This window comes from Antarcticimicrobium luteum, assembly GCF_004358185.1.
In the GTDB taxonomy this organism is placed as follows: Bacteria; Pseudomonadota; Alphaproteobacteria; order Rhodobacterales; family Rhodobacteraceae; genus Antarcticimicrobium; species Antarcticimicrobium luteum.
Genome location: NZ_SMUV01000072.1, coordinates 56,509 through 112,196, shown reverse-complemented (window position 1 = coordinate 112,196; position 55,688 = coordinate 56,509). Strand labels below are relative to the sequence as shown.

The following is a 55,688-nucleotide window of genomic DNA, read 5'->3' as shown; positions in this document are numbered from 1 at the left end:
GCTGGGGGCGGGGGTTTGGGCCAGCAGCGCGGCGGCCTGCATGATCTGCCCGGACTGGCAATAGCCGCATTGCGCCACCTGATGCGCGGCCCAGGCCTGCTGGATCGCCGAGAGCGCGTCCGGCGTGCCCACCCCCTCGATGGTGGTGACCGCGCCCGCCACATCGCCGAGCGCGATCTGACAGCTCCGTACAGCTTCGCCGTCGATTTGTACGGTGCAGGCGCCGCAGGCGGCGACGCCGCAGCCGTATTTCGTTCCGGTCAGCCCCAGTTCGTCCCGCAGCACCCAGAGCAGGGGAACATCCTCGGGCAAATCCACGCTGTGGCGGGTTCCGTTCACGGTAAGGGATACTGGCATGGGACACTTCCGGTTGTGATGGGTAGGCTATGACAAAAATATCAAGGAATGTCATTCTGTCAATTGACAATTTTGTGCAATAGTGTCAGATCATCAATATGAGCGAAAATCCCCCCGATCCGCGCCGGCAGGCGATCCTCGAGTCCGCTGCTCGCGCCTTTACCACCTACGGGTTCCGCAAGACCTCGATGGACGACATAGCGCGCGGCGCCGGGGTGTCGCGCCCGGCGCTCTACCTGCATTACCGCAACAAGGACGACATCTATCGCGGGCTGGTGGGCCTGCATTACGACCATGCGGCACAGGCGGTCGCGGCGGCGCTGGCGGGCGCGGGGACGCTGACGGAGCGGCTGGGCGCGGCCTTTGTCGCCCAGGGCGGCGAGGTCGCCGAGATGATGCTGAGCTCGCCGCACGGGATGGAGCTTCTGGACATGGGCACCGCCACCGCGGCGGACCTGGTTCAGGCGGGCGAGGCGCGGCTCGCCTCGGTCTACGCCGACTGGCTGGCGCGGATGGCGGCCGAGGGCCGGGTCAGTCTCACCGGCCCGGCGCAGGAGATCGCGGCGACCTTCACCGCCGCGCTAAAGGGCATCAAATGCGCGGTGCCCGATTACCCCACCTACCAGGCGCGGCTGGATCAGCTTGCCGCGCTGATGGGCGCGGCGCTGACCCCGCGCTGAGGGCTAGGCCTGGCCGCCGGCGATCTCGATGCACTGGCCGTTGATGCTTTGCGAACCCGGGCCGACCAGCCACAGGGCGGCGGCGGCGACCTCTTCGGGCTCGATCAGGCGCCGGTGGCGGTTGGCGTCGATCATCACCTTGCGGGCTTCTTCCTCGCTGATGCCGGCGCGTCGGGCAATGCTGTCGGTGTTGCGGGTGACGATCGGGGTGTCGACATAGCCCGGACAGATCGCGTTGAAGGTATAGGGAGTGCCGATGTAATCCTCGCTCAGCGCGCGGGTCAGCCCGATCACCCCGTGTTTCGAGGCGGTATAGCCCGCCGCGCCCTTCAGGCCGCGCAGCCCGGCGATGGACGAGATGGTGATCACCCGCCCCCAGTCGGTGCCCAGCATGGTCTTGAGGCTTTCGCGCATGGTCAGAAATGCGCCGTCCAGATTGGTCGCCATGATGTTGCGCCACATCTCGAGCGAGGTCTTGTGCAGCGCCCGCCCCTCGGCAATGCCGGCGTTTGCGACACAGATCTGCACCGGGCCGCGCGCCGCCACCGCCGCACCGACCTTGGCGACCACATCGGCCTCGTCGCGCACATCCATCGCCAGGCCGGTCATATTGGCGCCCGCGACCTCGTCCAGAACCTCCTGACGGCGGCCGGTGATGGTCACCTGCGCGCCCTGGTCGGCCAGCATTTGCGCGATGGCCAGGCCGATTCCGGTGCCGCCGCCGGTGACCAGCGCGTGTTTCCCGTTCAATGTCATCTTCCCTGTCCTCCTCTGGGTTTGCGCCACCCTAGCGGAGGCCGCAGGCGGGGCAAGGGCGGCCGTTCCGTCACTTTACTTACCCATTCACACATGCGAATATTTCACGGATTTATCGTGAAAGATCGCCTTCGGGAGGAGCCATGAAGACCCATTTTCGCGCTGCGGCCATTGCCGCGGTCACAGCCGCCGCCGCCATCACAGCCACCGCTGGCCGGGCCAGCGAGGACATCGCCGACCAGTACCCGCAGTCGGAACTTTATTCGAAGCCGGTCGAGGTGATCCCGCATGTGTTCTCGGCGATCGGCGCCACCGCGCCGCCGAGCTACGAGAACTCGGGCCACAACAACAACCTGTCCTTCATCGTCACCGACGAGGGGGTGGTTGTGATGAACGCCGGCGCCTCCGCCCGACTGGCCGCCGCGCTGCACGAGGAGATCAGGCGTGTCACCGACCGCCCCGTGGTGCTGGTGATCAACGAGAACGGCCAGGGCCACGCGATGCTGGGCAACAGCTACTGGCGCGATCAGGGGGTCGATATCCTCGCCCATGTGGACGCGGTAGAAGAGACCACCGAGAACGGCGATTTCATCCTGCAGGGGATGGAGCGCTACAACCGGGACAAGGCCGAGGGCACCCGTGTCGAACATGCCAACCTGACCTTCGAGGATGAATATGACATCAGCCTCGGCGGCGTCGAGATCAAGGTGCTGCACCTGGGGCCGGCGCATGATCCGGGCGATCTGCAGGTCTGGATCCCGCAGTGGGACCTGATGATAACCGGCGATATCGCCTTTCACGAGCGTATGCTGCCGATCTTCGAGACCACCTGCACCAGTTGCTGGCTGGAGACATGGGAGGAGAAGCTGGAGCCGATCGCCCCGACCTATGTGATCCCGGGACACGGTCACCCGACCAATTTCGCCCAGGTGCGGCGCTATACCCGCGATTATCTGGTGGACCTGCGTGCTAAGATCCAAGAGCATCTGGATTCGGGCGGCGACCTGGCCGGCGCCTATTACGTTGACCAGTCCCGGTGGGAAAATCTGGACACGTTCGGGGAACTGGCAACCAAGAACGCGGGCCGCGTCTTTGCCGAGATGGAGTGGGAATGAAGCGACTTGCACCACAGCAGAATGCGGCCGGTTCCGGGCCGCGTCCGGGGGCGGGCCGGTGAAGTGGCTCGACATGCCCCCGGTCTGGCTGCTGGGCGCGATCCTGCTGGCCTGGGCGCAGGCGCGGTTCTATCCCGCCGGGCTCGGCTTTGGCGGGGCCTGGGCGGATTTCGCCGGTGGCCTGCTGGTCGGCGGCGGGCTGCTGCTGATGCTGCTGGCGGTGGCCGAACTGCGCCGCCATCGCACCACGATCATACCCCACAACACCCCCAGCGCGCTGGTACAGTCCGGCATCTACAGCCGCAGCCGCAATCCGATCTACCTGGGTGACCTGCTGGTGCTGGCCGGGCTGATCCTGCGGTTCGACGCGGTGCTGGCGCTGCCGCTGCTGCCGATCTTTACCTGGGTGATCGAACGCCGCTTCATCCTGCCGGAAGAGGATCGGATGCGGCGCAGCTATCGCACCGACTTCGCGCGCTATGAAAAAAAGGTGCGCAGATGGGTGTAACGGATATGTATCATTTGATCCGACGCGACCGTTGCCGCGCTTGTGAAACTTTCTTGCGCGCGATAGGTGAAGGATTTGCAAACTGTACCGTATCGCGTCCCGTGACGGGGCGACAAAGGGGGACCGTATAGGTGAAGATAGGGACACCGAAGGAAATCTACGAGGGCGAAGCGCGGGTGGCGATGACGCCCGACTCGGCCAGGCAACTTCAAAAGCTGGGTTATGAGTGCGCCATCGAGTCCGGGGCCGGTGTGGCCGCCGGGTTTTCGGATGCCGCCTATGAGCAGGCCGGGGTCGAGATCGTCAAAACCGCAGCGGCGCTGTGGAAAACGGCCGACATCATTGCCAAGGTGCGCCAGCCGGTCGAGACCGAGCTGAAGCGGCTGACCAAGGACAAGACACTGATTTCCTTTTTCAATCCCGGCGGGAATGAAGAGGGGCTGGAGCTGGCCAAGTCCAAGGGCGCCAACGTGATCGCCATGGAAATGGTGCCGCGGATCTCCCGCGCGCAGAAGATGGACGCGCTGTCGTCGATGGCCAATATCGCCGGCTACCGCGCGGTGATCGAGGCGGGCAACAACTTCGGCCGCTTCTTTACCGGCCAGGTGACCGCCGCGGGCAAGGTGCCCCCGGCCAAGGTGCTGGTGGTCGGCGCCGGCGTCGCGGGTCTGGCCGCGATCGGCACCTCGACCAGCCTCGGCGCGATCACCTATGCCTTCGACGTGCGTCCCGAAGTGGCCGAACAGGTCGAATCGATGGGCGCGCAGTTCGTCTATCTCGATTTCGAGGAGGAGCAGCAGGACGGCTCCGCGACCGGCGGCTATGCTTCGGTCTCTTCGCCCGAATTCCGCGAGGCACAGCTGGCCAAGTTCCGTGAACTGGCGCCCGAGGTGGATATCGTGATCACCACCGCGCTGATCCCGAACCGCGAGGCGCCCGAGCTGTGGACCGAGGACATGGTCGCGGCGATGAAACCGGGGTCGGTCATCGTCGACCTGGCCGCCGAAAAGGGCGGCAACTGCAAGCTGACCGTGCCGGATGAAAAGATCGTCACCGACAACGGCGTGACCATCGTCGGCTATACCGACTTTCCCAGCCGGATGGCGGCGCAGGCCTCGACCCTTTATGCCACCAACATCCGCCACATGATGACCGACCTGACCCCCGAAAAGGACGGTCAGATCAATCACAACATGGACGACGACGTGATCCGTGGCGCGACCGTCGCCTTTGAGGGCGCGATCACCTTCCCGCCGCCGCCGCCGAAAGTGGCGGCGATCGCGGCCAAGCCCAAGAAGGACGCGCCCAAGGAGCTGACACCGGAAGAGAAAAAGGCGAAAGAGGCCGCCGACTTCAAGCAGCAGACCAAGACCCAGGTCACCCTGCTTGTGATCGGCGCGGTGCTGCTTCTGGGCGTGGGCCTGGTGGCGCCGGCCAGCTTCATGCAGCACTTCATCGTCTTCGTGCTGTCGGTCTTCATCGGCTTCCAGGTGATCTGGAACGTCAGCCATTCTCTGCACACCCCGCTGATGGCGGTGACCAACGCCATTTCGTCGATCATCATCCTGGGGGCGCTGCTGCAGATCGGTTCGGGCTCGGCTCTGGTGGTCGTGCTGGCCGCGCTGTCGGTCTTCATGGCCGGGATCAACATCTTCGGCGGCTTCCTCGTGACTCGGCGCATGCTCGCCATGTTCCAGAAATCGTAAGGAGTAGGGGATCATGGAATTCGGATTTACCACAGCGGCCTATGTGGTCGCGGCTGTCCTCTTCATCCTGTCGCTGGGCGGGCTCTCGGGCCAGGAAAGCGCCAAGCGCGCGGTCTGGTACGGCATCGCCGGCATGGCGCTGGCGGCACTGGCGACGCTGATCGGACCGGGGCAGGGGCTTTGGCTTCTGTCGATCGTGCTGATCGCAACCGGCGGGCTGATCGGGGCCTATGTCGCGGGCAAGGTCGAAATGACCGGAATGCCCCAGCTTGTCGCCGCGATGCACTCGCTGGTCGGCCTGGCGGCGGTCTTCGTCGGCTTCAATGCCCATTTCGAGGCGGGCCACGTGGCCACCATCCTGGCGGGCGCCCCGACCTCGCTGAACGCCACCGGGATGGGCGCCTGGATGCATGAGCAGCACCTGGGCACCTTCGCCGCGCTGATCGCGCACAAGACCCCGGTCGAGCTGAACATCCTGAAGGTCGAGCTGTTTCTGGGCATCTTCATCGGGGCGGTGACCTTCACCGGTTCGGTCATCGCCTATGGCAAGCTGGCGGGCAAGGTGACCTCGGTGGCCAAAAAGCTGCCCGGCGGACACGCGCTGAACGCCTCGGCGGCGATCATCTCGGTGCTGTGCCTGATCTGGTACTTCAACACCGGTGGTTTCGTGCCGCTGGCGATCATGACGCTGATGGCGCTGTTTATCGGCTACCACCTGATCATGGGTATCGGCGGTGCCGACATGCCGGTGGTGGTGTCGATGCTGAACAGCTACTCGGGGTGGGCCGCGGCGGCCATCGGCTTCAGCCTCGGCAACGATCTGCTGATCGTGGTCGGCGCGCTGGTCGGCTCCTCGGGTGCGATCCTGTCCTACATCATGTGCAAGGCGATGAACCGTTCGTTCATCTCGGTGATCCTAGGCGGTTTCGGCGGCGCAGCCGGTCCGCAGATGGAGGTCGAGGGCGAGATGATCGCCATCGACGCCGAGGGTGTCGCAAGCGCCCTGAACGAGGCCGACAGCGTCATCATCATCCCGGGTTACGGCATGGCGGTGGCACAGGCGCAGAATGCGGTCAGCGACCTGACCAAAAAGCTGCGCGCCAAGGGCAAGAACGTGCGCTTTGCCATCCACCCGGTGGCGGGGCGTCTGCCCGGTCACATGAACGTGCTGCTGGCCGAGGCGCGGGTGCCCTATGACATCGTGATGGAAATGGACGAGATCAACGACGATTTCCCGGACACCGACGTCGCCATCGTCATCGGCTCGAACGACATCGTGAACCCGGCGGCCCAGGATGATCCAAACAGCCCCATCGCCGGCATGCCGGTGCTGGAATGCTGGAAGGCCAAGCAGGTCTTTGTCTCCAAACGGGGCCAGGGCACCGGCTATTCCGGCATCGAGAACCCGCTGTTCTTCAAGGAGAATACGCGCATGTTCTACGGCGATGCCAAGGACAGCCTGGACAAGCTGCTGCCGCTGATCGACTGATCCGCAGGCATGCAAAGCCACCAGAAAGCCCCGCCCCTTCGGCGGGGCTTTTTGCATTGCGGCCCGCCCGTGGGGGCCGGTTTGCCGCGCCGGCTGCCGCGGTATGCAAATGTATTCAGGTAACACATTGAAATAAAAAAGTTTTTGTGTTTTCGGCGCGGCTGCGTATAGATAATAGAAAAACAAGGATCGCCCGATGTCCCCGATCGAAGATCATCCGCTGCGCTACCGGCTCGCGAACGAGCTGCACGCGCGTCCGTTCCCGGCGATGAAGAACACCTCGACCGTGGTCTATCTGGCCGTCAAGCAGCCGGTCGAGGCGGTCAGCCGCGACCGCGCCGCCGATGTGGCGCATCTGACTGCGCTGCTCGACCGTCACGGCGCGCAGCATCCGCAGCCCGGCGCGACCCACTACAGCGGCCGCATCGGCCGCCACGCGCTGAAATGGGAACAGCATACCGAGTTTGTCACCTATACGGCGATTTCCGACGGGGTCAGCGACCGCCCCTTCGACCCGGCGGATTTCTCGGTGTTTCCCGAGGACTGGCTGGAACAGGCGCCGGGCCAGCGCGTCACCTCGATCCTTCTGCGCGTCTGTCCGCGCCCGGATGACGCCGGGATCAACGCGGCGCTGGCCGAATGGTTCGTGCCCGAAAGCACGGCGGCCTCGCACGTGCTGGACGATGCCGCCGTCGCGGCGGGTGATTTCCGCATCGATCCGGCGGGCCACATGCGTTTCGCCGTCTTTGTGGCACCGGCTGCGGGACAGCGGCGGGTCGGCCGCGTGGTCCAGCGCCTGTGCGAGATCGAGACCTACAAGGCAATGTCGATGCTGGGGTTCTCCCGCGCCCAGCAGCTCTCGGGTGAGATCGGCGCGCTCGACAACCACCTGTCGCAGCTCATGGCCGACATGACCGGCGGCGGCATTCCGGCGGAAAAGACCCTGACCAAACTTCTGTCGATTTCGGCCGAGCTGGAGTCGATGGGCGCGCGCAGCTCGTTCCGGTTCGGTGCAACCGGCGCCTATGAGGCCATCGTCAACCAGCGCATCGCCTCGCTGCGCGAGGGACGGTTCCAGGGGCGCCAGACCTTTGCCGATTTCATGGCGCGCCGCTATGCGCCGGCGATGCGTACGGTGACCTCCACCCAGGGACGGCTGCAGGCCCTGGCCGATCGTGCCATGCGGGCGGGCGAGTTGCTGCGGACCCGCGTGGACGTGGAGCGCAGCGCCCAGAACCAGGCGCTGCTGGAAAGCATGGACCGCCGCGCCGATCTCTCGCTCCGGCTGCAACACACGGTCGAGGGGCTCTCGGTGGTGGCGATCAGTTATTACGCGGTGTCGCTGGCCAGCTACCTGCTCTACCCTCTGGCCGAGGTCAGCGGGCTGAGCAAGGGGATGCTGACCGCGGCGCTTACTCTGCCGGTTGTGCTTGGCGTATGGGGCGCGGTGCGCCGGATCCGGCGAGGGATCGAGCGAGGGCCGCATTCATAGCGATGCCGCCGAGGGCGATCGACGCCAGCGCGAGCAGCGCCGCGACGCTCAGCGTCGGCACGCCCGACAGCCCGGCCCCAAGGGTGCAGCCGCCGGCCAGCACACCGCCGACGCCCATCAGGACGGCGCCGGCCAGATAGCGGCCGGTCTGCGCCGGGGCCTCGAAGCTTTGCCAGGCGAACTGTCCGCGCAGGAGCGCCGCGGCCAGCGCGCCCAGCACCACGCCGCCGACCAGCGCCGGGCCAAAGCCCGCCGGAACGGCGGAGGAGGCGACGGTAAAGAAAAGCGTCTCTGACATCGGCGAGGTGAACGAGAGGCTCTCCGTCGTGATCGGCTCGAACTCGTCGAACAGGATGAACCCGGTCCCGACCCAGCCCAGCGGCACCAGCAGCCCGATCGCGGCGGCCCCGACAAGTGGCAGGCGGGACGCGCCCGAACGCAGGGCATAAAGCAGCGCCGCGCCCGCGATCAGCCCGGCCCAGAGCCCGGCGCCGCCGGGCAAGGCGGCGAGCGAGGTGAACGTGCCCAGCTCAACGGTCAGCCCCCCCAATCCGGTGCGCAGCGGCGCCAGCACGCCCTTGAGCGTGGCATGCGCCGTGACCGCAAAGACCAGCAGCACCAGCACCGCGCGCAGGTTGCCGCCGCCGGCCAGAACCGTCAGCCGCGACACGCATCCGCGGGTCAGGACCATGCCGGCGCCGAACGCCAGCCCGCCCAGCACGATCGCGGCCACCGGCAGTTGCGCGGCTAGAAAGCGGTGATCGCCGAATCCGATCCAGCCCATGGCCACCGCGCCTTGCGTGCCGATCACGGCGACGGCGAGGGCCGTCAGCCAGACACCCATCGCCGCGCGCCGGTCCTCGCCTACCAGCGCCCGGCGCAGGCAGAACCGGGTGACCTGCGCCAGCACGCCAAAGGCCAGGCCCAGGCCAAGGCCGAACAGAACGCTGGCCTCGCGCGCGGTGGTGTCGTCGAATCCAAATGTCTCGAACATGGTTTGCCCCCTGGGGTTCGGAAATATTTCCCACTAATGCCGGACTTTGCGGTCAATCAAGGTGCAAAATTGCTGATGGGGCATCCGATAGCGGAACAATTTACCAATGGGGCGGGCGCTGTGGCCTGACTGTCCCGGCGCCGCTGGGGTGACAGGGCAAAACCGCCGCCCTTGGGGGGCGGCGGCTGGCGTTCCGTTCTTTTTTGCGTTTTCCGGGTCCGGGTCCGGGTCCGGGTCAGCGGCCGCGGATGCGCGGGTCGAGCGCGTCGCGCAGACCGTCGCCCAGGTAGTTGACGCTGAGCACGGTGAGCGAGATGGCCAGACCGGGCCAGAACACCCGCTCGGGGTACTGCTGGAGATAGTCGGTGGCGTCGAACAGCAGCCGCCCCCAGGTCGGGAAATCGGGCGGAAAGCCCAGCCCGAGGAAGCTCAGCGCGCTTTCGGTGATGATTGCGGTGGCGATCCCCAGGGTGGCCGAGACCATGATCGGCGACAGCACGTTGGGCAGGATATGCCGCAGGATCATCTTGGTATTGGTGGTCCCGATCGAGCGGGCGGCAAGGACGAACTCGCGCTCCTTCAGCGCCAGCACGTCGCCGCGCACGATCCGCGCGGTGGGCATCCAGCTGGTGACACCGATGGCCACGACAATCAGGATGAAGATCCCCTGTTCCGGCCCGAAGGCCGAGTTCAGCGGATCGCGGAACAGCAGCATCATCACCAGCAGCAGCGGCAACAGCGGCAGCGCCAGGAACAGGTCGGTGAGCCGCATCAGCGGCCCGTCGAGCCGTTTGAAGAACCCCGCCATCACCCCGACAAAAGAGCCGAGCCCCAGCGCCAGCAGCATCGCGGTGATGCCGACCGAGACCGAGGTCCTGCCGCCCGCCATCATCCGCGCAAAGGTATCGCGCCCCAACTGGTCGGTGCCGAAGGGATGGGAAAAGCCGGGGCCCTGGTTGCGGGCGCGGATGTCGATATGGGTCGCGTCGATGGTCCAGATCACCGGCCCGAGATAGACCCAGAGCACGATCACCAGGAACAGGATGCCGCCATAAAGGGCGCCCTTGTGGTTCTTGAACTGGTCCCAGACCTCGCGCCATTGGTTGCTGGGCGGTTTGGTGAATTCCTCCAGCGGGCCGGCGCCGCCCGGCAGCGCGGTCGAGGCCGGGGCGAGCCCTTCGTCGGGGACGAAACGGTCCTTGTCAGTCATAGCGGATCCTCGGGTCGAGCAGGCCATAGAGCACGTCGGCGATCAGGTTGAACAGCACGATCAGCACCGCGAAGATAAAGGTCAGCGTCTGCACCATCGGCAGGTCGTTGGCCTGGATCGCGCCGATCAGCAACTGGCCGATGCCGTTCACCTTGAACACCTGTTCGGTGATGATGGCGCCGCCAAAGATCGACGGCACCCCCAGCGCGATCACGGTGACCACCGGGATCATCGAGTTGCGCAGCACATGAACCATCACCACGGTGGTTTCGCCCAGCCCCTTGGCACGGGCGGTCCTCACATAGTCCTGGTTGAGATTGTCGAGCATCGAGGCGCGCATGAACCGGCTGATCTGCGCCGTGATCTGCAACGCCAGCACCATCACCGGCATCACCATCTGCTGCAGCTGGGTCACGAAGCTGTCCCAGTCGACCACCTTGTGGGTGGTGTCATAGATCGAGGGGAACCAGCCCAGGTTGACCGAAAAGATCACGATCACCAGCACGCCGGAAAAGAACGGCGGCACCGAGAACCCGATCATCGAGATAAAGGTGCCGGTCTGGTCGAACCAGGAATACTGCTTGTAGGCCGAATAGATACCGATCGGGATCGCGATCAGGATCCCCACCAGATAGGCGGTGCCGACCACCCACAGGGTCTGCGGGATGCGCTGGACAACGATGTCCATCACCGGGCTGCGGGTCTGCCAGGAGATCACGCGCAGGTCGCCGGCCGAGAAGGAGGAGCCGAAGACCGCGTCGATCAGCACCTGCGGTTCGATCCAGAAGAACTGCACGATCCATTTCCAGAACCGGATATGCATCGGCTGCCCGAGGCCCAGCGCCTCGCGCATCTTTTCTTTCACCTCTGGCGGAACTGTCAGCGGCACCTGCGCCATCGGATCGCCGGGCGCCAGTTCCAGCAGCAGAAAAATAACAAGACTGATGAACAAAAGCGTCGGAACCGCCAGAACCAATCGTCGAATTGTAAAGGTCAGCATTCAGGGTGCCTTTGCATCCTAGTCTTTCGGTAATTCAAGTGAGAAAAGCGCCCCGGCGGAGAGCCGGGGCGCGGTCGGGTCTGATCAGGCCCTTACTTGATGCGGTACCAGTCAGCGATGTTCCACAGCTCGCTGTCCCAGGTGTTCAGCGCGACACCGCCCAGGGTGTTGGAATGCGCCGATGTCCGGCCACGGTGCACCAGCGGGATCATCGCCCCGCCCTCGATCACCATGTCGTTCAGCTGCTTGGCGATCGCCGCGCGTTCGTTCAGGCTGGCGGTCTGGCTCAGCTTCTTGTGCAGCGCGTCATATTCCGGACGGCACCAGCGCGAGATGTTCTCGCCCTGCCACTGGGTCTCGGGGCGCGGGGCCTTGTCGCACAGGACGCTGCCCAGATAGGCCTGCGGGTCTGCGCCGTTGAAGTTGTTGGCGTACATTTCGACGTCGGCATAGAACTTCTGGAAGGTGTCGGGCGAGCCCGGATCACCACCGAAGAAGACCGAGGCGTTGACGTTGCGCAGTTCGGACTCGATGCCGATCTCGCTCCACCACTGCTTGATCAGCGCCTGGAAGTCCTGGCGCACCGCGTTGGTCGAGGTCTGGTACAGGATCTTCATCGGCTTGCCGTCCGGGGTTTCCCGCACGCCGTCGCCGTTGCTGTCCTTGTAGCCGGCTGCTTCAAGCATCGCCTTGGCGCCTTCGATGTCCTGCGTCGAGCAGTCGAAGGTGGTCGAGGCATAGGCCTCAGGCGCCGGCACCCAGTTGCAGGTGACCTTGCCGGCCTTGCCATAGCCGATCTCGACCAGCAGCGGCCGGTCGATGGCCATCGACATCGCCTTGTAGACTGCCGGATCGGTCAGGAACGGATGCTCGTGCTTGGCGGTCGCACGTTCGCCGTCGGGCAGATCGGGCGAGGCATCGGTCTGGTTCAGCATGATCCGCTCGACCAGGGTGCCAAAGGCCGAAACCGGAACGCCCTTGCCGCCCTTTTCCATCTGCGCGATGACGTCGGGGGCAAGCTGCAGGTTCCAGGCATAATCGAACTCGCCGGTTTCCATCACAGCGCGGCCGGCTGCGGTGGCATCGCCGCCGCCCTTGAACAGCAGCTTGGAAAAGGCCGGCTTGTTCGGATCGCGATAGTTCGGGTTGGCCGACATGGTGATCACGTCGTTGGGACGGAATTCATCGACCACATAGGCGCCGGTGCCGATCGGGTTGAAGTTGGCCTCGGTGCATTCCGGTGCCCTGGCGCCCAGGCATTCGGCGAATTGCGCGGCCTGGATGATCGGGCTTTCGGCGCCGACAAAGGGACCATAGGGATAGGGCGTCGGTTCAGCAAAGTTGATGACAACGGTCGAATCGTCGGGCGTCTCGACACTGGTGACGCCCTCGAAGTGGCGCAGCTGGGCGCAGCCGCCCTCGGGGTGGGTGCAGTATTCATAGGTGAACTTCACATCGGCCGAGGTAAAGGCCGAGCCGTCCGACCACTTGATACCCGGTGCGATCTTCCAGGTGATCTGGGTCAGGTCCTCGCTGACGCCGCCGTTCTCGACGGTCGGGATCTCGGTGACCAGATAGGGGACCATCGCGCCCTTGGTGTCAAAGCGGGCCAGCGGTTCCAGCACGATCGCCGAGGCTTCCTGTTCTTTGGTGCCGCCGGACAGATAGGGGTTCAGAATGGAGGGCGCCTGCCAATAGATCAGACTGACCTGGCCGTCGGTTCCCCGTTCCGCCATAGCGGCCGGCGCCAGCGCCGCAGATGCGATCGCGCCGAGCAATAGGGCTTTCATCTTCATTTTACACTCCTTGTCGGACACTTTCGTGTCCCTTTTTATTTCCGCTTGTGTCGCGGATGGCGATTTGTCCGCCGCCTGGGCATTTTTTTATGCGTCGAGACATACGATTTTTTTTCGTATGGCTCCAGCGCGGCCCTGCAGCGAATACGCGCCCATCGAAACAGAGTTTTTGAAAAAAGCAAGACTTGCCGTCGGGAAAAGGTTGGAGAGGGTTTGACACCGCCCATAACGCCGCCTTAGCGTTCAGGCCTCAACGGAGGACACACGACGTGCTGGACAATCCAATTGCCCGGATAGAAGGGCTCAGGGTCGAGTTCGAAACAAAAGATGGCCCGGTTGTCGGAGTCGAGGACATTTCGTTCGAGATCGAACCCGGCGAAACGGTCTGTATCGTCGGCGAATCCGGGTCGGGAAAATCGGTTTCCTCCTTGTCGCTGATGCGCCTTGTCGAGTTCGGGGGGGGCGAAATTGCCGCAGGGCGCCTCATTTTTGATCGCAAGGACGGCGGAGAGCTGGATCTGGCCACGGCCGGGCAGGATCTGATGCGCCACATCCGCGGCAATGAGATCGGCATGATCTTTCAGGAGCCGATGACGGCGCTGAACCCGGTCTTTACCGTCGGCCGCCAGCTGACCGAAGGGCTGCGGGTGCATATGGGCATGTCCCGCGCCCAGGCCGAGGCGCGCGCGCTGGAGCTGCTGAAACAGGTCCGCATCCCCGAGCCGGAGCGGCGGCTGAAACAATATCCGCATGAGCTGTCCGGCGGGATGCGCCAGAGGGTGGTGATCGCCATGGCGATGGCCTGCGAGCCGCGCCTGCTGATCGCGGACGAGCCGACGACGGCGCTGGATGTGACCATCCAGGCCGAGATCCTGGCGCTGATGGACCGGCTGAAGCGAGAAACCGGCACCGCTGTGATGTTCATCACCCATGACATGGCTGTGGTGGCCCAGATGGCCGACCGGGTCGTGGTCATGTACCGCGGCAAGAAGGTCGAGGAGGGTCCGGTCGAGCAGATCTTCGAGAACCCGCAGCACGATTATACCAAGGCGCTGCTGGCCGCGGTGCCCAAGCTGGGCGAGATGCGCGGCAAATCGGCGCCGGAACCGATGAAACTGCTGGGTGTCGAGGGACAGACCATCGCGCCGATCCCCGGCACCGACGAGGTGCTGCTGAGGGTCCGGGGGCTGACCACGCGCTTTGCGGTCAAGGGCGGGTTCTTTCGCCGCACGGTGGCCAATGTGCACGCGGTCGAGGATGTCTCTTTCACCCTCAATAGGGGCCAGACGCTCAGCTTGGTGGGCGAGTCCGGCTGCGGCAAATCCACCGCGGGGCGGTCGATCCTGCGGCTGGTGGAGCCCAACGCCGGCGAGATAAACCTCGATGGCGTCGACATCATGAAGCTGGATCAGGCCGGCCTGCGCAGGGCGCGGCTGGACATGCAGATGATTTTTCAGGATCCTTTCGCCTCGCTCAATCCGCAGATGCAACTGCTGGATCAGGTGGCCGAACCGATGCGCAACTACGGCATCGCCTCGGGGTCCGAGATCCAGGACCGGGTGGCCAACCTTTTCGACCGGGTGCATCTGCCGCGCAGCTTCATGCGGCGCTACCCGCATGAGATGTCGGGCGGCCAGCGGCAGCGCATCGCCATCGCCCGCGCGCTGGCCCTGAACCCCAAGCTGATCGTCGCCGACGAGGCGGTCAGCGCGCTGGATGTCTCGGTGCAGGCGCAGGTGCTGAACCTGATGATGGAGCTTCAGGCCGAGCTGGGGCTGTCCTATCTCTTCATTAGTCACGACATGGCGGTGGTCGAACGGATGAGCCATCATGTCGGCGTCATGTATTTGGGCCGCATCGTCGAGATGGGGCCGCGCGCGCGGGTGTTCGAGAACCCGCAGCACCCCTATACCCAGGCGCTGATGAAGGCGGTGCCGATCGCCGATCCGCACCGGCGCAAGGCCGAGAAGGATCTGAACTTCAAACCGATCCCCTCACCGATCCATTCGCTGGACTATGTGGCCGAACCGTCGCGCTATGACGAGGTGGAGCCGGGTCATCTGGTTCTGACCACCGACAGCGGGTATTGAGGGCAAGATGGCCGAGCGATTATCGCCGCGCGAAATTCTGGAAAACCTGGTGGGCTTTCCCACCGTCAGCCGCGACAGCAACCTGCCGCTGGTCGATTGGGTCGATGCCTATCTGGCCGCCCACGGCATCGCCGCGCACCGCTGGTATGATCCCGATCAGCCGCACAAGGCAGCGCTCTTTGCCCATGTGGGCCCCTGGCAGGAGGGGGCCGTGGTACTCTCGGGTCATACCGACGTGGTGCCGGTCGACGGCCAGCCCTGGACCTCGGCCCCCTTCACCGTGACCGAGCGCGACGGCAAGCTTTACGGGCGCGGCACCGCCGATATGAAGGGCTATGACGCCCTGGCGATCTGGGCCTTGGTCGAGGCGCAGGCGCGCGGGGTCAAGCGGCCGCTGCAACTGGCGCTCAGCTTTGACGAAGAGGTCGGCTGCACCGGGGCGCCGCCGATGATACAGGCGATGCAGCCGGTCCTGCCCAAGGGCGCCGCGGTGATCGTGGGCGAGCCGTCGATGATGCGCGCGGTAACCGGCCACAAGGGCGGACAGGGATACTGGATCGACGTCTGGGGGGTCGAGGTGCACAGCTCGATCATGCACACCGGCGTCAACGCGATCATGGAGGCGGCCCGCATTATCGACTGGGCCAATGTGGTGAATGACGAGGAGCGCGCGCGCCCCCCCTCGGAGGTGGCGGCGATGTTCGATCCGCCTTGGACCACGCTGCATTGCGGCCTGATCGAGGGGGGCACCGCCGCGAACATCACCGCCAAGCACTGCCGCTTCGACCTGGGGTTTCGCGCCGTGCCGGATGCCGATCTTGCCGCCTGGCGCGGCCGTATCCGCGACCGGATCGCCGAGGTCGAGGCCGCGATGCAGGCGGTCCGCCCCGAGGCGCGGATCGACGTCGAGGCGCGCTTTGCCGTGCCGGGTCTGAAACCCGAGGAAAACGGCGCGGCCGAGGCGCTGGTGCGCGCGATCACCGGCGACAACGCCCGTCATGTGGTCAGCTACGGCACCGAGGCCGGCCAGTTCCAGGAGGCGGGCTATTCGGCGGTGGTCTGTGGCCCCGGCGACATCGCCCAGGCGCATCAGCCCGACGAATTCATCACCCTGGCCCAGTTCAACGCGGGGCAGGACTTCATGGACCGCCTCGTTACCCGTTTGCAGAAGGACGCATAGATGCCGATCAAGAACCGCCTTGGCGAAATGCATGACGAGATCACCGGATGGCGCCACCACCTGCACGAAAACCCCGAGCTGCTCTACGAGGTGCATGAAACCGCCGCCTTCGTGGTCGAGCGGCTGAAGGGCTTCGGGATCACCGACATCACCCCCGGCATCGGCCGCACCGGCGTGGTCGCGGTGATCGAGGGGCGGACCAATACCTCGGGCCGGGTGGTCGGACTGCGCGCCGACATGGATGCGCTGCCGATCAACGAGGCGACCGGGCTGGAGTTCGCCTCCAAGACGCCGGGCATGATGCATGCTTGCGGTCATGACGGCCATACCTCGATCCTGCTGGGGGCGGCGAAATACCTCGCCGAGACCCGCAATTTCGACGGCAAGGTGGTGCTGATCTTTCAGCCCGCGGAAGAGGGCGGCGCCGGTGGCAAGGCGATGTGCGACGACGGTCTGATGGACCGCTGGGGTATTCAGGAGGTCTACGGGCTGCACAACATGCCGGGTCTGCCGGTGGGCCAGTTCGCCATTCGCCCCGGCCCGCTGCTGGCCTCGGCTGACGAGTTCGAGATCACCGTGACCGGCAAGGGCGGCCATGCCGCCTCCCCGCATAACGCGATCGACACCACGCTGGTGGCGGCGCAGATCGTGGTGTCGCTGCAATCCATCGTCGCGCGCAACGTCAACCCGGTGAAACGGGTGGTGGTGACGGTGGGCACCTTTGTCACCGACAGCAATGCCTCGAACGTCATCGCCCATCAGGTGCACATGAAGGGCACCGTGCGCACGCTGGACCCCGACGAGCGCGCGCTGGCCGAAGAGCGTGTGCGCAGGGTGGCGGAAAACACCGCCGCCGCCTTCGGCGCCGAGGCCGTGGTCACCTGGAAGAATGGCTACCCGGTCACCGTCAACTCCCCGGAAGAGACGCAATATGCCATCGAGGCGGCGCGCGCGGTCTCGGACAACGTCCACGACGACACCGATCCGGTGATGCCGGCCGAGGATTTCTCCTTCATGCTGGAACAGCGGCCAGGCGCCTATATCTTTCTTGGCAACGGCGACACGCCGATGTGCCACCACCCGGCCTATCGCTTCGATGACGCGGCGATCCCACTAGGCTGCAGTTGGTTCGCCGAACTGATCGAACGACGTATGCCCGCGGCCTAGGCACAGCCTGCGCCGCCCCATCCCCCGAGGACGAGCCCCGATGCCGATCAAGAACCGTTTCGCCGAACTGCTGCCCGAAATCGCCGCCTGGCGGCAGGACATCCACGCCCACCCCGAACTGGGCTTCGAAGAGGCGCGCACCGCGGCGCTGGTGGCCGACAGGCTGCGCGCGTTCGGATGCGACGAGGTGGTGACGGGCATCGGCGGCACCGGCGTCGTCGGCGTGATCCGCGGCAGGACCGATGACAGCGGCCATGTGATCGGGCTGCGCGGCGACATGGACGCGCTGCCCATCCTTGAGGCCAGCGGCGCCGCCTATGTCTCGCAAAATCCCGGCGTGATGCATGCCTGCGGCCATGACGGGCACACCGCCATGCTGCTCGGGGCCGCCCGCTACCTGGCCGAGACGCGCAATTTCGACGGCACCGTGGTGCTGCTGTTCCAGCCGGCCGAGGAACTGGGCAGCGGCGCCAAACGGATGATCGACGACGGCGTGATGGACCGTTTCGGCGTGCGCGAGGTCTACGGCATGCACAACATGCCCGGCCTGCCCGTGGGACAGTTCGCCATCCGCCCCGGCGCGCTGCTGGCCGCCACCGACGAGTTCTTTATCGAGGTGACGGGCCGCGGCGGCCACGCGGCCGAACCGCATGAGGCGATCGACCCCACCGTCGCCGCCAGCCAGATCATTCTCGGGCTGCAGACGATTGTCAGCCGCAACGCCGACCCGGTGGCGCAGGGGGTGGTCTCGGTCACTTCGGTGCAGACCTCCTCGACGGCGTTCAACGTGATCCCGCAGTCGGTAAAGATGCGCGGCACCGTGCGCACCCATTCGGCGGCGATGCAGGACATGATCGAGGCGCGCCTGGGCGAGCTGGCGCGCGGCGTCGCCACCGGCTTCGGGACGCAGGCCGAGGTCACCTATCTGCGTCACGTGCCGATCACCATCAACGCCGACGAGCCCACGGCCTTTGCCACCGAAATCGCCGAAGCCGTCTCCGGCGGCTGCGCCGAGGCGCCGCTGATCATGGGCGGCGAGGATTTCGCCTATATGCTCCAGGAGCGTCCCGGCGCCTTCATCTTTGTCGGCAATGGCGACAGCGCGGCGCTGCATCACCCGGAATACAATTTTGACGACGAGGCGATCCCGGCCGGATGCAGCTGGTTCGCCGAACTGGTCGAACGCCGGATGCCCCAGGCGCAGGCCTAGCCTGCGCCGCCAGCGGACAGAGCGTGTTTTCACCAGAAACCATGCCCGGTCCGTCACCCGGTGACGAAAAGGCGCCTCAGGCGCGAGAGATAAAACACCAAGGCGCCCCGGGCGCGAAAATAAAGGAGTGTGACCATGCCGGTCAAAAACCGCTTTGCCGAACTTCAGGACGAGATCACCGCCTGGCGGCGCGATCTGCACGAACACCCCGAGATCCTGTTCGAAACCCACCGCACCAGCGCGGTCGTTGCCGAAAAGCTCAAGGAATTCGGTTGCGACGAGGTTGTGACCGGCATCGGCCGCACCGGCGTCGTCGGCGTGATCAGGGGCAAGGCGGACACATCGGGCAAGGTGATCGGCCTGCGCGCCGACATGGATGCGCTGCCGATCCATGAGGCGACCGGGCTGGGCTATGCCTCCAAGACGCCGGGCGCGATGCACGCCTGCGGCCATGACGGCCATACCGCCATGCTGCTGGGGGCGGCGAAATACCTGTCCGAGACCCGCAACTTCGACGGCACCGTGGTGGTGATCTTCCAGCCTGCCGAAGAGGGCGGCGGCGGCGGCAAGGAGATGTGCGACGACGGCATGATGGACCGCTGGGGCATCCAGGAGGTTTACGGCATGCACAACTGGCCGGGCCGCCCGGTGGGCAGCTTCGCCATCCGCCCCGGCGCCTTTTTCGCCGCCACCGACCAGTTCGACATCGAGTTCGAGGGCAAGGGGGGCCACGCCGCCAAGCCGCAGGAAACCGTCGACACCACGGTGATGGCGGCCCAGGCGGTGACCGCGCTGCAGACCATCGCCAGCCGCAATGCCGACCCGGTCGATCAGGTGGTGGTCTCGGTCACCTCGTTCGAAACCTCGTCGAACGCCTTCAACGTTATCCCGCAGCGGGTGCATCTGAGGGGCACCGTGCGCACCATGAGTCACGCCATGCGCGATCTGGCCGAAACCCGAATCAAGGAAATCTGCACCGGCGTCGCGGCCACCTTCGGCGGCAGCGCCTCGGTCGAGTATCACCGCGGCTACCCGGTGATGGTGAACTCCGAAGAGCAGACCGAGTTTGCCGCCGAGGTGGCGCGCAAGGTCTCGGGCCGCTGCGATGACGCGCCCCTGGTGATGGGCGGCGAGGACTTCGCCTTCATGCTCGAGGAACGCCCCGGCGCCTATATTCTGGTCGGCAACGGCGATACCGCGACGGTGCACCACCCGGAGTACAACTTCAACGACGAGGCGATCCCGGCGGGCTGCTCCTGGTGGGCGGAAATCGTCGAAAGCCGGATGCCGGCGGCCTGACCCTGCGATCGGGGGGGCGTCAGGGGGGCGCTGCCCCCCGCGCGTCGCGCTCCCCCGCCGTATCTTGCAGGAAAAGGCGCTGCGGCGGCTTTGTTCCATCTTCTCTGAGGCGGTGCTCCGGGGTGCCGGGGGCGTCAGCCGCGGCCTTCGGCCCAGAGCGCCTGATAGACTGCCTCGATCCCCTCGGCCTCTGCGCGGGCGCTGAAGCCCGCCGCGGCGATCTCTCGCGCGGCCAGGCTCATTGCCGCGTGGCGATCAGGATCGGTCAGCAGCGCGCGGGCGGCCTGCGCTGCGTCGTCTGCGGCCTCCTGCGCCACGATGACGCCGCTGCGTCCCTGCGCCGAAAACGCCCGGTAATAGCCCGCCTCGCTGGCGACGAAGGGCACGCCGCTCGCCATCCCCTCCAGCGGCACCATCCCGTAGCCCTCATAGCGGGGCAATTGCACAATCAGCGACAGTGCCCGCATCAGCGCCGGCAGATCGGAGGCGGGCACCTCGCCGGGAAACAGGATGCGGTCGGCAAGCCCTGCGGCGGCGATCTCGCGCTGCAACCCGTCCAGAAAACCCTGATGCTCCCGCGCAGCGCGGCCCAGCACCAGCGCCACCGCGCCGGGCAGTTCGGGCAGCAGGCGCAGCATCGCCCGTACGAACAGATCGGTGCCCTTCTCGGGCCGGATGCGGCCGACGGTGGCGATACCCAGGTTGCCGCCATGGCCCAGCGCCGCCCAGGCGGCGGCGCGGTCCCCGGCGGGGGTGAACAGATCGGTGTCCACCCCGTGCGGCACCACCGCGCGCACGTGGGGGACAAAGCCGGCGGCTTCCTCGGTGGTGGCCACCACCGCATCCATGCGGGAGATCAGCCAGCGCGGAAGCGCCGAATGCCGCCGCATCGCGGCAGAGGTAAAGACGATGCGAATCGGCAGCCGCAGCACGTCTCGGGCCCAGATCGCCGCGCGCATTTCCGTGTTGCGCCGTACATGCCAGATCGAAAACGGCCGGCCCGGCGGCGCCCGCCGCGACAGCGCCCGCGCCTGCGCAACGGAGATCGGATCGGGGCAGCCGGGCAGGGGGCGGCCCACCAGCGCCAGGTCGTGGGTGCTGACCTGCTGCCGGATCACATTGGCGGCGGTGGCCGACACCCCTGTGAAATTGCGGTTGAAATTGGTCACGAACAGCTCAGGCATCGTCCCGGTCCCCGTTCGCCCCCAGCGTCAGCGCGTCGCAGAGCCGCTCCACCACCCGCTCCAGCGCCGCGTCCTGGCGCCGCGACAGGCTGCGCGCGCCGCTTTGCGCCGCCGACAGCCGCGCCGGATGATCCAGCCAGTCCGTCACCGCCGCCGCCAGCGTCGCGGCGTCGTGCACCTCGACCAGCCCGCCACTGGCCTGCAACGCGGCATAGGCGGCGCGGGCATTCTGCCGGAAGGGGCCGGTGATCAGCGGCACCCCGAACTGCGCCGGCTCGATCGGGTTGTGCCCCCCCTTGTCCACCAGAGAGGCGCCGAGAAAGGCGAAAGGGGCAAGGCTGTACCAGGTGCCGGTCTCGCCCAGCGTATCGGCCAGATAGACCCGGGTGTCCGGCCCCGGCGTCTCGCCCGCGCTGCGCCGGGCGCAGCTCAGCCGCGCCGCCGCGATCAGGCCGGCCACTTCCGCCCCCCGCTCGGGGTGGCGCGGAGTCAGCAGCAGCAGCAGGTCGGGATAACGGGCCTGTACCCGGCGATAGGCGTCCAGAACGATGACTTCTTCGCCGGCATGGGTGGAACTGGCCAGCCAGAGCGGCCGCGCGCCAACCGTCGCCCGCATCGCCTCCAGCGCCGCGCTGTCCACCGGCGGCGGCGCCGAGGTCGTCTTGAGATTCACGCCCACCTCGATGCGGTCCGCCGGCGCGCCCATGGCGATGAGGTCCTCGGCGGTCTGCCCGGTCTGCGCCATCAGCAGGGTGAACCGGCCAAGGATGAAGCGCGCGGTATCGGGCCATTTCTTCCAGCCGGCGACCGATTTCTCCGACAGCCGCGCGTTAAGCAGCGCCAGCGGCACCCCCCGGTCCGAGGCGGTGACGATCATCAGCGGCCAGATCTCGCTTTCCACGAACAGCGCCGCGTCGGGCCGCCAGTGATCCAGAAACCGCCGCACCGGGCCGGGGGCGTCGAGCGGCGCGAACTGATGCCGGCAGCGTGGCGGCATCCGTTTCTCGATCAGCTCGGCCGAGGTGGCGGTGCCGGAGGTGATCAGGAAATTCGCCGCCGGCAGCCGCGCGCCGAGCCGCGCGATCAGCGTCAGCACCGACAGGCTCTCGCCGACGCTGGCGGCGTGAAACCAGATCAGCGGGCCGTGGGGACGCGGCAGGCTGGCATGACCCAGACGCTCGCGCTGCCGGTGCTTGTCCACCCCATGCGCGCGCAGCTTGCGCGCCACCGCGCGCCAGACCAGCGGCTGGATCAGCGGGGTGATCGCCCGGTACAGCCGAAACAGCGCCGTCGGCGGGGTCATTAGCCGCCCGTATGGCTCATGTGGCGGGACATCTGGCCGTCGGCGCGCTGGCGGGAATAGTCGAAATCATGCCCCTTGGGCTTATGCGAGATCGCGGCGCGGATCGCCTGTTCCAGCGGCGCCTCGCTGTCTGGGTGATCGCGCAGGGGCGCGCGCAGATCGGCCATGTCTTCCTGACCCAGGCACATGTAAAGCTCGCCGGTGCAGGTCAGGCGCACACGGTTGCAGCTTTCGCAGAAATTGTGGCTGAGCGGGGTAATGAATCCGATCTTCTGCCCGGTCTCCTCCAGCCGCACATAGCGCGCGGGTCCGCCGGTGCGTTCGGCCAGGTCGGTGACGGTGTAATGCTCGCCATAGCGCGCGCGCACATTGTCGAGCGACCAGTATTGATCCAGCCGGTCCTCGTTGCCGATATCGCCCATCGGCATGACCTCGATCCAGGTCAGGTCCATGTCCCGCTCGGCGCACCATTCGGTGATGCGGGGCAGTTCCTCCTCGTTGAAGCCCTTGAGCGCGACCGCGTTGATCTTGACCCGCAGCCCCGCCTTTTGCGCCGCGTCGATGCCGCGCAGCACCTGCGGCAGGCGGCCCCAGCGGGTGACGGCGGCGAACTTGTCCTCGTCCAGCGTGTCGAGCGAGATGTTCACGCGGCGCACGCCGGCGTCAAAAAGATCCTGCGCGAACCGCTCCAGCTGCGAGCCGTTGGTAGTCAGCGTCAGCTCTTTCAGTGCGCCGCTGTCCAGATGACGGGTCATCGCGCGAAAGAATGTCATGATGTCGCGCCGCACCAGCGGCTCGCCGCCGGTGATCCGCAGCTTTTCCACCCCCAGCCGGATAAAGGTGGAACACATGCGGTCCAGCTCCTCCAGCGTCAGCAACTCTTTCTTGGGCAGAAAGGTCATGTTTTCCGACATGCAATAGACACAGCGGAAATCGCACCGGTCGGTGACGGAGACGCGCAGATAAGTGATTGCGCGGGCAAAGGGATCGATCAGCGGGGCACTCATGAGACATAGGTAAAGCGGGACCGGCGGCGCGGCAAGGGGGATTGGCTCTGGCAGGCCCGCAAGTGGACCGATATGGTCGCGGCCATGAGACATGCGGTGATCCTTTCCCTCGCCCTGATGACGGGCTGCACCCAGGCGAACAGCATCGCCGAGACCATGAGCGAGACCGTGCGCGGTGGCCTCGACAGCTTCAGCACCGTCGCCACTCTCGGGGTTCTGAACACGGACAGGGCGCGGGGGGCGGCCGCTGCAAAAGCACCGGCGCCGCTGCCCCCGGCGGCCGATGCGCTGCCGGAGGAGCCGCCGGTGCCGGCGGTGAAACCCGCCGCTGACGGCCGGCTGGGCGCCACCGTCGCCGGGCTTGGCGATCCGGCGCGCACCGGGCTCTGGCTGGAAACGCCGCTGGTCACCGCCGCCGGCAAGGGCCGCGTGGTCTGGCCCACCACCGGGCGCTGGGTCGCGGTGGCGCTGCTCCCGGCCGGCGGCGAGGTGACGGCGGGCAGCCGGCTGTCGCTGGAGGCCATGCGCGCACTGGGCGTGCCGCTGACCGATCTGATCGAGGTCGAGGTCTACGCAGGCGGCTGATCGCCGGGCCGGTCCTTGGGCAGGAATTTTCCGGCCTCTTTGCGGGCAAAGGGTTTCATCGCCGCCCCATGTTCGGCCAGAAAGGCGCGCACGCGGTCCGGGTCATGCTTGCTCAGATCGCGCAGCCACCACGCGATGGCCTTCTGGATGAACCAATTCCGGTCGGGCACGTAACTCGCGGCCCAGCCGAGGATGCGGTCGCGCGCCTCCAGTTCGGCGGGCTTGGGGTGGTTCTGCTTGGTCCAGGGCAGGGTGGCCACCAGTGCCGCGCGGCGGGTCCACATGTGATCGGACCGGGTCCAGCCCTCCACCTCGTCCAGACGGCCGGGTTCGGCCACCAGCCGTTTCTGCGCCGCCATGCAGGCGTGATCGGCGATCGCCCAGCTGTCGAAATCCGGCAGCCAGCGTTTGATCAGTGCCCAGACCGCGTCATCGGGCCGGATCCGCGCCTGGGTCAGGAGTTTCGCCGCCGCCAGACGGGCCTCGAAAATATCGCTCTGCCAAAGCGCGTCGGCCAGCGCCACACGCTCCTCGACCGTCAGGCTCTGCCGCCAGGTCCTGGTCAGATCGTTGGTGGCCGGGTTCGGGATGCCCAGAACCTCGCGGTTCTGCTTGTGATAGGCGGCCATCTGCCCGGCGCGGCCCGGCTCGATATGCGCCTTCAACTCGGCCAGGGCCTCGTCCGGCGTCATGTCGGGGATCCTGCGGGCGGACCCGGCTGTACGATCCGGCCCCAAAAGTCCCCGGTTCGCGCCGCCCGCGAGGGGCCATGCAGGCCCGGCTGCCCGGTGCCATATCGCCTGATCATCCCATGCCTCCTATTCGACCGTCACCGATTTGGCGAGGTTGCGGGGCTGGTCCACATCGGTCCCCTTGGCGACGGCGGTGTGATAGGCCAACAGCTGGGCCGGCACCGCATAGAGGATCGGCGCGACCGCGTCCTGCACATCGGGCATCGCGATGGAGAGCCAGACGCCGTCGCCCGCCGCAGCCAGACCGGCGGGGTTGGAGATCAGCATCACCTTGCCTTCGCGCGCCATCACCTCCTGCATGTTCGAAACCGTCTTGTCGAACAGCGCGTCCTTTGGCGCCATCACCACCACCGGCATCATGGAATCGATCAGCGCGATGGGGCCGTGCTTGAGTTCTCCAGATGCATAAGCTTCGGCGTGGATGTAGCTGATTTCCTTGAGTTTAAGCGCGCCCTCAAGGGCGAGGGGGAACATCAGGCCACGGCCCAGGAACAGCACGTCGCGGGCGCTGCTGAGCTGTTGAGCCGCGTCGCGGATCTCGTCATCGGCCTCCAGCGCCGTGTTCATCAGATGCGGCAGACCGCGCAGCGCCGAGATGTGATCGGACAGTGCCTCGGGGGTCATCTCGCCCCGGTCGGCGGCCGCCTTCAGCGCCAGGATCAGCAACACGGCGAGCTGGCAGGTGAACGCCTTGGTCGAGGCGACGCCGATCTCGACGCCGGCATGGATCGGCAACGCCAGATCGCTTTCCCGTGCGATCGAGCTTTCGGGGACATTGACCACCGAGACGATGCGATCGGCCTTGCCCCTGCAATAACGCAGCGCCGCCAGCGTATCGGCGGTTTCCCCCGACTGGCTGACGAACAGCGCCACGGTGCCCGCCGGCAGCGGCGGTTCGCGATAGCGGAACTCGCTGGCGATATCGACCTCGACCGGGATGCGGGCGAGTTTCTCGAACCAGTATTTCGCCGTCAGGCAGGCGTAATAGGCGGTGCCGCAGGCCACCAGTGTCAGCCGCTGGACCCCGGAGAAATCGAGCCCTGCGCCAGGCAGGCGCACGGCGTCCTCGTCGGCGGGCAGGTAGTGGCGGATCGCCTCGGCCAGAACGGCGGGCTGTTCGGCGATCTCCTTGGCCATGAAGTGCCGGTGTCCGGCCTTGTCCACCCGGGCGGTATCGACGCGGACGGTCTTGACTGGGCGGTTGGCCAGCGCGCCGTTGGCATCGCGGATCTCCAGCGAGGTGCGGGTGACGACGGCGCGGTCGCCCTCTTCGAGATAGGTGATGCGGTCGGTCAGCGGCGCCAGTGCGATGGCGTCGGAGCCCACGTACATCTCGCCGTCGCCATGTCCGATCGCCAGCGGAGAGCCCTTGCGCGCGGCGATGATCAGATCGTCCTCGCCATCAAAGAGAAAGGCCAGCGCAAAGGCCCCTTCGAGCCGGTCGATGGTCTTCATCGCCGCGTCGACCGGGGTTTCCCCCAGCTTCAGGAACCGCTCGGCCATCAGCGCCACGGTTTCGGTATCGGTGTCGGTCTGAAAGCCGATGCCATCCTCGGCCAGTTCGGCGCGCAGGTCGCGAAAATTCTCTATGATGCCGTTGTGAACCACCGCCACAGCCCCGGCCCGGTGCGGGTGGGCGTTGTTCACCGTCGGCGCGCCGTGGGTGGCCCAGCGGGTATGGCCGATGCCGGATTTACCCGCCAGCGGCTGATGCACCAGCAGATCGCTCAGATTGACCAGCTTGCCCACAGCCCGGCGGCGATCCAGCACACCGGCATTGACGGTGGCGATCCCGGCACTGTCATAGCCGCGATACTCCAGCCGCTTCAGCGCCTCGACCAGGATCGGCGCGGCCTCGTGCCGGCCCAGTACCCCGACAATTCCGCACATTATTCCGCCTCTCTGGCGCGTCGTTCCTTTCGCGCCCTTAACATTTCGAACAATTTGCGGGCGCGGCCCGGCTTGTTCTCCTGGCTTGCGCGGGCCACGGCGAGCGCGTCGGCCTCGACGTTGCGGGTGATGACCGAACCGCTGGCCGTCATCGCCCCGTCGCCCACCGAAACCGGGGCGACCAGCATGGTGTTCGATCCGATGAAGGCGCGGGCGCCGATCTCGGTGCGGTGCTTCATCACCCCGTCATAGTTGCAGGTGATAGTGCCGGCGCCGATGTTGCTGCCGGCGCCGACCGTGGCATCGCCAATATAGCTCAGGTGATTGATCTTGGCGCCTTCGGCGATCTCGGCATTCTTGATCTCGACGAAATTTCCGACGCGGGCATCTTCGGCCAGTTCCGCGCCGGGGCGCAGCCGGGCATAGGGGCCGACCACCGCGCCGCGGCTGACATGGCAGCCCTCCAGATGCGAAAAGGCGCGGATCGTGGCGCCGGATTCCACCGTTACCCCGGGGCCGAAGACCACGTTCGGCTCGATCAGCGCGTCGCGGCCGATCACGGTGTCCAGGGCCAGATGAACAGTGTCCGGCGCGGTCATGGTGACCCCGATTTCCAGCAGATCGGCGCGGGCGCGGGCCTGGAACACGGCCTCTGCAGCGGCCAGATCGGCCCGGGAGTTGATGCCCAGCGTCTCCTCCTCGCTGCAGGCGATGGCGGTGACCGCAAGGCCGTTGGCGCGGGCCAGTTCGACCACATCGGTGAGATAATATTCCTGCGAGGCGTTGTTGTTTTCGACCTGCGCGATCAGGCCGAACAGAGTGGCGGCATCGCCGGCCAGAATCCCACTGTTGCAAAAGGTTATCGCGCGCTCTTGCTCTGTGGCGTCCTTGAATTCGACGATCCGCTCCAGCCGGTCGCCCGCCATCACCAACCGGCCGTAGCGGGCCGGATCTGCGGCCTCAAAACCAAGGATGACCAGATCGTGGGTCTGACGCGCCGCGACCATCCGCTCCAGCGTTTCGGGCCGGATGAAGGGGGTATCGCCATAGAGCACGACCACATCGCCGTCGAACCCAGCCAGCGCCTCGCGGGCCTGGTCGACCGCATGGGCGGTGCCAAGCTGTTCCTGCTGGATCACCACCTGCGCGGTCTCGTCGATCTCGGCCACGGCGGCGGCGACCTGATCGGCGCCATGTCCGGCCACGATGACCGTGCGCTCCGGGTCGACGGCGGCGCCGCTCTGCATCGCATGGGCCAGCATCGGCGCCTGGCCGATCGGGTGAAGAACCTTGGGCAGGTCGGATTTCATCCTGGTGCCTTTTCCGGCGGCCAGGATGACAAGGGCTGTGCGCATGCGTTTTCTCTTTGTCTTTTGCTCGGCTCCGTTTTATCCGCTGCGGATGCCGGCGCAACCGTTAGCGCGATCAAACTAGGTTGCGGGCTGCAACACGGATGGGCGGATACATGCCGAGAGGGGGCGAGCAATGCGCAGTGTGATTTTCGATCTCGACGGAACGCTGGCCGATACGTCCGGCGATCTGCTCGCGGCAGCGAATACCTGTTTCCGGCAGATGGGGGTGGGCGACGTGCTCGACCCCGGCGTCGATCAGGGCGTTGCGCTGCGCGGCGGCAAGCGGATGCTGCGCGTCGGGCTGGAGCGGCTGGGCCGCTTTGATCCGGAGGTGGTCGAGGCCTATTATCCGGTGCTGCTGGAGGCCTATGCCGAGGATATCGACCGCCGCACGGTGCTCTATCCCGGCGCGATGGAGGCGGTGGCGGCGCTGAGCGCCTCCGGTTACGGCGTCGGTGTCTGCACCAACAAGCCCGAGGGGTTGGCCGATCTGTTGCTCAGCCGCCTCGGGGTGCGCGATGCCTTTGCCTCGCTTGTCGGCGCCGATACGCTGCCGGTACGCAAGCCCGACCCCGAACCCCTGCGCGAGGCCGCGCGGCGGGCGGGCGGCGATCCGGCGAAGACGCTGCTGGTGGGCGATTCCGACACCGACCGCAACACCGCCAAGGCCGCCGGCGTTCCCTCCGTGCTGGTCACCTTCGGCCCCTCCGGTGCGGATATGGCGGCGCTGGCACCCGAGGCGCTGCTGGAACGCTATGAGGATCTGCCGGCGCTGGTGGTTCAGCTGATCGGCGCGAACAGCTGATCGGTCAGCGGGGCGAGGCCGGTTTTCGGCAACGTTGAAAGCGCATCTTCGATCGCATCGGCCCGGGACCTGCCCAGCACCGGGTCGGCCAGGTCGTGATATTTCGCGCGCAGCTCCTCTGAGCTGGGCGGGTCGGTGTGATCCCAGCGCGGGGTGACCCAGCCGCTATGCACGTCGCGCCCGCCGCGCAGCACCAGCGTGACCCGGGCGAAGCGGCGCAGCGGAAATTCCGCATTGGCGAAGTCGGATTCGCGCAGCACCATCGAACGCGAAAGACGCATCACCTCGGGATCGGTCAGGGCATCGTCGGCGAGATGCTCGGCCCGGATCCCGCCATGCACCATCGCCAGCGCTGCGGGATAGGAGGTGGAATATTGCGCCTCGTCGGAGAGCTTCGGCTCTTTCACCGCCAGGCGGACGGCTTCGTGAAAGGTTTCGATCTCGATCCGCTCGACCTGGTCGGGGCCGAGGTCATGGGCGCGGCGCAGGGCGAGCACGGCTTCGACCGGCGCATGGGCCCAGCGGCAGACCGGGTAGGGTTTGAAATACTGCTCCAGGATCGCCCAGCGGTCGCCCAGATCGGCCCAGTGTTCGGGCGCGTCTTCCACCGTCACCGCAGGGGCGCCGGTGAACCCCTTCTGCGACAGCAGCGCGGCGGAAACGCCGGCCATCGACCCCCAGCCAGAGCCGTCCTTGACCATGGTCGGGTGGTCGATGCAGCGCATCATCTGGCTGCGCGGGCCGTGGTATTCGGCGATGCCGAGGGCGTGGCGCGTGGTTTCGCGGTCAAGCTTCAGCAGGCGGGCGGCGGCCGCCGCCGCCGTCACCGCGCCCCAGCTTCCCGAGGTGTGGAAATCCGCGGCCGTGCCGTGCAGCGCCTCGGCGGCGCGGGCGCCGAATTCATAGCCCATGACCAGGGTGGCGAGGAACGCCGCCCCGGGGGCGCCGGTCCGGTGTGCCAGCGTCAGCGCGGCGGGGAACAGCGCGCAGCCGATATGCCCCTTGGAAGGGTTGTAGCCGTCATGGCCGTCAAGCGAGTCGATCATCATGCCGCCTGCCAGCGCAACGCCGGGCGGGCTGGCGCGGCGATGATCGAACAGCATCGGCGCGCTGCCGCCGAACATTTCGGCGGCATGGTCGCGGATGATGTGGCTGAGGCGGGTGCCGTGGCCGCCGGCGGCGATGCCGATCAGGTCGAGCAGGACCAATTCGGCCCGCGCCTGAACGGGTGGCGGCAGATCTGACCAGTGCAGGCCGTGGATAAGCTCGAGCGGTGTCATGCGGCCAGCCTGAGCGCGGGGGCAGGGGGCGGCTGTTCCGTTTGCGACATGAAATTGCATGTTCGGTCCAATGAAAGGCGGACCAGAAGGATCGTGCCCGGCCCGGGGCCGGAGGCCGTCGTGCAAACCTGCCGTGGCCCGTTTGAGGCCGGAGGGGGCGACAGCCCCGCGTCCGGGCGGGATGGAATGAATGGCGTTTCCACGGGCACCGGCGCGGATATGATTTTTGCTCGTCCCTCCCATCGCATTTCACCTTTGTGAATTCTGACCGCCCGCTCTTGACCGTCCCCGATCCGCGCCGCACAAACGCCGCATGACCGAGATCTTCACAGGCAGTTTCACCCAGCAGGAGCCGATCCCCGAGGCCGGGATCGAGGCGGCGCTGGCGGTTCTGCGCCATGGGCGCCTGCACCGCTACAACCTGGCCCCGGGCGAGCTGGGCGAGGCCGCGCTGCTGGAGCAGGAGTTCGCCGCGCAGGTCGGGGCGAAATATTGCCTGGCGGTGACCTCGGGCGGTTATGCGCTGTCCACCGCGCTGCGGGCGGCGGGGGTGAAACCGGGCGATCCGGTGCTGTCGAACGCCTTCACGCTGGCCCCGGTGCCCGGCGCCATCGCCTCGATCGGGGCGCGGCCGGTCTTCGTGGGCGTGACCGAGGCGCTCACCCTCGACCTCGACGATCTGGCGGCCAAAGCAGGGCAGGCCAGGGTGCTGCTGCTCAGCCATATGCGCGGGCATATCTGCGACATGGACCGGCTGATGCAGATCTGCGATGCCGCCGGCATCACAGTGATAGAGGATTGCGCGCATACCATGGGCGCGGCCTGGAACGGGGTGCCGTCCGGGCGGCATGGCGCGGTGGGCTGCTATTCCTGCCAGACTTACAAACATGTGAACTCCGGCGAAGGCGGGCTGCTGGTGACCGACGACGAAGAGATCGCGGCGCGCGCGATTATCCTGTCGGGATCCTACATGCTTTATGAACGCCATCTGGCCGCGCCGGGTCCGGAGGTGTTCGAGCGGGTCAAATATGACACCCCCAACATATCGGGGCGGATGGACAATCTGCGCGCCGCGATCCTGCGCCCACAACTGCGCGACCTCGACGCCCAGGTGCGGCGCTGGAACGACCGCTACAGGGTCCTTGAGGCCGGGCTGCGCGGCACACCCGGTTTGACCGTGATCGAGCGGCCAGAGACGGAAACCTATGTCGGATCGTCATTTCAGGTTCTGCTGCTCGACTGGCCGGAGCAGAAGATCGAAGCGGTTCTGCAACGCTGTGCCGCGCGCGGGGTCGAGCTGAAATGGTTCGGTGCGGCCGAGCCGCAGGGGTTCACCTCGCGCTATGACAGCTGGCGCTATGCCCCCTGCGAGCCGATGCCGCGAACCGATCGCATCCTGGCGGCGATTCTGGACATGCGGGTGCCGCTGACCTTCAGTCCTGCCGATTGCGCCCTGATTGCACGAATCCTGCGCGCCGAGGTTGGCGTGGTGTTTCAAGATGGTATAGCGGCCATCTGAACATATGGGGTTGATTCGGAGCCTGCACGTATGCCAGATTCAGGATGCGTGCTGGTTCGGCGCATGTGATCAGTGGCGATTTTTCCGCAGAAAATTAGGGCTTTTGGGGTTGGCGGGCGTCCTTCGGGCGTTGCCTGTCATGCAGAGAGTCCATGCGGAGACGCGTGTTTTCAAGTTCAATTAAATGTTGACTTATAGTTTCAATAGCAACCTATAGTAGTAGCGGGCAAGAAAAAGAATATCCTCCCTCCAAGATTTGGGGCGGCAGCAAGGAGCACGTTATGACTGGCAGGATGGTCGACCCGGACTTGGCTACTCTCTTCCCGACGATCATTCGGCGGTCGGCGGGCGTCGGGGCCGGGGAAAGCTTTCTTGCCTATGCGCTGGATCAACATGCGCTGGTCAGCGTTGCGGATGCCGATGAGAAAATCATCTATGTAAACGATCTCTTCGCCGAGATCAGCGGCTATGCGAAGGACGAGTTGATCGGCCAGACCCACCGCATCCTGCGGTCGGAAGAGCATCCGCAGGCGTTCTATGACGCGCTTTGGGCGACGATCTCCAGTGGCAAGACCTGGAGCGGAGAGATCAAGCACATCCGCAAGAACGGCGAACCCTATTGGGTCAAGGCGACGGTGGTGCCTTTTTTCTCGCCCAGCGGCCGGCCGGAAAAATTCCTGTCCATCCATACGGATATCACCGACGTCAAGCAGGCCGAGGCGCAGTTGCAGAGGCAGATGTCCTTCGATCTCATCAAGGATGAGATTTACCTGTTCTGGCCCGACACGCTGAAGGTGTTCTACGTGAACCGAAGCGGGCGGATCCGGTTGCGGTCACTGGGCAGCACGATGACCAATCTGACCTCGTTCAAGATGCTCCACGGTGTTTCGGAACAGGCACTTTGCGATCGGCTGGCGCCACTCATCTCGGGGGGGCGCAAATGGACCACCTTCGAGGCCGAGCAAATGCGCCGTGACGGCCGCACCACCCCGGTAGAGGTGACGATACAATTGATCCGCCCGGCCGACGAAAACCCGCGGTTCCTGGCCCATGTGCGCAATATCAGCCAGCGCAAGCAGGCCGAGGTCGCCAAACAGCAGTTTGTCGCCAATGTCAGCCACGAGCTGCGCACGCCGCTGACCGCGATCAAGGGCGCATTTGGCCTGATCAAGACCGGGGTGCAGCGCAAGACACCCGAGCAGGCCGGGCAACTGGCGGAAATGGGACTGAAGAATACCGCGCGCCTTGAGGGATTGATCGAGAACCTGCTGGACATGGAGCGGATCGCCACCGGTCGGATGACATCCAACCTGGCGACGGTCGACCTTTGCCGGGTAATCGAGGCTGCCGTTTCGGATATCGCGTCCTACAAGCCCGCGAAGGGGGTGCAGGTCAGGGTGCAGGTCGCCGACGACCTGCTTCATGTCAAAGCCGATGTCGTGGGCTTGTCCAAGGTGTTCGGCATCCTGCTGTCGAATGCGGTAAAGTTCTCCCACGATGGCGGCGAGGTCACGGTTCATGCCCACCGGGACGGTGCCCGGGTCTCGGTCCGGGTTATCGACACCGGCGTCGGCATCCCGAAACATTTCCTGCCGCAGATGTTCACGCCTTTCACCCAGGCGGATTCGTCCGATACTCGCCGCTCGGATGGCGCGGGCGTCGGTCTGGCCATCGCGCGTTCCATCGTCGAGGAACACGGCGGCTCGATCGAGCTGCGCAGCGTCGAGGGCGAAGGTACCGAGGTGTCGTTTTATCTGATCGCGCATATCGGAACCGTGTCGGAGCATCCTGGCGACAGCTGACGTCGGGCCCGAGTGACAAGCCGCGCTTGACGCGACTCACTTCTTGCACTTATTAAATGAACAAACGTTCATTAAACGCGCCGGAGGGGCCATGTTCAACGCGACAATGCAATTCGATCTGGGCGAGGATGTGAACGCGCTTCGTGATGCGGTGCATCGCTGGGCGCAGGAGCGGGTCAAGCCGATGGCGGCCGAGATCGACCGCAGCAACAACTTTCCGGCCGAGCTTTGGCGGGAAATGGGCGATCTGGGTCTGCTTGGGATCACCGTGTCCGAGGAATACGGCGGTGCCGGCATGTCCTATCTGGCCCATACCATCGCGGTCGAGGAGGTGGCGCGCGCCTCCGCCTCGGTCTCGCTGTCCTATGGGGCGCATTCCAACCTCTGCGTAAATCAGATCAAGCTGAACGGCAGCGAGGAACAGAAGAAGAAATACCTGCCCGGGCTGATCTCGGGCGAGCATGTGGGCGCGCTGGCGATGAGCGAACCTGGCGCCGGCTCCGACGTGGTGTCGATGAAACTGCGCGCGGAAAAGCGCAACGGCTACTATGTGCTGAACGGCAACAAGTACTGGATCACCAACGGGCCGGACGCCGATACGCTGGTGGTCTATGCCAAGACTGACCCGGAGGCCGGCTCGAAAGGCATCACCGCCTTTATCGTCGAAAAGACCATGAAGGGGTTTTCCACCTCGCCGCATTTCGACAAGCTGGGGATGCGCGGCTCCAACACCGCCGAGCTGATCTTTGACGATTGCGAAGTGCCGTTCGAAAACGTGCTGGGCGAAGAGGGCAAGGGCGTGCGCGTTCTGATGTCCGGGCTCGATTATGAGCGCGTGGTTCTGGCCGGTATCGGCACCGGCATCATCGCCGCCTGCCTGGACGAGATCATGCCCTATCTGGCCGAGCGCAAGCAGTTCGGCCAGCCGATCGGGAACTTCCAGCTGATGCAGGGCAAGATCGCCGACATGTATACCGCGATGAACTCGGCCCGCGCCTATGTCTATGAGGTCGCCAAGGCCTGCGACAAGGGCACCGTCACCCGCCAGGATGCCGCCGCCTGCTGTCTTTACGCCTCGGAGGAGGCGATGAAGCAGGCGCATCAGGCGGTGCAGGCGATGGGCGGGGCGGGCTTTTTGTCCGATGCCGCTGTCAGCCGCATCTTCCGCGACGCCAAGCTGATGGAGATCGGTGCCGGCACCAGCGAGATCCGCCGCATGCTGATCGGGCGCGAACTGATGGGCGCTATGGCCTGATCGGCGGCCCTGAAACGCAAACGGTCCGCGCGACCGAGGGAGACGCGCGGACCGATCGACAACGCCGGGCAGGCCGCCCGGCGCCGGTGGGAGGATCAGAAGCGGTGGACGTAGGAAATGCCCCAGACCAGCGGGTCGATCTCGGCCTCGCCGATATAGGCGCCGTTCAATGTCACATCCGAGTTGATGTTGACCCAGCGGACATCCATCCGAAGCGAACCGCGGTCGCTGATCGCATAGTCGAGACCGGCATGCGCCGCCAGCCCAAGGGAATCCTCGACCCGGACAACGCCCAGCGGCGAGGTCTCGTCGAAGAAGGTGGTGTAGTTCAAACCGAGGCCGACAAAGGGGGCAAAGGCCGTCTGCGTGGGGAAGTGATAGTTCACCGACAGCGTCGGCGGCAGTTGCTTGACCGTCGCGGCGTAGGCCCCGCCGATGTTGACGTCATGTTTGAACGGCGCGGCCGCCAGCAGCTCGATCCCCCAATTGTCGCGGAAGAAATATTCACCCGTAAACGTCGGGCGAGCGCTCTCGCCGATGGTCGCAGCCCCGCCGGCCAGTGTGCCGTTGTCGGATTTAGGAACGACATAGCCGAACCCGACACCAACCGTCCAATCCCCCTTGGACTGCGCCGCCAGCGGCCCGGCGAGAGCCGCAGCCAGGGCGGTGGAAAAAAGCAGTACAGCGGTTTGGCGTGTCATCGTTCTGTCCTTTCTTATGTTTGTGGCCGGACCATTGCGCCGGTCGCGGCGGCGAACGCTGATCTGGATCAACTCGGGCGCGGGTCCGGAGCTGGCGAAATCTATTCGGAAGATAGAAAAATGTATAATTTTCAATTGGGTGCACTGTGACTTCCGCCAGGATCATACCCGGATTGACCTCAGCGGGCGGCTGGGACATGCCGCCACGGCTGAACATGGCGGCGCAGGCGCTGGGCGGGTCCGGCGAGGCGCTGGCGGTGATCGATCTGACCGGAGCGGACCGCCGCGACGTGACCCGGGGCGCATTGGCGGACATGGCCGACGGCCTCTCCCGCCGGCTGCTGGCCGAGGGGGTGGCGCGCGGTGACAGGGTGGGCGTGCTGCTCAGCCAATCGCCCTGGTGCGCCGCGGCGCATCTGGCGATCTGGAAAATCGGCGCGATTTCCGTGCCCTTGTTCAAACTCTTCAAGCAGGACGCGCTGCGCAGCCGGGTCGGGGATGCCGGCGCGCGCCTGGTGCTGACCGACCCGGAGGGGGCCGCATTGCTCGGCGATCTGGCCCGGCCGCTGATGGCCGACGAAGCGGGCCTCGAAGGCGATCCGGTCGCTTTCGCCGACACCGGGCCGGAGGATCCCGCCGTCCTGATCTATACCTCGGGCACCACCGGCAGCCCCAAGGGTGCGCTGCAAGGGCACCGGGTGCTCACCGGCCATCTGCCGGGCGTCGCGCTCAGCCACGATCATCTGGGCCAGCCCGGCGATTGCCTCTGGACGCCCGCCGACTGGGCGTGGATCGGTGGTCTCTTTGATGTTCTGATGCCGGGGCTGGTGCTGGGCGTGCCGGTGGTGGCCGCGCGGATGGAGAAATTCAGCCCGGAAGGCGCCGCAAAGATCATCGCGCAGGCTGCTGTCAGGAATGTGTTTTTCCCGCCAACCGCACTGCGCATGCTGAAGGCGGCGGATCACTGTATCCCCGGCCTGCGCTCGATCGCCTCGGGGGGCGAGCCTCTGGGCGCCGAGATGCTGGCCTGGGGCCGTCACGCCTTTGGCCTCGAGATCAACGAATTCTACGGCCAGACCGAATGCAACATGATCGTCTCCAGTTGCGGTGCCGATTTCCCCGCGCGCCCCGGCTGCATCGGCAAGCCGGTGCCGGGGCACGAGATCGCCGTGCTGGACGCAGACGCCCACGAGACGATGGAGGAGGGCGACGTCGCCGTGCGCCGCGGTTCCGCCTCCATGCTGCTGGAATACTGGAACAACCCGCAGGCCACGGCCGAAAAGTTTCGCGGCAACTGGCTGATCACCGGTGATCGCGGCATCTGGGAAGGGGGCTATCTGCGGTTTGTCGGGCGCGAGGACGATGTGATCACCTCTGCCGGCTACCGCATCGGCCCGGCCGAGATCGAGGATTGCCTGATGACCCATCCGGCGGTTGCGACCGTCGGCGTGGTCGGCAAGCCCGATCCGCTGCGCACCGAGATCGTCAAGGCCTATGTGGTGCTGAAACCCGGTGTCGAGGCGACCGAGCAGGAGCTGCAGTCCTACGTCAAGGATCGTCTGGCAAGCTATTCGTACCCAAGGGAAATCACCTTTCTCGATGCCCTGCCGATGACGGTCACCGGCAAGGTGATCCGCAAGGAATTGAAACGCCGCGCTACGGCGGAACAGGAGGCCGAACAATGAAACTGACGTCCAAGATCATTCCCTCGTCCGAGGAGTTTCAGGCCAACCGCGCCGCCCATCTGGAGGCGCTGGAAACCATCCGCGCCGCCGCCGATCTGGCCGCCGAGGGCGGCGGCGAAAAATCCCGCGCGCGCCATGTCTCGCGCGGCAAGATGCTGCCGCGCGAGCGGGTGGCCAACCTGCTTGATCCCGGCTCGCCCTTTCTCGAAATCGGTGCCACCGCCGCCCATGACATGTATGACAACGCTGCCCCCTGCGCCGGCGTGATCGCCGGCATCGGCCGGGTCCACGGGCAAGAGGTCATGGTCGTCTGCAACGACGCCACGGTAAAGGGCGGCACTTACTACCCGATGACGGTCAAGAAGCACCTGCGCGCGCAGGAGATCGCCGCCGAATGCGCCCTGCCATGCGTCTATCTGGTGGACAGCGGCGGCGCCAACCTGCCGCAGCAGGACGAGGTGTTTCCCGACCGTGACCACTTCGGCCGCATCTTCTATAATCAGGCCAATATGTCGGCCCGTGGCATCCCGCAGATCGCCGTGGTGATGGGCTCCTGCACCGCCGGCGGCGCCTATGTGCCGGCGATGTCGGACGTCACCATCATCGTCAAGGATCAGGGCACCATCTTTCTGGCCGGTCCGCCACTGGTCAAGGCGGCCACCGGCGAGGTGGTCAGCGCCGAGGATCTGGGCGGCGGCGACGTGCATACGCGCCTTTCCGGCGTCGCCGACTACCTGGCCGAGGACGACGCCCACGCGCTGGCGCTGGCCCGCCGGGCCGTCAGCCACCTCAACCGCGCCAGACCACAGACCGTGCAATGGCAATCGCCGGAAGATCCCGCCTATGACCCCGACGAGATCCTCGGTGCCGTGCCGGCCGGGCTGCGCACCCCCTATGACATCCGCGAGGTGATCGCGCGCGTGGTCGACGGATCGCGCTTTGACGAGTTCAAGCCACGCTTTGGCGAGACCATCGTCACCGGCTTTGCCCATGTCATGGGCTGCCCGGTGGGGATCGTGGCCAACAACGGCGTGCTGTTCTCCGAGGCTGCGCAGAAGGTGGCCCATTTCGTCGAGCTTTGCAGCCAGCGTCATATCCCGCTGGTTTTCCTGCAGAACATCACCGGCTTCATGGTCGGGCGTAAATACGAGAACGAGGGCATCGCGCGCCATGGCGCCAAGATGGTCACGGCTGTCGCCACCACCAATGTGCCCAAGATCACCATGCTGGTCGGCGGCTCCTTCGGGGCGGGCAACTACGGTATGGCGGGCCGCGCCTATCAGCCACGGTTCCTGTGGACCTGGCCCAATTCCCGCATCTCGGTGATGGGCGGCGAACAGGCCGCCGGCGTGCTCGCCACGGTGAAACGCGACGGCATCGAACGCTCGGGCGGCACCTGGTCGGACGAGGAGGAGGCCGAGTTCAAACGCCCGACGCTGGAGATGTTCGAACGCCAGTCGCACCCGCTCTACGCCGCCGCCCGGCTCTGGGACGACGGCGTGGTCGACCCGCGCAAGACGCGGCAGGTGCTGGCCCTAAGCCTCAGCGCCGCGCTCAACGCGCCGATCGAAGACACCCGCTTCGGCGTGTTCCGGATGTAATGTGGGCAGGACGCGGACCAAAGGGGGACACGCCATGATCGAAACCCGACTGACAGACCGTTTCGGCATTGACCACCCGGTGCTTTGCGCGCCGATGGCGCTGGCCACCGGCGGGCGGCTGGCGGCGGCGGTGAGCCGTGCCGGGGGCCTGGGCCTGATCGGCGGCGCCTATTGCGACGCCGATTGGATCGCGCGGGAGTTTGGCGCGGCGGGCAACACCGCCGTCGGCTGTGGCTTCATCACCTGGAGGCTGGCGGAAACGCCGGATCTTCTGGATGATGTGCTGGCGCGCAAACCCGCCGCGATCTTCCTCTCCTTCGGCGATCCCACGTCCTTCGCGCCCCGCATCCGCGCCGCAGGCATCCCGCTGATCTGCCAGGTGCAGACGCTGGCAGATGCCCGGCTGGCCGCCGGGGCAGGGGCGGATGTGATCGTCGCCCAGGGCGCCGAGGCGGGCGGGCATGGCGAGAAACGCGCGACGCTGACGCTGGTGCCGGAGGTGGCCGACTGGCTCGCCGCCAACGCGCCCGAAACCCTGCTGGTCGCGGCCGGCGGCATCGCCGATGGCCGCGGGCTGGCCGCCGCCCTGATGCTGGGTGCCGACGGTGTGCTGGTCGGCTCGCGGTTCTGGGCCAGCGCGGAATCGCTCGCCGCGCCCGGCATGACCGAGGCCGCCATCGCCGCCAGCGGCGACGACACCATCCGCAGCACGGTGATGGACGTGGCGCGTGGTCTGACCTGGCCCGGCCGGTTCACCGCGCGGGTGCTGAAAAACCCGGTCACCGAGCGTTGGCACGACGACCCCGAGGGGCTGGCCGCCCATGCCGATGCGATTGCCGCCGATTGGAAAAAAGGCTGGGACGCCGGCGATCCGGCCCGCGCCAATACCTTTGTGGGCGAGGCCGCCGGGCTGATCCACGACCGCCCGCCGGCGGCAGACATCCTGACCGCCATGGTCACGAAGGCCGAGGCGCTGCTCGCCGGCGGCTGGAAAAGGCGGGTGCAATGACGCGCGCCGTTTTCCTTCTTCCTCTTACCTCAAATATTCCGGGGGTCGCCCTTGGCGCGCCATTGGTCCAAGCGACAATGACGAGGGGCAGCGCCCCGGCTCCGCGGCAGATGAAAGGACCTGACGCATGTTCTCCAAGATCCTGATCGCCAATCGCGGCGAAATCGCCTGCCGCGTGATCGAGAGCGCCCGCGCCCTCGGGGTGCGGACGGTGGCGGTCTATTCCGACGCCGACGCGGGGGCCAAACATGTACAATTGGCCGATGAAAGCGTACATATCGGCGCCTCGGCTCCGGCCGAAAGCTATCTGCGCGGCGATGTGATCATCCAGGCCGCGCTGGTCACCGGCGCCCGGGCGATCCACCCCGGCTATGGTTTTTTGTCCGAAAACCCCGATTTCGTCGAGGCGGTGGAGACCGCCGGGCTCACCTTCATCGGCCCCTCGGCGCAGGCGATCCGCGCCATGGGGCTGAAAGACGCCGCCAAGAAGCTGATGGAAGAGGCCGGGGTTCCGGTCGTGCCAGGCTATCACGGGCAGAACCAGGACCCCGAGCATCTGTCGGGCGCCGCCGACACCATCGGCTATCCGGTGCTGATCAAGGCGGTGGCTGGCGGCGGTGGCAAGGGTATGCGCAAGGTGACGCGCCCCGAGGATTTCGCCGCGGCGCTTGAGAGCGCAAAGGGCGAGGCCCGCACCGCCTTTGGCAACGAGGCCGTGCTGATCGAGAAATACGTCGAAAAGCCGCGCCATATCGAGGTGCAGGTCTTTGGCGACGGCACCGAGGCGGTGCACCTCTTTGAACGCGACTGCTCGCTCCAGCGCCGCCACCAGAAAGTGATCGAAGAGGCCCCGGCGCCCGGCATGACGCAGGAAATGCGCGCGGCGATGGGCGAGGCCGCGGTGCGGGCTGCCCGCGCCATCGGTTACAAGGGCGCGGGCACCATCGAGTTTATCGTCGACGGCTCCGACGGGCTGCGCTCCGACCGGTTCTGGTTCATGGAGATGAACACGCGGCTTCAGGTCGAACATCCGGTGACCGAGGCGATCACCGGCATCGACCTTGTCGAATGGCAGCTCCGCGTCGCGGCCGGCGAGCCGCTGCCGCTGGCGCAGGATCAGATCACGCTCAGCGGCCATGCCTTCGAATCCCGGCTTTATGCCGAGGATGTGCCCAAGGGGTTCCTGCCCGCGACCGGCACGCTGACCCATCTGGAGTTTCCCGCAGGCGTTCGTATCGACAGCGGCGTGCGGGCGGGGGACACCATCAGCCCGTTCTACGATCCGATGATCGCAAAGGTGATCACCGATGGTCCGACCCGGGCGATCGCCCTGGCCCGCATGACCCGTGCGCTGGAACAGAGCGAGGTTGCGGGATCGGTCACCAACCTGGCCTTCCTCGGCGCGCTGACACGGCATGCGGGGTTCGCGGCGGGTGACGTCGATACCGGACTGATCGAGCGCGATCTGGACGCGCTGACTCGATCCGTTCCGCCCGCGCCGCGGCTGGTGGCGCAGGCGGCGCTCGCCGCCGCCGGGCTGGCGGGACCGATGACCGGCTTTACCCTCTGGGCGCCGCTGGCACGAAGCGTGACGCTGAAACACGCGGACGAGGAGATCTCGGCCGTGATCCGGTCGAGCGGGCCGGACAACGCCCGGATCGTGGTGGATGGCCGGGAGGTCGACGCGCGGCGCGACGACGCCGGCTGGCGCCTGGATGGTGCGCGCGCGGTTCCGATGGCGCGGACCGGGTCGGAGATCACCCTCTTCGACGGGCCGGGATCGGTGTTCACCGTGATCGATCCGCTCGACCGCGCGGCAGAGGGAGCGGCGGCCGGCAACCTGATCGAGGCGCCAATGCCGGGGCTGGTCAAGGCGGTTTTCGTCGCCGCCGGAGATTCGGTGGAGGCGGGTCAGAAGCTTGCCGTTCTGGAGGCGATGAAGATGGAGCATACGCTGACCGCCGCGCGCGACGGCGTGGTCGCCGAGGTTCTGGCCGCGGCGGGATCGCAGGTCGAGGCCGGGGCGGCGCTGGTCCGTCTGGAGGACGAAGAGGACTGAGGGGCGCGCCTCTGGCGGGCCGCCGGCCGTTGAGTATTTGGATAAAGAAGAAGCGGGAAAGGGGCGCGTGATGGGCGAACGGGTAGAGATCTTCGAGGTCGGACCCCGCGACGGGTTGCAGAACGAGAAACGGCCGATTCCCGTATCGGAGAAGGTGGCTCTGGTGGACTGCCTGAGCCGGGCGGGGTTTTCCCGCATCGAATGCGCCAGTTTCGTCAGCCCCAAATGGGTGCCGCAGATGGCCGGCAGCGCCGAAGTGCTGGCCGGCATCACCCGGGCGCCCGGCGTGCGCTATGCCGCGCTGACGCCGAACATGCGCGGGTTTCAGGACGCTGTGGCTGCCAAGGCCGACGAGGTGGCGGTGTTTGCGGCTGCCTCCGAGGGGTTCTCGAAGGCCAATATCAACGCCACCATCGAGGAAAGCATCGCCCGCTTTGCGCCGATCATGGCCGCGGCGCGCGAGATCGGCATGCCGGTGCGCGGCTATATCTCCTGCGTGACCGATTGCCCCTATGACGGGCCGACGCCGCCGGAGAAGGTGGCCGGGGTCGCCGAAACCCTGTTCGGGATGGGCTGCTACGAGATTTCGTTGGGCGACACCATCGGGCAGGGGACGCCGGAAAGCATTTCCGCGATGCTGCGCGCGGTGATCGAACGGGTGCCGGCGGAGAGGCTGGCGGGGCATTATCACGACACCGCGGGGCGGGCGCTGGCCAATATCGACGCCTCGCTCGCGCTGGGGCTGCGGGTGTTCGACGCCGCCGTCGGGGGGCTGGGGGGCTGTCCCTATGCGCCCGGCGCTGCGGGCAATGTGGCGACCGAGCGGGTGGCCGCGCATCTGGCCGCCAGTGGTTATCAGACCGGCCTCGATCTTTCGGTGATCGAAGCGGCGGCAGAAATGGCGCGGGCGATGCGCCTGGGCGAGGGGGTTTGAGATATGTTTGAGACAATTACCATCGAGACCGATGCGCGCGGCGTCGCGGTGCTGACGCTGAACCGGGTCGAGAAGCACAACGCCATGTCGGCGACCATGATCGCCGAGCTGACCCAGGCGGCGCAGAAACTGGGCGCCGACGATGCGGTGCGCGCGGTGATCCTGACCGGGGCGGGCCGGACATTCTGCGCCGGGGGCGATCTGGGCTGGATGCAGGACCAGATGGCCGCCGATGCCGAGACGCGGTTCATCGAGGCGCGCAAGCTGGCGCTGGCGCTGCAGGCGCTGAATACGCTGCCGAAACCGCTGATCGGGGCGCTGCAGGGCAATGCCTTCGGCGGTGGCGTCGGGCTGGCCTCGGTCTGCGATGTGACGCTGGGGGCGGATCATCTGAAGATGGGCCTGACCGAGACCCGGCTGGGGCTGATTCCGGCGACCATCGGACCCTATGTCATCGCCCGCATGGGAGAGGCGCGGGCGCGGCGGGTGTTCATGTCGGCGCGCCTGTTCGATGCCGCCGAGGCGGTGGAGCTGGGTCTGCTGGCCCGCGCAGTGCCGGCCGGGGATCTGATGGCGGCGGCCGAGGCCGAGGTCGCCCCCTATCTCGCCTGCGCCCCGGGCGCGGTGGCGGCGGCGAAACGTCTCACGCGTGAGCTCGGGCCGCGCATCGACGAGGCGGTGATCGACCACACCATCCGCGCGCTGGTGGACCGCTGGGAGGGCGATGAGGCCAGCGAAGGCATCGCCGCCTTTTTCGACAAGCGCAAGCCCGGCTGGGCGCAGGACGCCTGACCGGCCCTCTGGCGGCCGCGGGCTGGGGCAGTGCGGCCTGTGCCGCCTGGCCGTATCCCGCCGGTCACAGAAAAGACTCACCTCGGTCTGTGACCCGCCCCTGCCGCGGCCGGCTGAATGCAATTGCATACCATGCGCAGCGGCAGGCTGACGCCGCGTCGCGGCATTCGGGGCGATCAGCCCGAAAAGCTGAACATATTCAACAAATTCGAGTTGTCCCGACGGGGCGATTCAAACGCCCTGGAATGGCCCGGGCTCGGTTGACGCTTCGGACCGGCGGGAGTAGAGAGGCGGCAGGTCAACATGCCAATTGACGGCGCGCCCTGCGAACGCGCGCGGGAAAGGAGCCATTCGTGGAAGATCTGTTGCGGGAATACCTCCCGATTCTGGTGTTTCTGGCCGTTGCCATCGGGCTTGGGCTGGTTCTGATCCTCGCCGCGGTCATTCTCGCGGTCCGCAACCCGGACCCGGAAAAGGTCAGCGCCTATGAATGCGGCTTCAACGCCTTTGACGATGCGCGGATGAAATTCGATGTCCGGTTCTACCTGGTGTCGATCCTGTTCATCATCTTCGATCTGGAAATCGCCATGCTGTTTCCCTGGGCCGTCGGCTTCAAGGATCTCAGCGACTTGAGCTTCTGGTCGATGATGGTCTTCCTCGCCGTGCTGACCGCGGGCTTTGCCTATGAATGGAAGAAGGGGGCGCTGGAATGGGAGTGATGGCAGGGGTCAACACCGCCGGGGCCGACAAGGAGGTCGCCACCCAGGCGCTGAACCGCGAGTTGCAGGACAAGGGGTTTCTGCTGACCTCGACCGAGGACATCATCAACTGGGCCCGCACCGGCAGCCTGCACTGGATGACATTCGGTCTGGCCTGCTGCGCGGTCGAGATGATGCATACCTCGATGCCGCGCTATGACGCCGAGCGGTTCGGCATCGCGCCGCGTGCCTCTCCGCGCCAGTCCGACCTGATGATCGTCGCCGGCACGCTGACCAACAAGATGGCGCCGGCGCTGCGCAAGGTCTACGACCAGATGCCCGAGCCGCGCTATGTGCTCTCGATGGGCTCCTGCGCCAATGGCGGCGGCTATTATCACTACAGCTATTCGGTGGTGCGCGGCTGCGACCGCATCGTGCCGGTCGACGTCTATGTGCCCGGCTGCCCGCCGACGGCCGAGGCGCTGCTGTACGGTCTGATGCAGCTGCAACGCAAGATCCGCCGCACCGGCACGATCGTGCGCTGACCCGCGCGAGGATTGGAGAGAGCACGATGAGCGAAACACTGAACGAGCTGGGCACGCATATCGAGATCCGGCGCGCCGATTGCGTCCTGGGCTGGGATGTCAGCCATGGCGAGTTGAATGTGGACGTGGCCCCGGCCAACATTCTGGGGTTCGTCGAGTTCCTGAAAAGCGACTCGACCTGCAAGTTCTCGACCCTGGTCGACATCACTGCGGTGGACTACCCCGACCGGCCGAAACGGTTCGACGTGGTCTATCACCTGCTGTCGATGTACCAGAACCAGCGCATCCGCTTGCGCGTCTCGATCCGCGAAGAGGACATGGTGCCCTCGATCACCGGCATCCATCCCAGCGCCAACTGGTTCGAGCGCGAGGTGTTCGACATGTTCGGCATCCTGTTCTCGGGCCATCCCGACCTGCGCCGGATTCTGACCGACTATGGGTTTCGCGGCTATCCGCTTCGCAAGGATTTCCCGACCACCGGTTATACCGAGGTTCGCTATGACGAGGTTGAAAAGCGCGTCGTCTACGAACCTGTCAACCTGGTCCAGGAATACCGCCAGTTCGATTTCATGAGCCCGTGGGAAGGTGCCGAGTATATCCTGCCGGGGGACGAAAAGCCGGAGGCCAAGTGATGGAATTCCTGTTCTGGGCGATCTTTGCGATCACCGCGATCCCGATGCTGAAGCTGCTGCCGCATTTCGGCATCCACAAATACTGGGCACTGGCCTGCGTCATTCCGATCGCCGTGCCGATCCTGGCCTGGGTCATGGCGGTGAAACTGCAAGAGCTGGAGAAACTCTGATGGACGGCTCCAAAGGCTTCGACGACGCCCTGACCGGCGAACAGAAGATCCGCAACTTCAACATCAACTTCGGACCGCAGCACCCGGCGGCCCACGGCGTGTTGCGTCTGGTTCTGGAGCTGGACGGCGAGATCGTCGAACGCTGCGATCCACATATCGGCCTGCTGCACCGCGGCACCGAAAAGTTGATGGAAAGCCGCACCTACCTGCAGAACCTGCCCTATTTCGACCGGCTCGATTACGTGGCGCCGATGAACCAAGAACACGCCTGGTGCCTGGCTATCGAGAGGTTGACCGGCGTCGAGGTGCCGCGCCGCGCCTCGCTGATCCGGGTGCTTTATTCCGAGATCGGCCGCGTGCTGAACCACCTGCTCAACGTGACCACCCAGGCGATGGACGTGGGCGCGCTGACCCCGCCGCTCTGGGGGTTCGAAGAGCGCGAGAAGCTGATGATCTTCTACGAGCGGGCCTGCGGCGCGCGCCTGCACGCGGCCTATTTCCGGCCCGGCGGCGTGCATCAGGATCTGCCGCCCGAGCTGCTCGACGATATCGAGACCTGGAGCCATGAGTTTCCCAGCGTACTTGCCGATATCGACGGGCTGCTGACCGAAAACCGCATCTTCAAGCAGCGCAACGCCGACATCGGCGTGGTGACCGAAGAAGAGATCCTCGACTACGGCTTTTCCGGCGTGATGGTGCGCGGCTCGGGCCTGGCCTGGGATCTGCGGCGCTCGCAGCCCTATGAGTGCTATGACGAGTTCGAGTTCCAGATCCCGGTCGGCAAGAACGGCGATTGCTACGACCGTTATCTGGTGCGGATGGAAGAAATGCGCCAGTCGGTCTCGATCATCCAGCAGGCCATCGAAAAGCTGCGCGCGCCGGAGGGGCAGGGCGACATCCTGGCCCGCGGCAAGATCACTCCGCCCAAGCGCGGCGACATGAAAACCTCGATGGAAAGCCTGATCCACCACTTCAAGCTTTATACCGAGGGCTTCCACGTGCCCGCGGGCGAAGTCTATGCCGCCGTCGAGGCGCCCAAGGGCGAATTCGGTGTCTATCTGGTGGCGGACGGGTCCAACAAACCCTATCGCGCCAAGCTGCGCGCGCCGGGCTATCTGCACCTGCAGGCGATGGACCATGTCGCCAGGGGGCACCAGCTGGCCGATGTCGCCGCGATCATCGGCACAATGGATGTCGTGTTCGGGGAGATCGACCGGTAATGACCTGCGTGACCACCTCGCTTCTTCTCTGCCAAAATACTCCCGCCGGAGGCTCCTGCCGGCGTGGCCCTCACAAGGGGACGAAATAATGCTCCGCCGCCTGCATCACGAACAGCCCGACAGTTTTGCCTTCACCCCGGCCAACCAGGCCTGGGCCGAAGCGCAGATCACCAAATACCCCGAGGGCCGTCAGGCCAGCGCGATCATCCCGCTGCTGTGGCGCGCGCAGGAGCAGGAGGGCTGGCTGACCCGACCGGCGATCGAATATGTCGCCGACATGCTGGGCATGGCGCATATCCGCGCGCTTGAGGTCGCCTCCTTCTATTTCATGTTCCAGCTGCAGCCGGTCGGCTCGGTCGCCAATATCCAGATCTGCGGCACCACCACCTGCATGATCTGCGGCTCCGGGGATCTGATCGCCGTGTGCCGTGAAAAGATCGCGCCCAAGCCGCATATGCTCAGCGCCGACGGCAAGTTCACCTGGGAAGAGGTCGAATGCCTGGGGGCCTGCGCCAACGCGCCGATGGCCCAAATCGGCAAGGATTACTATGAGGATCTGACCGCCGAACGGTTCGCCGTGATCCTCGACGAACTGGCCGCCGGCAAGGTGCCGGTGCCCGGCCCGCAGAACGGACGCTATTCCTCGGAGCCCGAATCCGGGCTGGTGGCGCTGACCGAATTCGAGAGTGGCCGCACCCAATACAACGCCAGCGTCGCCCGCGCGGTCGAGCTGGGCGATACCGTCAAGCGCATCGACGGCACCGAGGTACCGATCCTGACGCCCTGGCTGGGCAAATCTTCCGAAAAGCCGGCCGCTGCGCCCGCTGCCAAGGCAAAGGCGCCCGCGCCGAAGCCCGCCGCGAAACCGGCCGCCGCTCCGAAAGCGGCACCGGCGGCCGAGGCGGAAGAGGCCGAGCCCGAGCTTCTGACTGCTGCCCGCGAGGGTGGAGCGGACGACCTCAAGCTTCTGAAGGGTGTCGGTCCGAAACTGGAGCAGACCCTGAACGAGCTGGGCTTTTTCCATTTCGACCAGATCGCGGCCTGGGGCCCGGCGGAGATTGCCTGGGTCGACAACCGGCTGACGTTCAAGGGCCGGATCACCCGCGACGGCTGGGTCGAACAAGCCGGAAAGCTTGCCGCGGGCGAAGAGACCGAATTCGCCAAACGGGCGAAAAAAGACAAGATCTACGATTGACCATCGCCGCGCGGACGGCGCGGCGGCGACTATGACGGAAAACGATGAGCAACGAGCGTGACAAGGCCATGGCCCGAAAGGGGCGGATCACCGCGGCGGTAATCGCCGTGGCGGGCCTGCTGTCGCTGCTGGCGCCTTGGATCGTGCACAGGATCGGCCTGCCGATCCGATACGAAATGCTGATCTATCTCGGCGCCATCGCGGCCTTTCTCTGGGCGTTCGTCAACATCTATCAACTCTGGCGGATGCGCCAGGACAGCCAAGGGTAGCTACGCATGCTCAAGGACCAGGACCGGATCTTTACCAACCTTTACGGGATGCATGACCGCACGTTGAAAGGCGCCATGGCCCGAGGCCACTGGGACGGCACCGCGGGGATCATTGCCAACGGGCGCGACTGGATAATCCAGCAGATGAAGGATTCGGGGCTGCGCGGACGCGGCGGCGCCGGCTTTCCCACCGGGCTGAAATGGTCCTTCATGCCGAAGGAAAGCGACGGTCGCCCGGCCTATCTGGTGATCAACGCCGACGAATCCGAGCCCGCGACCTGCAAGGACCGCGAGATCATGCGCCACGATCCGCATCCGCTGATCGAGGGGGCGTTGATCGCCAGTTTCGCGATGAATGCCCACGCCGCCTATATCTATATCCGCGGCGAATACATCCGCGAGCGCGAGGCGCTGCAGGCCGCCATCGACGAGGCCTATGACGCCGGACTTCTGGGCAAGAACGCCGCCAAGTCGGGCTGGGATTTCGACCTTTATCTGCACCACGGCGCCGGCGCCTATATCTGCGGCGAGGAAACCGCGCTGCTGGAAAGCCTCGAGGGCAAGAAAGGTATGCCGCGGATGAAGCCGCCGTTCCCGGCCGGCGCGGGCCTTTATGGCTGCCCGACCACGGTGAACAACGTCGAATCCATCGCCGTGGCCCCCACCATCCTGCGGCGCGGGCCGGAGTGGTTCAGCTCCTTCGGGCGGCCGAACAACCACGGCACCAAGCTGATGGCGCTGACCGGGCATGTGAACAATCCCTGCGTCTTCGAAGAGGCGATGTCGATGCCTCTGCGCGAGATCATCGAACGGCACGGCGGCGGCATTCGCGGCGGATGGGACAACCTCAAGGCGATCATCCCTGGCGGCGCCTCCTGCCCGGTGCTGCCCAAGGACGCGCTGGAAGACGCGATCATGGACTTTGACTGGATGCGCGAGAACAAAAGCTCGTTCGGCACCGGCTGCATGATCGTGATGGATCAGAACACCGATGTGGTCAAAGCCGTCTGGCGCCTGTCCAAGTTCTTCAAGCATGAGAGCTGCGGCCAGTGCACCCCCTGCCGCGAGGGCACCGGCTGGATGATGCGGGTGATGGATCGTCTGGTCACCGGCGACGCTGAGGTCGAAGAGATCGACATGCTGCTGTCGGTCACCAAGCAGGTCGAGGGCCATACCATCTGCGCGCTCGGCGACGCGGCGGCCTGGCCGATCCAGGGGCTGATCCGTCACTTCCGCGAGGAAATCGAGGACCGCATCAAGGCCAAGAAAACCGGGCGCATGGGCGCCATGGCGGCAGAGTGACCGGCATGACGGGGGCCAACCTGACATATCGCGGCATGGTGAAGGGGGCGGTGTGCGCCGCGCTCTGCCTGCTGACGCTTGGCGGCTGCACCGGCAACAAGGACAAGCAGCTCCGCTTTGACGGTCACCAATACCGGACCAAGGCGAAACCGGCGGACCGCAAGATGTCGATCGCCGCGTTCACGGTCGAGGTGAAGAACGTCTCGCAATCGCTCAAGGGGGCGCGGGCGGCCGGGGAATACGCCGGCGTCCGGTACTGCGTGACGAATTACGGCTCGTCCCGGATCGACTGGGACATCGGCCCCGAGACCGATCCGGGCACCCTGATGATCGACCGCGATACGCTGACCTTTCGCGGGACCTGCCTGAAACCATGAGCATGGCGGCGGCATATCCCCGCCTGTTCGGGTGGCCGTTATTGCATAACGGCGCCAGTGCGGCCTGTGCTGATCCCTCCACAAATGAGGGTTTTGCCATGTCGTATCTGTCTGCCGTTCTGTTCACCGTCACCTTGCTGCTGGGGCTGCCCGCCGGGGCTGACGCAGCCAAACCGCCGCTGCGCGAGGTGCCCGAGATCGCCGACGGTATCTTTACCATCGTGGTCGCCAATGAGATCCGACGCAAATGCGACGACATCGGCGGCCGGCTGATCAAGGGGATCGCCCAGATCCACCGGCTGAAGGGCCGGGCGAACGACCTGGGCTATTCCGACGACGAGATTCGCGCGCTGCTCGACTCCAAGGCCGAAAAGGCCCTGATGGTCGCGCGCGGCAAGAGCTACATGGCCGGCTTCGGGCTGGACTATGACAAACCGGGCGATCTGTGCCGGCTGGGCCGTCTGGAAATTGAGAACAACAGCGCAATCGGCGCGCTATTGAGGGCGAAATAGACCATGTCTGACCTGCGCAAAGTCAACATCGACGGAACCGAGATCGAAGTGGACGGGGCCATGACCCTGATCCAGGCCTGCGAGGTCGCGGGTATCGAGGTGCCGCGGTTCTGTTATCACGAGCGGCTGTCGATTGCGGGCAACTGCCGGATGTGTCTGGTCGAGGTTGTCGGCGGTCCGCCGAAACCGGCCGCCTCCTGTGCGATGCAGGTGCGGGACCTGCGCCCGGGGCCGGAAGGCCAGGCGCCGGTGGTCAAGACCAACTCTCCCATGGTCAAGAAGGCCCGCGAAGGGGTGATGGAATTCCTGCTGATCAACCACCCGCTGGATTGCCCGATCTGCGACCAGGGCGGCGAATGCGACCTGCAGGATCAGGCGATGGCCTATGGCGTCGATTTCTCGCGCTTCCGCGAGGCCAAGCGCGCGGTCGATGACCTGAACCTCGGTCCGCTCGTCGAAACCCACATGACGCGCTGCATCTCCTGCACCCGCTGTGTGCGCTTCACCTCCGAGGTGGCGGGGATCACCCAGATGGGCCAGACCGGCCGCGGCGAGGATGCCGAGATCACCTCGTACCTGGGCGAGACGCTGGACAGCAACATGCAGGGCAACATCATCGACCTTTGCCCGGTGGGCGCGCTGACGTCGAAACCCTATGCCTTTACCGCGCGCCCGTGGGAGCTGACCAAGACCGAGAGCGTCGACGTGATGGACGCGCTTGGCTCGAACATCCGGGTCGATACCAAGGGGCGTGAAGTGATGCGCATCCTGCCGCGCAACCATGACGGCGTGAACGAGGAATGGATTTCCGACAAGACCCGGTTCGTCTGGGACGGGCTGCGCCGCCAGCGGCTTGACCGGCCCTATGTCCGCGAGAACGGCAAGCTGCGCCCGGCCACCTGGCCCGAGGCGCTGGACAAGGCCGCCACCGCGATCAAGGGCGCGGGCAAGCTTGCCGGTCTGGTCGGCGATCTGGCCCCGGTCGAGGCGGCCTTTGCCCTCAAGCAGCTGATCGAGGGGCAGGGCGGCGTCGTCGAATGCCGCACCGATGGCGCCCGGCTGCCGGCGGGCAACCGCTCGGGCTATGTCGGCACCGCCACGATCGAGGATATCGACTCCTCGGGCGCGATCCTGCTGATCGGCACCAACCCGCGCGACGAGGCGCCGGTACTCAACGCCCGCATCCGCAAGGCCTGGATCAAGGGCGCGGTGGTGGGCGTGATCGGCGAGGCGGTCGATCTGACCTATGAGTATGACCATGTGGGCACCGACCGCGCCGCGCTTGACGCGGCCGCGGCCAAGGCGCACGATATCGCCGACAAGAACCCGGTGATCATCCTTGGCCAGGGCGCGATCCGCGAGGCCGATGGCGCCGCGGTGATCGCAACGGCGATGAAGATGGCCGAGGCCTCGGGCGCGAAACTGCTGGTGCTGCACACCGCCGCCGGCCGTGTCGGCGCGATGGATGTGGGCGCCACCGCCGAGGGCGGCATGGAGGCCATCAGCGCGGCCGAGGTGATCTATAACCTCGGCGCCGACGAGGTGGAGATCGGCGAGGGCGCCTTTGTCATCTATCAGGGCAGCCACGGCGACCGCGGCGCGCATCGCGCCGATGTGATCCTGCCGGGGGCTGCCTATACCGAAGAGCCGGGCCTTTTCGTCAACACCGAGGGGCGTCCGCAACTGGCGCTGCGCGCGGGCTTCGCCCCCGGAGAGGCCAAGGAAAACTGGGCCATCCTGCGGGCGCTGTCGGGCGAGCTGGGCGCGCCGCTGCCCTACGACTCGCTGGCGCGGCTGCGTCAGGCGGTGGTTGCCGAGGTGCCGCATCTGGCCCGGATCGACTCGGTGCCGGAGAACGACTGGCAACCGCTGGAGGCCGCGCCGCTGGGCAAGGCCGATTTCCGCAACGCGGTCCGCGATTTCTACCTGACCAACCCGATTGCCCGCGCCTCGGCCCTGATGGCCGAGCTCAGCGCCAACGCGGCGGCGCGCAAATCCGGGAAACTGGCGGCGGAATGATCCGGGCCGCGCTCATATCGCCCCTGTTGCTGGCCGCCTGCGAGATGCAGCCGGCCAGCGAGGTGACGCGCTTTGCCCCCGACTACCGGGGCGTCGAGACCCGTCTTCTGGACGGCGATCTGGTGCAGTTCACCGTGGCGATGTCGGGCGCGCGCGAAAGCTCGGACGTGGATGCCTATGCCGAATGCGCGGCGGCACAATATGCGCTGATCCGCGGCTACGGTTTTGCCCGGCATCTGCGCACAAATGTATACGAAGAGGGTGGCGTGTGGCGCGCAGATGCTGTTTACACCATCTCGCCATCGCTGCCCCGCGGGCTGCGCAAACTCGACGCCGAAGTCGTGGTTGCGCATTGCGCGGAGAACGGAATACCCACGGTGTGAGGACCTATGGCTGATTTCTTTTCCACCCCGGGCGGCATCGCCATCCTGATCCTGGCGCAGGTGCTTGCCGTCGTCGCCTTTGTGATGATCTCGCTGCTGTTCCTGGTCTATGGCGACCGCAAGATCTGGGCGGCGGTGCAGATGCGGCGCGGCCCCAACGTCGTCGGTGTCTTCGGGATACTGCAATCGGTGGCCGACGCGCTGAAATACGTGGTGAAAGAGGTGGTGATCCCCGCCGGGGCCGACCGGGCGGTGTTCATCCTGGCGCCTCTCACGTCCTTTGTTCTGGCGATGATCGCCTGGGCGGTGATCCCGTTCAACGATGGCTGGGTCCTTTCGGACATCAACGTCGCCATTCTGTACGTTTTCGCCGTCTCCTCGCTTGAGGTCTATGGCGTGATCATGGGCGGCTGGGCGTCGAACTCGAAATACCCGTTCCTGGGCTCGCTCCGCTCCGCGGCGCAGATGATCTCTTACGAGGTCTCGATCGGTCTGATCATCATCGGCGTGATCATCTCCACCGGGTCGATGAATTTCGGCGATATCGTGCGGGCACAGGACGGGTCGGCCGGCCTGTTCAGCTGGTACTGGCTGCCGCACCTGCCGATGGTGTTCCTGTTCTTCATCTCGGCGCTGGCCGAGACCAACCGCCCGCCCTTCGACCTGCCGGAGGCGGAGTCGGAACTGGTGGCCGGTTATCAGGTTGAGTATTCCGCGACGCCCTTCCTGCTGTTCATGGCTGGCGAATATATCGCCATCTTCCTGATGTGCGCGCTGACCTCGCTGCTGTTCTTCGGCGGCTGGCTGTCGCCGATCCCGGGCATTCCCGACGGCGTGCTGTGGATGGTGGGCAAGATGGCGTTCTTCTTCTTCCTCTTCGCGATGGTGAAGGCGATCACGCCGCGCTACCGCTATGACCAGTTGATGCGTCTGGGCTGGAAGGTGTTCCTGCCGTTCAGCCTGGTCTGGGTGGTCTTTGTCTCTTTCGCGGCGAAATTCGACTGGTTCTGGGGCGCCTTCGCGCGCTGGACCACGGGGGGCTGATCCATGACACAAATCGACTATACCCGCGCCGCCAAATATTTCCTGCTGGCAGATTTCTTTGTCGGCATGAAGCTGGGGCTGAAGTACTTCTTCGCGCCCAAGGCGACATTGAACTACCCGCATGAAAAGGGTCCGCTGTCGCCGCGCTTCCGCGGCGAGCACGCGCTGCGCCGCTATCCCAACGGCGAGGAACGCTGCATCGCCTGCAAGCTCTGCGAGGCGGTCTGCCCGGCGCAGGCGATCACCATCGACGCCGAACCGCGCGAGGACGGCAGCCGCCGCACCACGCGCTATGACATCGACATGACCAAATGCATCTACTGCGGCTTCTGTCAGGAGGCCTGCCCGGTCGATGCCATCGTCGAGGGGCCGAACTTCGAATTTGCCACCGAAACCCGCGAAGAGCTGTTCTATGACAAGCAAAAGCTGCTTGAGAACGGCGAACGCTGGGAGGCCGAGATCGCCCGCAACCTGGAACTGGACGCGCCGTACCGATGAGCGAGACGCCCAAAAATCCGTTCGAGGCCGTGATGAAGCAGGCCCACGACATGGCCCGGGCCTTCAACCCGGCGCTGGAAAGCTTCAGCCCGAAAGGGTTCGAGGCGCTGTGGCCGACCATGCCCAAGGACGTCATGGAGATGATGTTCGGCAATGCGGTCAACAAGGACGGACTGGACGCAAGGACCCGGCTGCTGCTGACCCTGGCGGGGCTGACCATGCAGGGCGCGCAGGCCGATACGGCGGTGCGTCAGACGGTGCGCCACGCCATCGCGGCAGGCGCAAAGAAACAGGAGATCGTGGAAACGATCGGTCAGATGTCGGTCTTTGCCGGCATTCCGGCCATGACCCGGGCGCTGGAACTGGCGCAGGAGGCCATGGGCGGCGAGAACGAGGATGACGAAGCATGAGCGTGTTTGCCTTTTACCTCTTTGCGATTTGCGCCATCGCCGGGGGGCTGTTCACCGTGATCAGCCGCCAACCGGTGCATTCGGTGCTGTGGCTGATCTTGGCCTTCATTTCCTCGGCGGGGCTGTTCGTTCTGCTGGGGGCGGAATTCGTCGCCATGCTGCTGGTGATCGTCTATGTCGGCGCGGTGGCGGTGCTGTTCCTGTTCGTGGTGATGATGCTGGACGTCGATTTCGCCGAGCTCAAGGCTGAGATGGCCCGTTACATGCCGCTGGCGCTGCTGGTCGGGCTGATCATCCTCATGCAGTTTGTCATGGCCTTTGGCGCCTGGGAGGCGAGCGCGGCGGCCGAGGGGCTGCGGGCGCAGCCGACGCCGAGCGATCTTCACAACACCGAGGCGCTCGCGGCGATCCTTTACGACCAGTATTTCATCCTGTTCCAGCTTGCGGGTCTGATCCTGCTGGTGGCGATGATCGGGGCGATCGTGCTGACGCTGCGCCACCGCCCGAACATCAAGCGGCAGGACATCCTGGCGCAGATTTACCGTGATCCGGCCAAGGCGATGGAACTGAAGGACGTGAAACCCGGGCAGGGGCTCTGATCGATGGAGTTGATTGGCCTCGCCCACCTTTTGCTCAGCAAGGTGGGGATTTTCGGGGTCGCGCTGTTCTGGGGACTGAAAGTGGCGGTCAGTTGGATGCTGTACCGCTGGTGGAGATTGAGGCGCGCCGCGGTGCGGTGAGCACGGACTGAGCAAGGACAAGGCCGGGCGCGATGATCCGGCAGGTTCCGGGACAGCCGGGACCGAGAGACAAGGAACGAACGGGCGCGGGCCCAGAGGGACGACATGAT

General features: G+C 65.9%; 54 protein-coding genes (2 of these 54 only partly in view). 40 read left to right on the top strand and 14 right to left on the bottom strand.

All coding sequences use genetic code 11. The annotated features are described in order from the left end of the window. Positions 1 to 357, bottom strand: partial view of a (2Fe-2S)-binding protein gene (locus tag E1832_RS17645; RefSeq protein WP_133361091.1) — the 5' portion only. The gene continues 108 nt to the left of window position 1, outside the view; 357 of the gene's 465 nt are visible here — the first part of the coding sequence; it begins with the start codon at positions 355 to 357; its stop codon lies beyond the left edge, outside the window. Positions 358 to 455: 98 nt separating this feature from the next. Here E1832_RS17645 and E1832_RS17640 point away from each other — a divergent pair, with 98 nt between their 5' ends. Further along, positions 456 to 1,037, top strand: a complete 582-nt coding sequence (locus E1832_RS17640) for a TetR/AcrR family transcriptional regulator (protein ID WP_133361090.1) — start codon at positions 456 to 458, stop codon at positions 1,035 to 1,037. 3 nt (positions 1,038 to 1,040) lie between these two features. Here the strand turns inward: E1832_RS17640 and E1832_RS17635 are convergent, their stop codons facing one another. Continuing rightward, positions 1,041 to 1,793, bottom strand: a complete 753-nt coding sequence (locus E1832_RS17635; protein ID WP_133361089.1) for an SDR family NAD(P)-dependent oxidoreductase — start codon at positions 1,791 to 1,793, stop codon at positions 1,041 to 1,043. 143 nt (positions 1,794 to 1,936) lie between these two features. Here E1832_RS17635 and E1832_RS17630 point away from each other — a divergent pair, with 143 nt between their 5' ends. The 5 genes from E1832_RS17630 to E1832_RS17610 all read left to right on the top strand — a co-directional run bounded on the left by E1832_RS17630 (position 1,937) and on the right by E1832_RS17610 (position 8,103). Then, positions 1,937 to 2,908: an MBL fold metallo-hydrolase gene (locus E1832_RS17630; RefSeq protein ID WP_245514032.1), complete on the top strand. Its 972-nt coding sequence runs from the start codon at positions 1,937 to 1,939 to the stop codon at positions 2,906 to 2,908. Positions 2,909 to 2,966: 58 nt separating this feature from the next. Beyond that, a complete protein-coding gene (locus tag E1832_RS17625; RefSeq protein ID WP_133361088.1) occupies positions 2,967 to 3,416 on the top strand; it encodes a methyltransferase family protein in 450 nt (149 codons plus the stop codon). A 131-nt stretch (positions 3,417 to 3,547) separates the two neighbouring features. After that, entirely contained in the window at positions 3,548 to 5,122 is a 1,575-nt protein-coding gene (locus E1832_RS17620; protein ID WP_133361087.1) for a Re/Si-specific NAD(P)(+) transhydrogenase subunit alpha, read from the top strand. Positions 5,123 to 5,135: 13 nt separating this feature from the next. Further along, complete coding sequence (locus tag E1832_RS17615; protein WP_133361086.1) at positions 5,136 to 6,611, top strand: NAD(P)(+) transhydrogenase (Re/Si-specific) subunit beta; 1,476 nt, start codon at positions 5,136 to 5,138, stop codon at positions 6,609 to 6,611. Between the two features lie 196 nt (positions 6,612 to 6,807). Continuing rightward, entirely contained in the window at positions 6,808 to 8,103 is a 1,296-nt protein-coding gene (locus tag E1832_RS17610; protein ID WP_133361085.1) for a DUF3422 family protein, read from the top strand. Here E1832_RS17610 and E1832_RS17605 read toward each other — a convergent pair. The 4 genes from E1832_RS17605 to E1832_RS17590 form a co-directional block, all read right to left on the bottom strand. Further along, positions 8,024 to 9,097 carry a YeeE/YedE family protein gene (locus tag E1832_RS17605; RefSeq protein ID WP_133361084.1) on the bottom strand — a complete coding sequence of 358 codons (1,074 nt, stop codon included), beginning with the start codon at positions 9,095 to 9,097 and terminating at the stop codon, positions 8,024 to 8,026. The two genes, E1832_RS17610 and E1832_RS17605, sit on opposite strands and share 80 nt — an antisense overlap. 235 nt (positions 9,098 to 9,332) lie before the next feature. Beyond that, on the bottom strand, positions 9,333 to 10,307 hold the full coding sequence (locus E1832_RS17600) for an ABC transporter permease (RefSeq protein WP_133361083.1): 975 nt from the start codon (positions 10,305 to 10,307) through the stop codon (positions 9,333 to 9,335). Further along, positions 10,300 to 11,307, bottom strand: a complete 1,008-nt coding sequence (locus E1832_RS17595; RefSeq protein ID WP_133361082.1) for an ABC transporter permease — start codon at positions 11,305 to 11,307, stop codon at positions 10,300 to 10,302. Before E1832_RS17595 ends, E1832_RS17600 begins: the two co-directional genes overlap by 8 nt. A 92-nt stretch (positions 11,308 to 11,399) precedes the next feature. Then, the gene (locus E1832_RS17590) at positions 11,400 to 13,103 is read right to left on the bottom strand and encodes a peptide ABC transporter substrate-binding protein (protein WP_133361081.1); all 1,704 of its coding nucleotides are present in this window, start codon (positions 13,101 to 13,103) and stop codon (positions 11,400 to 11,402) included. A gap of 269 nt (positions 13,104 to 13,372) precedes the next feature. Here E1832_RS17590 and E1832_RS17585 point away from each other — a divergent pair, with 269 nt between their 5' ends. From E1832_RS17585 to E1832_RS17565, 5 genes are all read left to right on the top strand, one after another. Then, positions 13,373 to 15,193 carry an ABC transporter ATP-binding protein gene (locus E1832_RS17585; protein ID WP_133361080.1) on the top strand — a complete coding sequence of 607 codons (1,821 nt, stop codon included), beginning with the start codon at positions 13,373 to 13,375 and terminating at the stop codon, positions 15,191 to 15,193. A gap of 7 nt (positions 15,194 to 15,200) precedes the next feature. Beyond that, positions 15,201 to 16,373: an acetylornithine deacetylase gene (gene argE, locus E1832_RS17580; protein WP_133361079.1), complete on the top strand. Its 1,173-nt coding sequence runs from the start codon at positions 15,201 to 15,203 to the stop codon at positions 16,371 to 16,373. Continuing rightward, entirely contained in the window at positions 16,374 to 17,540 is a 1,167-nt protein-coding gene (locus tag E1832_RS17575; RefSeq protein ID WP_133361078.1) for a M20 aminoacylase family protein, read from the top strand. Positions 17,541 to 17,580: 40 nt separating this feature from the next. Then, positions 17,581 to 18,750 carry a M20 aminoacylase family protein gene (locus E1832_RS17570; protein WP_133361077.1) on the top strand — a complete coding sequence of 390 codons (1,170 nt, stop codon included), beginning with the start codon at positions 17,581 to 17,583 and terminating at the stop codon, positions 18,748 to 18,750. Positions 18,751 to 18,885: 135 nt separating this feature from the next. Beyond that, positions 18,886 to 20,049, top strand: coding sequence for a M20 aminoacylase family protein (locus E1832_RS17565; RefSeq protein WP_133361076.1), 1,164 nt, complete (start codon positions 18,886 to 18,888; stop codon positions 20,047 to 20,049). 134 nt (positions 20,050 to 20,183) lie between these two features. Here E1832_RS17565 and E1832_RS17560 read toward each other — a convergent pair whose 3' ends face one another. The 3 genes from E1832_RS17560 to moaA are packed head-to-tail and all read right to left on the bottom strand — an operon-like array spanning position 20,184 to position 23,543. Then, positions 20,184 to 21,233, bottom strand: a complete 1,050-nt coding sequence (locus E1832_RS17560; protein WP_133361075.1) for a glycosyltransferase family 4 protein — start codon at positions 21,231 to 21,233, stop codon at positions 20,184 to 20,186. Then, the gene (locus E1832_RS17555) at positions 21,226 to 22,536 is read right to left on the bottom strand and encodes a 3-deoxy-D-manno-octulosonic acid transferase (protein WP_133361074.1); all 1,311 of its coding nucleotides are present in this window, start codon (positions 22,534 to 22,536) and stop codon (positions 21,226 to 21,228) included. The genes E1832_RS17560 and E1832_RS17555 overlap by 8 nt, the downstream gene beginning before the upstream one ends. Then, the gene (gene moaA / locus E1832_RS17550) at positions 22,536 to 23,543 is read right to left on the bottom strand and encodes a GTP 3',8-cyclase MoaA (RefSeq protein WP_133361073.1); all 1,008 of its coding nucleotides are present in this window, start codon (positions 23,541 to 23,543) and stop codon (positions 22,536 to 22,538) included. Before moaA ends, E1832_RS17555 begins: the two co-directional genes overlap by 1 nt. Positions 23,544 to 23,627: 84 nt before the next feature. On the opposite strand from moaA, the gene E1832_RS17545 reads away from it, so the two are divergent. After that, positions 23,628 to 24,128: a hypothetical protein gene (locus tag E1832_RS17545; protein ID WP_245514031.1), complete on the top strand. Its 501-nt coding sequence runs from the start codon at positions 23,628 to 23,630 to the stop codon at positions 24,126 to 24,128. Here E1832_RS17545 and E1832_RS17540 read toward each other — a convergent pair. The 3 genes from E1832_RS17540 to glmU all read right to left on the bottom strand — a co-directional run bounded on the left by E1832_RS17540 (position 24,113) and on the right by glmU (position 28,125). Next, positions 24,113 to 24,820, bottom strand: coding sequence for a DNA alkylation repair protein (locus tag E1832_RS17540; RefSeq protein WP_133361072.1), 708 nt, complete (start codon positions 24,818 to 24,820; stop codon positions 24,113 to 24,115). The genes E1832_RS17545 and E1832_RS17540 overlap by 16 nt on opposite strands. A 126-nt stretch (positions 24,821 to 24,946) precedes the next feature. Then, a complete protein-coding gene (gene glmS / locus E1832_RS17535; RefSeq protein WP_133361071.1) occupies positions 24,947 to 26,770 on the bottom strand; it encodes a glutamine--fructose-6-phosphate transaminase (isomerizing) in 1,824 nt (607 codons plus the stop codon). Then, entirely contained in the window at positions 26,770 to 28,125 is a 1,356-nt protein-coding gene (gene glmU, locus E1832_RS17530) for a bifunctional UDP-N-acetylglucosamine diphosphorylase/glucosamine-1-phosphate N-acetyltransferase GlmU (protein WP_133361070.1), read from the bottom strand. Before glmU ends, glmS begins: the two co-directional genes overlap by 1 nt. Before the next feature lie 130 nt (positions 28,126 to 28,255). Here glmU and E1832_RS17525 point away from each other — a divergent pair, with 130 nt between their 5' ends. Next, positions 28,256 to 28,927 (top strand): HAD-IA family hydrolase, encoded by a 672-nt coding sequence (locus E1832_RS17525; protein WP_133361069.1) that lies wholly within the window; start codon positions 28,256 to 28,258, stop codon positions 28,925 to 28,927. On the opposite strand, the gene E1832_RS17520 is transcribed toward E1832_RS17525, so the two are convergent. Then, entirely contained in the window at positions 28,903 to 30,207 is a 1,305-nt protein-coding gene (locus E1832_RS17520) for an MmgE/PrpD family protein (protein ID WP_133361068.1), read from the bottom strand. The genes E1832_RS17525 and E1832_RS17520 overlap by 25 nt on opposite strands. A gap of 313 nt (positions 30,208 to 30,520) precedes the next feature. Between E1832_RS17520 and E1832_RS17515 the strand changes: the two genes are divergently transcribed. From E1832_RS17515 to E1832_RS17505, 3 genes are all read left to right on the top strand, one after another. Next, positions 30,521 to 31,726 carry a DegT/DnrJ/EryC1/StrS family aminotransferase gene (locus tag E1832_RS17515; protein ID WP_133361067.1) on the top strand — a complete coding sequence of 402 codons (1,206 nt, stop codon included), beginning with the start codon at positions 30,521 to 30,523 and terminating at the stop codon, positions 31,724 to 31,726. 281 nt (positions 31,727 to 32,007) lie between these two features. After that, a complete protein-coding gene (locus E1832_RS17510) occupies positions 32,008 to 33,528 on the top strand; it encodes a PAS domain-containing sensor histidine kinase (protein ID WP_133361066.1) in 1,521 nt (506 codons plus the stop codon). A 91-nt stretch (positions 33,529 to 33,619) separates the two neighbouring features. Beyond that, complete coding sequence (locus tag E1832_RS17505) at positions 33,620 to 34,783, top strand: isovaleryl-CoA dehydrogenase (RefSeq protein ID WP_133361065.1); 1,164 nt, start codon at positions 33,620 to 33,622, stop codon at positions 34,781 to 34,783. Between the two features lie 95 nt (positions 34,784 to 34,878). Here E1832_RS17505 and E1832_RS17500 read toward each other — a convergent pair whose 3' ends face one another. Continuing rightward, entirely contained in the window at positions 34,879 to 35,484 is a 606-nt protein-coding gene (locus tag E1832_RS17500) for an OmpW/AlkL family protein (RefSeq protein ID WP_133361064.1), read from the bottom strand. Positions 35,485 to 35,681: 197 nt separating this feature from the next. Here E1832_RS17500 and E1832_RS17495 point away from each other — a divergent pair, with 197 nt between their 5' ends. The 24 genes from E1832_RS17495 to nuoK all read left to right on the top strand — a co-directional run. Next, entirely contained in the window at positions 35,682 to 37,169 is a 1,488-nt protein-coding gene (locus tag E1832_RS17495) for an AMP-binding protein (RefSeq protein WP_133361242.1), read from the top strand. Continuing rightward, complete coding sequence (locus tag E1832_RS17490; RefSeq protein WP_133361063.1) at positions 37,166 to 38,770, top strand: carboxyl transferase domain-containing protein; 1,605 nt, start codon at positions 37,166 to 37,168, stop codon at positions 38,768 to 38,770. The genes E1832_RS17495 and E1832_RS17490 overlap by 4 nt, the downstream gene beginning before the upstream one ends. Before the next feature lie 34 nt (positions 38,771 to 38,804). Continuing rightward, positions 38,805 to 39,779 carry an NAD(P)H-dependent flavin oxidoreductase gene (locus E1832_RS17485; RefSeq protein WP_133361062.1) on the top strand — a complete coding sequence of 325 codons (975 nt, stop codon included), beginning with the start codon at positions 38,805 to 38,807 and terminating at the stop codon, positions 39,777 to 39,779. A gap of 127 nt (positions 39,780 to 39,906) precedes the next feature. After that, positions 39,907 to 41,838 carry an acetyl-CoA carboxylase biotin carboxylase subunit gene (locus E1832_RS17480; RefSeq protein ID WP_133361061.1) on the top strand — a complete coding sequence of 644 codons (1,932 nt, stop codon included), beginning with the start codon at positions 39,907 to 39,909 and terminating at the stop codon, positions 41,836 to 41,838. 70 nt (positions 41,839 to 41,908) lie between these two features. Further along, the gene (locus E1832_RS17475; RefSeq protein ID WP_133361060.1) at positions 41,909 to 42,772 is read left to right on the top strand and encodes a hydroxymethylglutaryl-CoA lyase; all 864 of its coding nucleotides are present in this window, start codon (positions 41,909 to 41,911) and stop codon (positions 42,770 to 42,772) included. Between the two features lie 3 nt (positions 42,773 to 42,775). Beyond that, entirely contained in the window at positions 42,776 to 43,564 is a 789-nt protein-coding gene (locus E1832_RS17470) for a crotonase/enoyl-CoA hydratase family protein (RefSeq protein WP_133361059.1), read from the top strand. Between the two features lie 353 nt (positions 43,565 to 43,917). Continuing rightward, on the top strand, positions 43,918 to 44,283 hold the full coding sequence (locus tag E1832_RS17465; protein WP_133361058.1) for an NADH-quinone oxidoreductase subunit A: 366 nt from the start codon (positions 43,918 to 43,920) through the stop codon (positions 44,281 to 44,283). Continuing rightward, on the top strand, positions 44,274 to 44,807 hold the full coding sequence (locus E1832_RS17460; protein ID WP_245514030.1) for a NuoB/complex I 20 kDa subunit family protein: 534 nt from the start codon (positions 44,274 to 44,276) through the stop codon (positions 44,805 to 44,807). The genes E1832_RS17465 and E1832_RS17460 overlap by 10 nt, the downstream gene beginning before the upstream one ends. A 26-nt stretch (positions 44,808 to 44,833) precedes the next feature. Further along, a complete protein-coding gene (locus E1832_RS17455) occupies positions 44,834 to 45,439 on the top strand; it encodes an NADH-quinone oxidoreductase subunit C (protein WP_133361057.1) in 606 nt (201 codons plus the stop codon). Further along, positions 45,439 to 45,609: a hypothetical protein gene (locus tag E1832_RS22595; protein ID WP_165978923.1), complete on the top strand. Its 171-nt coding sequence runs from the start codon at positions 45,439 to 45,441 to the stop codon at positions 45,607 to 45,609. Before E1832_RS17455 ends, E1832_RS22595 begins: the two co-directional genes overlap by 1 nt. Continuing rightward, positions 45,609 to 46,829, top strand: coding sequence for an NADH-quinone oxidoreductase subunit D (locus E1832_RS17450; RefSeq protein WP_133361056.1), 1,221 nt, complete (start codon positions 45,609 to 45,611; stop codon positions 46,827 to 46,829). Before E1832_RS22595 ends, E1832_RS17450 begins: the two co-directional genes overlap by 1 nt. 88 nt (positions 46,830 to 46,917) lie before the next feature. Continuing rightward, positions 46,918 to 48,024 (top strand): NADH-quinone oxidoreductase subunit NuoE, encoded by a 1,107-nt coding sequence (gene nuoE / locus E1832_RS17445; protein WP_133361055.1) that lies wholly within the window; start codon positions 46,918 to 46,920, stop codon positions 48,022 to 48,024. Between the two features lie 44 nt (positions 48,025 to 48,068). Continuing rightward, positions 48,069 to 48,293 (top strand): DUF5337 domain-containing protein, encoded by a 225-nt coding sequence (locus tag E1832_RS17440; RefSeq protein WP_133361054.1) that lies wholly within the window; start codon positions 48,069 to 48,071, stop codon positions 48,291 to 48,293. A gap of 6 nt (positions 48,294 to 48,299) precedes the next feature. Beyond that, positions 48,300 to 49,595 (top strand): NADH-quinone oxidoreductase subunit NuoF, encoded by a 1,296-nt coding sequence (gene nuoF, locus E1832_RS17435; protein WP_133361053.1) that lies wholly within the window; start codon positions 48,300 to 48,302, stop codon positions 49,593 to 49,595. 5 nt (positions 49,596 to 49,600) lie between these two features. Beyond that, a complete protein-coding gene (locus E1832_RS17430; protein ID WP_245514029.1) occupies positions 49,601 to 49,972 on the top strand; it encodes a hypothetical protein in 372 nt (123 codons plus the stop codon). Between the two features lie 98 nt (positions 49,973 to 50,070). Further along, positions 50,071 to 50,484, top strand: a complete 414-nt coding sequence (locus tag E1832_RS17425) for a DUF5333 domain-containing protein (protein ID WP_133361052.1) — start codon at positions 50,071 to 50,073, stop codon at positions 50,482 to 50,484. 3 nt (positions 50,485 to 50,487) lie between these two features. Beyond that, positions 50,488 to 52,503 carry an NADH-quinone oxidoreductase subunit NuoG gene (nuoG, locus tag E1832_RS17420; protein ID WP_133361051.1) on the top strand — a complete coding sequence of 672 codons (2,016 nt, stop codon included), beginning with the start codon at positions 50,488 to 50,490 and terminating at the stop codon, positions 52,501 to 52,503. Beyond that, complete coding sequence (locus E1832_RS17415; protein WP_133361050.1) at positions 52,500 to 52,886, top strand: hypothetical protein; 387 nt, start codon at positions 52,500 to 52,502, stop codon at positions 52,884 to 52,886. Before nuoG ends, E1832_RS17415 begins: the two co-directional genes overlap by 4 nt. A gap of 6 nt (positions 52,887 to 52,892) precedes the next feature. Continuing rightward, positions 52,893 to 53,930: an NADH-quinone oxidoreductase subunit NuoH gene (gene nuoH / locus E1832_RS17410; RefSeq protein ID WP_133361049.1), complete on the top strand. Its 1,038-nt coding sequence runs from the start codon at positions 52,893 to 52,895 to the stop codon at positions 53,928 to 53,930. A 3-nt stretch (positions 53,931 to 53,933) separates the two neighbouring features. Continuing rightward, complete coding sequence (gene nuoI / locus E1832_RS17405) at positions 53,934 to 54,428, top strand: NADH-quinone oxidoreductase subunit NuoI (RefSeq protein WP_133361048.1); 495 nt, start codon at positions 53,934 to 53,936, stop codon at positions 54,426 to 54,428. Further along, positions 54,425 to 54,838 (top strand): carboxymuconolactone decarboxylase family protein, encoded by a 414-nt coding sequence (locus E1832_RS17400; protein ID WP_133361047.1) that lies wholly within the window; start codon positions 54,425 to 54,427, stop codon positions 54,836 to 54,838. The genes nuoI and E1832_RS17400 overlap by 4 nt, the downstream gene beginning before the upstream one ends. Beyond that, on the top strand, positions 54,835 to 55,437 hold the full coding sequence (locus E1832_RS17395) for an NADH-quinone oxidoreductase subunit J (RefSeq protein WP_133361046.1): 603 nt from the start codon (positions 54,835 to 54,837) through the stop codon (positions 55,435 to 55,437). The genes E1832_RS17400 and E1832_RS17395 overlap by 4 nt, the downstream gene beginning before the upstream one ends. Positions 55,438 to 55,440: 3 nt before the next feature. Then, entirely contained in the window at positions 55,441 to 55,578 is a 138-nt protein-coding gene (locus E1832_RS22590; RefSeq protein WP_165978922.1) for a hypothetical protein, read from the top strand. A 105-nt stretch (positions 55,579 to 55,683) separates the two neighbouring features. Continuing rightward, positions 55,684 to 55,688: the start of an NADH-quinone oxidoreductase subunit NuoK gene (nuoK, locus tag E1832_RS17390; protein WP_133361045.1), read on the top strand. Its footprint extends 301 nt past the window's final position; 5 of the gene's 306 nt are visible here — the first part of the coding sequence; its start codon is at positions 55,684 to 55,686; the stop codon falls past the right edge of the window.

What these genes read in the sequence shown, in the direction of transcription:
- E1832_RS17640 (WP_133361090.1), top strand. Translation starts at nt 456, where the DNA reads ATGAGCGAAAATCCCCCCGATCCGCGCCGGCAGGCGATCCTCGAGTCC.
- E1832_RS17635 (WP_133361089.1), bottom strand. Translation starts at nt 1,793, where the DNA reads ATGACATTGAACGGGAAACACGCGCTGGTCACCGGCGGCGGCACCGGA.
- E1832_RS17630 (WP_245514032.1), top strand. Translation starts at nt 1,937, where the DNA reads ATGAAGACCCATTTTCGCGCTGCGGCCATTGCCGCGGTCACAGCCGCC.
- E1832_RS17615 (WP_133361086.1), top strand. Translation starts at nt 5,136, where the DNA reads ATGGAATTCGGATTTACCACAGCGGCCTATGTGGTCGCGGCTGTCCTC.
- E1832_RS17610 (WP_133361085.1), top strand. Translation starts at nt 6,808, where the DNA reads ATGTCCCCGATCGAAGATCATCCGCTGCGCTACCGGCTCGCGAACGAG.
- E1832_RS17605 (WP_133361084.1), bottom strand. Translation starts at nt 9,097, where the DNA reads ATGTTCGAGACATTTGGATTCGACGACACCACCGCGCGCGAGGCCAGC.
- E1832_RS17600 (WP_133361083.1), bottom strand. Translation starts at nt 10,307, where the DNA reads ATGACTGACAAGGACCGTTTCGTCCCCGACGAAGGGCTCGCCCCGGCC.
- E1832_RS17595 (WP_133361082.1), bottom strand. Translation starts at nt 11,307, where the DNA reads ATGCTGACCTTTACAATTCGACGATTGGTTCTGGCGGTTCCGACGCTT.
- E1832_RS17590 (WP_133361081.1), bottom strand. Translation starts at nt 13,103, where the DNA reads ATGAAGATGAAAGCCCTATTGCTCGGCGCGATCGCATCTGCGGCGCTG.
- argE (WP_133361079.1), top strand. Translation starts at nt 15,201, where the DNA reads ATGGCCGAGCGATTATCGCCGCGCGAAATTCTGGAAAACCTGGTGGGC.
- E1832_RS17575 (WP_133361078.1), top strand. Translation starts at nt 16,374, where the DNA reads ATGCCGATCAAGAACCGCCTTGGCGAAATGCATGACGAGATCACCGGA.
- E1832_RS17570 (WP_133361077.1), top strand. Translation starts at nt 17,581, where the DNA reads ATGCCGATCAAGAACCGTTTCGCCGAACTGCTGCCCGAAATCGCCGCC.
- E1832_RS17565 (WP_133361076.1), top strand. Translation starts at nt 18,886, where the DNA reads ATGCCGGTCAAAAACCGCTTTGCCGAACTTCAGGACGAGATCACCGCC.
- E1832_RS17560 (WP_133361075.1), bottom strand. Translation starts at nt 21,233, where the DNA reads ATGCCTGAGCTGTTCGTGACCAATTTCAACCGCAATTTCACAGGGGTG.
- E1832_RS17555 (WP_133361074.1), bottom strand. Translation starts at nt 22,536, where the DNA reads ATGACCCCGCCGACGGCGCTGTTTCGGCTGTACCGGGCGATCACCCCG.
- moaA (WP_133361073.1), bottom strand. Translation starts at nt 23,543, where the DNA reads ATGAGTGCCCCGCTGATCGATCCCTTTGCCCGCGCAATCACTTATCTG.
- E1832_RS17545 (WP_245514031.1), top strand. Translation starts at nt 23,628, where the DNA reads ATGAGACATGCGGTGATCCTTTCCCTCGCCCTGATGACGGGCTGCACC.
- E1832_RS17540 (WP_133361072.1), bottom strand. Translation starts at nt 24,820, where the DNA reads ATGACGCCGGACGAGGCCCTGGCCGAGTTGAAGGCGCATATCGAGCCG.
- glmS (WP_133361071.1), bottom strand. Translation starts at nt 26,770, where the DNA reads ATGTGCGGAATTGTCGGGGTACTGGGCCGGCACGAGGCCGCGCCGATC.
- glmU (WP_133361070.1), bottom strand. Translation starts at nt 28,125, where the DNA reads ATGCGCACAGCCCTTGTCATCCTGGCCGCCGGAAAAGGCACCAGGATG.
- E1832_RS17525 (WP_133361069.1), top strand. Translation starts at nt 28,256, where the DNA reads ATGCGCAGTGTGATTTTCGATCTCGACGGAACGCTGGCCGATACGTCC.
- E1832_RS17520 (WP_133361068.1), bottom strand. Translation starts at nt 30,207, where the DNA reads ATGACACCGCTCGAGCTTATCCACGGCCTGCACTGGTCAGATCTGCCG.
- E1832_RS17515 (WP_133361067.1), top strand. Translation starts at nt 30,521, where the DNA reads ATGACCGAGATCTTCACAGGCAGTTTCACCCAGCAGGAGCCGATCCCC.
- E1832_RS17510 (WP_133361066.1), top strand. Translation starts at nt 32,008, where the DNA reads ATGACTGGCAGGATGGTCGACCCGGACTTGGCTACTCTCTTCCCGACG.
- E1832_RS17505 (WP_133361065.1), top strand. Translation starts at nt 33,620, where the DNA reads ATGTTCAACGCGACAATGCAATTCGATCTGGGCGAGGATGTGAACGCG.
- E1832_RS17500 (WP_133361064.1), bottom strand. Translation starts at nt 35,484, where the DNA reads ATGACACGCCAAACCGCTGTACTGCTTTTTTCCACCGCCCTGGCTGCG.
- E1832_RS17495 (WP_133361242.1), top strand. Translation starts at nt 35,682, where the DNA reads ATGCCGCCACGGCTGAACATGGCGGCGCAGGCGCTGGGCGGGTCCGGC.
- E1832_RS17490 (WP_133361063.1), top strand. Translation starts at nt 37,166, where the DNA reads ATGAAACTGACGTCCAAGATCATTCCCTCGTCCGAGGAGTTTCAGGCC.
- E1832_RS17485 (WP_133361062.1), top strand. Translation starts at nt 38,805, where the DNA reads ATGATCGAAACCCGACTGACAGACCGTTTCGGCATTGACCACCCGGTG.
- E1832_RS17480 (WP_133361061.1), top strand. Translation starts at nt 39,907, where the DNA reads ATGTTCTCCAAGATCCTGATCGCCAATCGCGGCGAAATCGCCTGCCGC.
- E1832_RS17475 (WP_133361060.1), top strand. Translation starts at nt 41,909, where the DNA reads ATGGGCGAACGGGTAGAGATCTTCGAGGTCGGACCCCGCGACGGGTTG.
- E1832_RS17470 (WP_133361059.1), top strand. Translation starts at nt 42,776, where the DNA reads ATGTTTGAGACAATTACCATCGAGACCGATGCGCGCGGCGTCGCGGTG.
- E1832_RS17460 (WP_245514030.1), top strand. Translation starts at nt 44,274, where the DNA reads ATGGGAGTGATGGCAGGGGTCAACACCGCCGGGGCCGACAAGGAGGTC.
- E1832_RS17455 (WP_133361057.1), top strand. Translation starts at nt 44,834, where the DNA reads ATGAGCGAAACACTGAACGAGCTGGGCACGCATATCGAGATCCGGCGC.
- E1832_RS22595 (WP_165978923.1), top strand. Translation starts at nt 45,439, where the DNA reads ATGGAATTCCTGTTCTGGGCGATCTTTGCGATCACCGCGATCCCGATG.
- E1832_RS17450 (WP_133361056.1), top strand. Translation starts at nt 45,609, where the DNA reads ATGGACGGCTCCAAAGGCTTCGACGACGCCCTGACCGGCGAACAGAAG.
- nuoE (WP_133361055.1), top strand. Translation starts at nt 46,918, where the DNA reads ATGCTCCGCCGCCTGCATCACGAACAGCCCGACAGTTTTGCCTTCACC.
- E1832_RS17440 (WP_133361054.1), top strand. Translation starts at nt 48,069, where the DNA reads ATGAGCAACGAGCGTGACAAGGCCATGGCCCGAAAGGGGCGGATCACC.
- nuoF (WP_133361053.1), top strand. Translation starts at nt 48,300, where the DNA reads ATGCTCAAGGACCAGGACCGGATCTTTACCAACCTTTACGGGATGCAT.
- E1832_RS17430 (WP_245514029.1), top strand. Translation starts at nt 49,601, where the DNA reads ATGACGGGGGCCAACCTGACATATCGCGGCATGGTGAAGGGGGCGGTG.
- E1832_RS17425 (WP_133361052.1), top strand. Translation starts at nt 50,071, where the DNA reads ATGTCGTATCTGTCTGCCGTTCTGTTCACCGTCACCTTGCTGCTGGGG.
- nuoG (WP_133361051.1), top strand. Translation starts at nt 50,488, where the DNA reads ATGTCTGACCTGCGCAAAGTCAACATCGACGGAACCGAGATCGAAGTG.
- E1832_RS17415 (WP_133361050.1), top strand. Translation starts at nt 52,500, where the DNA reads ATGATCCGGGCCGCGCTCATATCGCCCCTGTTGCTGGCCGCCTGCGAG.
- nuoH (WP_133361049.1), top strand. Translation starts at nt 52,893, where the DNA reads ATGGCTGATTTCTTTTCCACCCCGGGCGGCATCGCCATCCTGATCCTG.
- nuoI (WP_133361048.1), top strand. Translation starts at nt 53,934, where the DNA reads ATGACACAAATCGACTATACCCGCGCCGCCAAATATTTCCTGCTGGCA.
- E1832_RS17400 (WP_133361047.1), top strand. Translation starts at nt 54,425, where the DNA reads ATGAGCGAGACGCCCAAAAATCCGTTCGAGGCCGTGATGAAGCAGGCC.
- E1832_RS17395 (WP_133361046.1), top strand. Translation starts at nt 54,835, where the DNA reads ATGAGCGTGTTTGCCTTTTACCTCTTTGCGATTTGCGCCATCGCCGGG.
- E1832_RS22590 (WP_165978922.1), top strand. Translation starts at nt 55,441, where the DNA reads ATGGAGTTGATTGGCCTCGCCCACCTTTTGCTCAGCAAGGTGGGGATT.